The sequence below is a fragment of the Flavobacterium xinjiangense genome (genome assembly GCF_900142885.1).
Lineage (GTDB): Bacteria > Bacteroidota > Bacteroidia > Flavobacteriales > Flavobacteriaceae > Flavobacterium > Flavobacterium xinjiangense.
In genome coordinates, this window is the sequence record NZ_FRCL01000004.1 from 230,687 (window position 1) to 288,357 (window position 57,671).

The window sequence follows — 57,671 nt, forward strand, 5'->3', positions numbered from 1 at the left end:
AAAAATAGTTAACCCCTTTTTTGGAACAAAAAAATGTAATAATAAAAAAACATGAGGAATTCTTTTTACTTTTTGATTTTAATTATCGTTATCACGTCTTGTGCAACAAATCCTTACAAGGCCAGTGAGAAAATATACAATACAAAACTTAATGCATTAAAAGAAACGATTTCAAGTAAGGAATCAATTTCTTTACCGTTGGTTAATAATTATAAAATCACAATCGATACTTTATTCACCAATCAACTGCATAATGTAAAAGATTCGATTTCAAGAACTGGGCTTACGATTTTGAAAAATGGTGTAAATACAGAGTGGATTAGTACCGTGAATTTTAACTTACGAAAACCAAACTTTATTATCATTCATCATACAGCACAAGATTCTTTGCAACAAACTATAAAAACATTCACTTTAGCAAGCACGCAAGTCAGTGCCCATTATGTAATTGGTGATGATGGGAGAGTGATACAAATGCTGAATGACTATCTAAGAGCATGGCATGGAGGGACTGGATCCTGGGGTAAAAATACCGACATCAATTCTTCCTCAATAGGAATTGAGCTAGACAACAATGGAACCGAAGTTTTCTCTGATGCGCAAATTAATAGTTTGATAGCACTTCTGACTAAATTAAAAAAAGATTACAACATCCCGACTCAAAATATTATTGGACATTCTGATATCGCACCTACTCGGAAAAAAGATCCTAGCGCATTTTTTCCATGGAAAATTTTAGCTGAAAATGGTTTTGGTATCTGGTCTGATGAAATAGTAGAAACTGCTCCTTTAGACTTTAATGTAGAACAAGGCTTGCGAATTATAGGATACGATACAAAAAATCTTTCGGCAGCTGTTACAGCTTTTAAATTGCATTATATTCAGTCCGAAGTAAATGATGTAGTTGATGAAAAAACTAAGAATATTATCTACTCGATATACAAGAAACAATAATTTATTAGTTTAAAATAAAAAAAACGGCTTTTTGAAACATTCAAAAAGCCGTTTTTTTTTACATTATCTTAAAGTAAATATTAAAACCGTCCAAATTTAAGTAATACGATTGAAAGACACCAAAATCCAAACTAATGGTAACTTATCGTTTGCTAAAAGATTCGGTGTGACTTTATACGTAACTTCAGCACTAAAAAAAATTCATGATTAAGTACCTTCAATAAAAAAAGCTGCCAAAATACTTAAAAAGCATCTTGACAGCAAAAAAAAAATATTGTCTTTATCTAATTTGATTAAAAACTGTACGTAGTTCCTAACAAAACATAAGCGTTAGAACTTGCTGGACTTGAATTGCTATCCATAAATACATCTTCAGATGACAGGTCAACTCTAACTTCAGGAATGATTGTTAAATTTCCAACTTTGTAGTTCAATGAAAGTGTGTTTCCTACAATACTAGACCCACCTAAAGCAGCTAGTGTTACATCAGCATCCGTTGCATCAAAATATTCCAATCTGTACGCTAAACTAAGATTACTTTTTGGAGCGTAGGCAGCATATCCAATTAAAGCAAACCATTTTTCATCATTTGAGCTGCTTAAATCATCATTTATCAAAGCATAAGTTCCATTAAATCCTAAAGAGAATTTATCAGAAATCTTTTTTGAAGCTACTACATCAAATTGTGTTTTGTTCACGGTAGTCGCAGGATTTGAGCTGCCAGAAGTAGCATTAAAATATACGCTTCCTGAATCCCCAACATACGCTATTTGTCCGATGAAGGTTTTTTGAGTTGATCCAGCTTCAATCGCTGTTTTAAAATCTGTTGGATTTGTTACCCCGGCCATAAAACTAACTTTTCCTGAAGTATATTGCGCTTTTACACCAGTATTAAAAAATGGTCCGTTTGTAAAAGCATAAGACATGCTATAGTTTTTATTATCCACAGCATCCAATAGTTCATATCCTATGTGAGTACCAAAACTACCTGCTATCACTTTAAATTTATCTGAAATTTCATAAGTGAAATTTAATTGTTTAATCATAAATGAACTACTATTATCATTATATGTAAATTCTTTAGCTCTGTTACCAAATCCTAAATCCACAAATACAGAAGCTTTGCCCATTTTATGAGATGCCTCAATAGAAACCATTCCTAGCTCAAATGAGTTATGCGAATTAGTAAAACTAGTTTTTCCATTTCCTGCTAAGTTAGCAAAATCATATTTATAATACATATCAGCTGATCCTCCAAAGGTAGTCGCCGGTGCTGGTGTGTCTTGTGCAAATGTTATTCCTGTCGTTAGCAAAATTACTAAAATACTTAATGCTTTTTTCATGTTAAATTTAGTTTTAGTTATTAATCTGGTTGGTTATTACTTTATTAAAATAGCGTATTAAATTGCCTGATTTGGATCTTTATAGTACCTAAATCAAAAAAAAACTGACCTTAACTGTCTGTCTTTTCAAGGGTTAAATACCTATTTCTTTTGGCGAATTTATCAACTTTTATCTTACTTGAATAATTAATAATTACTTTTTTGGCACTTTTACCGAAGAATTATCAATAACAAAAAATCGTGATTAAATAATGATTATTTCATATTTTTAAGTAACAAATTTGAAAAATCAATAATTGATAATTTTACCTATACCCCCTATTTATTTAAATAAAAAAGATAAAAAAAAAATTAAAACACAATTTTTTGTTTTTTTTTCATAAATTCAAATCCACACCCCCTATAAAATACCCGTAATACGTACTATTAAAAAAAATAACAATTATCAATGACATTAGCCGAAACTAATTTGGAAAACAAAAAAAAACTGCCAAAACACTAAATCGTGATTTGGCAGTGTTCCAGTATTATTATTAAAAATTTACCTGATAGTAAAAGTCATACCAGCTGAAAAGAAATTCCTAACCGTTTTAGTGAGATTATCATTCTCATCAAATTCTTGAATACCGTAATCGTTATTGGTATACCTAACAAAAACGGGGACCCTATAATTTTGCGTGATTTTAAACTCTTTAGCAATATTCACTCCAACATTCGAAAAAGTAAAACCCGCTTTACCACTAGCGTCAACTCCATAATAACCGCCGTTAATGACTGCTGCACCAACAAAAGGTCGAACGTCAACTCCTGCTTTCTCTAATGAATAAGTATATCCTATTTCAGCATAACTGGAAAAGGCTCTGGTAGTCGGATTCCCATTTTCATCATATTTATAATCTCCTCCTCCAATGAACGTATTCCATTGAAAATCCAACGGCACCCCTTTTTCAGAAAAATCAAATAATAAAGAAAGATCTAAACTCTGTGCTGATCCTTCTGAATAATCAAAATAGCTGCTTCTCTCCCAATCTGGATTATTCTTAGTTGCTGGCCAATAGTAATCACTCAGCATTACTTTTACAACAGGAGAAACTTGATAGGAAATACTCCAATCAAACTCGTTGTAAGCATCAGCAGCATTAGAAAAATTTGTAGTTGCCCAAACACCTACACTTAACTTATCAGTAAAAGCGTATGCCATATAGGGCTGGAACGCTATTTTATCGCCATAATACTTTATTCCTCTCCATAAATAAGGATACACCACATCTACGGCGGCCGTAAATTTAGGTTCTGGAGCTTCCGGTTCAGATACGGCTGTAGCAACTGGCGTATCTTGTGCAAAAGTTACTGTACTGGTTAGCATTAAAGCTAAAATGATTACTGCTTTTTTCATATTTGGTTGTTTTTTTGGTTGGTTAATTCTATTTTCAAATTATTCAATAATCAATGATTTCATATTCATGAATTCCTTTATTCCTATTTCAGATAATTCTCTTCCGTACCCTGATTTTTTTGTTCCTCCAAAAGGAATTCTGGAATCAGAACGTACCAATGAGTTTACAAAAACATTTCCGGCTTCAATTTTTCGTGCCAATCGATATGCGTTTTCACGATCTTCAGTCCAAATTGCCGATGCCAAACCATATCTGTGATTATTGGCAATAGCAATGGCATCGTTTTCATCTTTGGCTCTAATAATTGTAGCCAACGGACCAAAAGTTTCTTCCTGAAAAGCAATATTATTAGCATCGACAAAATCAATTAATGTCGGTTGGAAATTGCAATTTTCTCGCTCTCCTCCTATTACTAATTTCGCTCCTTGTTGCAACGATTTTTCTAATTGATGGCTTAGTTTTTCAGCCAAATCCAATCGGGCTAATGGACCCATATTAATTCCGTCCTGCAAAGGATTTCCTTGATGTAAAGCATTTACTTTTTGTGCAAAAAGGGCAGCGAATTCATCTGCTACTTTTTCGGTAACGATAAAACGTTTGGCACAAATGCAAGCCTGACCTGCATTTAACATTCTGGATTGAGTAGCAACAGTTGCTGCTTTTTCAATATCGGCATCATTTAAAACAATAAATGCATCCGAACCTCCCAACTCCATAACGGATTTTTTGATATGCTTTCCTGCCAAAGATGCTACGGAGGAACCTGCCATTTCACTACCTGTAAACGTAATTCCATGTACAATATCCGAAGCGATTACACTTTCGACTTGAGCAATATCAATGGTTATTTGTTGGAAAACACCTTCTGGGAAACCAGCTTCTAAAAATGCATTTTCGATTGCTTTGGCACAACCTATAACGTTTGGCGCATGTTTTAATAGTGTTACATTCCCCGCCATAATAGCCGGCGCGGCATAACGCAATACTTGCCAAAAGGGGTAATTCCAAGGCATAATCGCAAAAACAGCACCCATTGGGTCATAGACAGATAGGCTAGTAAAAGGTGTATCGTACTTTTCGTCTTTCAGCATTTTCTCTGCATTATCCGCATAGAAGTCACAATTTCCTGCTGATTTTTCGACTTCACTAATTCCTTCGGCTAAAATTTTACCCATTTCATTAGTAATCAACAAACCTAACTCATCCTTCTTTGCTCTCAGAATATTGGCTAGTTTTTTCATTTTATCAGCTCTTTCCTGAAAAGAAGTATTTCGCCAATTTTTAAAAGCGCTTTCTGACAATTCCAATTTCTGATTCAATTGCGCGTCCGTCAACACTTCATGCTCCGCAATAATTTCTCTTGAAAATGGATTTATTGATTTGAATATCATTTTATTTTTTGTTTAAAATTTAATGTTGTACGCTTAAAGTTACTTGACAGAACTTCATTACGACTGAACACTGAATACTTCGAACTGAACACTTTTTTAATGGTTTTCACTTAATTTAGTGTTTGGATCCAAAGGCCAATACATCAAAACCGAACAATTTCCGCTTCTAGGATCATCTAAATAATCAAATAATGGTTCTACCAGAATGAATCCACATTTAGTTTGAGCCGTTACTGTTGGGTCTATGATTTCTCCTTTTATCAGCTTATCACAATATTCCGCAATAGTCATTTGATCTTTTACTTTATCATAACCAATAGGCATTCCCGCTGTCATTTGCCCTTTGCAACCTAATGCTTTAGCTACATCCTGACGGGCATTATAAATTTCTCTTCCAATACCTTTTCCTTGGTAATCCGGATGAACAGAAACATCCAACCCATAAATCCAATCGGCTTTAGGATCGTGTGTTCCCAACCATAAGTCATCAGAAATCTCCAAAAAAGTATGGTGTCCTTTGTGATAATTTTGACGCAAAGTCGTACAAGAAGCAATTACTTTATCACCATCCAAAACAATGAATTGTCCCTCTGGAAAAATCTCCAAATGTCTTTTGTATTTTTCTTCCGTAATTAATTCCTCTGCAGAAAGGGTCGGAAAAACAATTTCTTGTAATTCGGCTTGCTGTTTTGCATGTTCCGGCAAAGGTGTTTGCAACGTATATTTACCTAAAATTTCTTTTTTCATAATTTTTTATCTAATCTTGTTATCATTTGGAACACCTCTCTCAGCCACTCTCATGATGACAAACGGATTCACAATATGCAATCAAAAATCTTTATGACATATTACCGTAACTAATTAGTTTCAATTCCATGTATTCTTTTAATCCTTCGGAACCCGACTCGTGTCCTATTCCGCTACTTTTTATTCCAACAAAGGGCAATTCAGTACCGTGAGCAGCCCATTCATTGACTCCCACCATTCCAAATTCAAGATTTTCGGCATAGAAATTAGCTGTTTTAATATGATTTGTAAATACATAAGAAGCCAAGCCATATTCCGTGTCATTTGCCCATTCCAGAACTTCTTCTTTCGTTTCGAAAGGGATGACAATCATCAACGGACCAAAAACTTCTGTCTTAATAAAAGCCTGATTCTGTCTGGCTTCAATCAAAGCTGGATGCACAAAAAATCCTATTTCAGCCTCTTCTCCACCAATGTGAACAATTGCTCCTTCGCTTTTTGCTTTTTCAAGCATTTCCAAAGAATGTTCCTGTTGTTTTTTATTAATTAATGGTCCTACAAAATCAATATCACCACCATTAACTCCTGTTTTCAATTGCGAAATATCTTCTTTTACAATCGAAACAAATTGGTTAAAAATAGAGGAATGCACATAAAAGCGTTGTGGAGCTACACAAACCTGACCGCAATTTCGCAATTTCGCAACCAAAGCCTGATGCGCAATTGCTTCAACATCGACGTCTTTTTCGATAATTACCGGAGCATTTCCACCTAATTCAAGTGATAATTTTGTTGCTGTTTTTGAAGCTCCATCCATCAGAATTTTTCCAACTCTTGTGCTTCCTGTAAAACTTATTTTTTTTAATAAAGGATTTTCAATCATTTCAGTTCCAGTAGCAACTGGCTCAGTATTAATTAAATTGAAAACTCCTTTTAGTATTCCGGCTTCGTGCAATGCCTTTGCCATATTGAAACTAGATAAAGGCGTAAATTCAGAACCTCTCATGACCACGCTACATCCGGCAGCCAAAGCAGCTGCAACGGCACGAGCAGGATTATAGGCAGGAAAATTCCAAGCGGTAATTACACCAACAACTCCTAATGGCTGATAAATAACCATGGAACGTTTGTCGATTCTGCTAGACGGAATAACGCGTCCGTAACTGCGTTTTCCTTCCTCTGCAAACCATTCGAATAGATTAGCAGAAACCTGCCACTCACCTCGAGATTCCAGCATTGGCTTACCCGTTTCCAGTGAAGTTTCCTTGGCGAAAGCCTCGACATTTGCACGCATATAATTGGCTGCTTTCTTTAATATTTCAGCTCTAAAATAAGGTGTTGTATTTTTCCATTCTTTAAAAGAAGCATCAGCGGCTGCAATCGCCAAGGCACAATCAGCAGTGTTTCCAAAAGGAACTTTATCAATTATTTTTTCGGTAGCTGGACTTTGTAAATCCCAAGTTGCGCCATCAACTGCGTCGCACCATTCTCCATTTATATATTGCTTTCTCATGACAGTATTTCTTTTATTGTTTCTTCTAAAATTGACAAGCCTTTTTCTAAAATTTCGTCTTCTATAAATAATGGACTTAAAATTCGGATACAATTTCCGTACGTTCCCGAAGTGATTACAATCAATCCTTTCTCTAAACATTTATTGACAATGGCTTTTGTGGTATCACCATCAGGCATTTTAGTTTCCGGGTTAAAAAATTCTATGGCCAGCATCGCTCCCAATCCGCGGACATCGGTAATGTTTTTACAATATTTTGCCTGCAACTGATTGAATCTTTCTCGAACAATTTGCCCGACTTTTTCACCCGCTGCATTGATGTTGTTTTTTTGCATGTAATTGATGCTTGCCAATGACGCGACACAACTCAACGGATTCCCTAAATAGGTTCCTCCAATGAGTCCTGGTTTAACGGCATCCATAATTTCCTGTTTTCCAATAACGGCACCAATAGGCATTCCGCCCCCCATAGATTTTGCCCAAGTTGACAAATCTGGAGTTACACCGTAATGCTCGTAGGCTGCCCATTTTCCGGTGCGACCAAAACCGGATTGCACCTCATCAAAAATTAAAAAAATGTTATTTTCAGTACAAAATTTACGCAAATATTGAACATATTTTTTAGAAGCAACAGTAAAACCGCCTTCGCCTTGCACTAATTCTAAAATAATTGCAGCGGTTTGACTCACTGAAACGGTTGATGAAAAAGTTTTATGCAACTTCATAATCATCAAATCATCGAATTCATCTGAGGTCATTCGAGCGTTCATACTCGGTTTGTAATACGGATATTCTAAACGGTATACTTCAGGCGCATATGGTCCGGCACCTTCTTTATATTTCACATTGGATGTCAAAGTCATTGCCATCATTGTACGTCCGTGAAAAGAACCCTCGTAACAGATAATTCCTGATTTTCCGGTTACGGCACGAGCAATTTTAATGGCATTTTCCACTGATTCCGCACCAGATAAAGTTAGCATTGCTTTAGTAGATTCACCATGCGGCAAAATCTCACACAATTTTTCCGTTAAGTCTAAATATTGTTCGTAAACCGAAACATTAAAGGAAGCATGAATAAATTTATCTGCTTGATTTTTGATTGCTTCAATAATTTCTGGCACACCGTGTCCTGCATTATTTACCCCAATTCCTCCTGCAAAATCAATCAGTTCTCTACCATCAGCATCAATAATAATGGCTCCTTTGGCAGATTGAATGCTGGATGGATTGAAAATTCCTAAAGCGTTTGGAACACTTTTTTTTCTTCTTTCGTATAATTTGTCTGTATTATTCATTTTGCTTGCTTGATAATTTTGCTAATTCTAAATCGGGTTGCGCGAATTTGTAAATTTTCATATACATATTTGTTTTAGTATCGAAAACACCTTCCATTGCATGAATTTTATCGCCTAATAATTCATTCAAATGTTCCATGTCCCGACACATAATATTGGCTTCAATATCATAATCGCCCGAAACAGAAGCTAAAAAACTAATTTCAGGCAACTTTGCCAATTCCTCAAAAATAGTTTTCATGTATGATTTTGGTTTAACTGAAATCAAAACACTTGCGTAAGCATTAAAACCAATTTTGTTAGGATCGACCCTTCCAATAATTTGCAAAGTCCCATCTTCAATTAAGTTAATATAACGGTGTCTAATGGTACTCACTGCAACATTAATTTCTTTTGAAATTTCAGTAAACGACATTCTGCCATCTTTTTGAAGGAGTTTCAATATTTGGTAATCTAATTCATCATCTAATGCACTCATCTTTTATTTTTTTAAAAACGGTATCACAATTTAAAAACCCTGATAACGTATAATTTTTTACTCTTTTTTATATTTTAATTCTCCATTTACCCAAGTTTCATTGGCTTCAACGGTAGAAACATCGTCTAATTTAAATGGATTTTTATTCAAAACAATAAAATCGGCATATTTCCCTATAGAAAGACTTCCTTTTATATTTTCTAAATTATCCGCAATCGCACTTCCTACCGTATAGGCGCGTAAAGCTTGCTCAAAAGTTATTTTCTGGCTTTCGCCAATGACAAAACCATCCATTGCTTTTCGGGTAACCGCCGTTTCCATATTAACCCAAGGATTAATTTCTTTTACCACGGGACCATCGGTAGATAAGGCTAGATTTATTCCGTTATCTAAAACCGTTTTGCAAGGGTAAACCACCTCTAATAACTCGTCTGGCAAAGTGCTTTTGAAATTGTTTGCCAATTCGTAAATAAATATCGGTTGCATCGCTGCAGTCATATTCATGTGTTTAAAATCTTTTATATTTTCATTAGATAAAAATCCAACATGCTCAATTCTGTGTTTTAAAGTATTGTCTATTTTGAACAGATCGCGATACACTTTCAAAGTCAAATCAACTGCCTGATGTCCAATGGCATGTGTGGCAACCGAAAATCCTTTTGCAACAGCTTCTTTGGCTGTTTGAAAAAACTTATCGTAATCCAATCTCAAAACACCTTTATAACCGTCCGTATTTTTATAAGGAACATTCAAGGCAGCTGTAGCTGAACTCAAACCGCCATCAGAGAAAAACTTTACGGTTTTTATTTGCAAAAATTCCGATTCATATAATTCCGGTAAAACCTGAATTTCGTCACTACCATCCGGAATTCGAAGCGGGAAAACATTCATTCGCACTTGCAACAATCCTTCTTTGTCCAATTTAATGTAAGCCGCCAATAATTCTTCATTTGCAGCCGGATCCGTCGTGCTAGTAATTCCTAAACGCAACAAATACTTATGCGCTTCCAGAATCATGTTTTTATATTCTTCGAAAGTAAATGCAGGAATGTTATTCATGATTAATCCCAACGCTCTTTCGGTAAAAATACCTTGTAAACTTCCATCTTGATTTTTGCGAATCTCTCCTCCAAAAGGAACTTCAGTAGCTTCATCAACTTCTGAAATTGCTATGGCTTTTGAATTGGCAATTCCAATATGCGCACAAGTTCTAATTACAAAAACAGGTCTGTCAGAAATAATTTCGTCTAAATCTTCTTTGGTTGGCAATCGTTTTTCTTCGAGAACCATTTCATTGATTCCACGAGCCATAATCCATTCGGAATTAGGGTTTTTCTCGGCAAACTCTTTTAATAATTTTTTGAATTCCACTATAGATTTTACACCCCGAACATCCAACATAAACGTACGAAGATGTCCGATTTTCCAAACATGGATATGCGCGTCATTCAAACCTGGAACAACTGTTTTTCCATTAAAATCAAATTCAGTGGAAAAAGAACCAAATTGATTGCGCAATTCGGTTTCAGTTCCAATAGCTTCAATTTTTCCCAAAGGATTAATTACCATGGAATCCGCTTTTGCAAAAGCAGGATCCATAGTAATAATATTGGCATTGTGTATTAATTTGAAATTCATTTTTTTTATTCTAAAGTTTAAGTCTTGAAACTATTTTCTTTCGTTTAAAACCTCTTGAATTGCATTTTCAATCACATCCATTCCTTCCTGCAATTGTTCGTCAGTGATAACAATTGGAGGTAAAAAACGAATACAATTGGTGTACAATCCTGCTCTGATTAAAATTAATCCATTCGCAACGGATTTTTTGATTACTGCCATAGCAAAATCCATATCAGGCTCTTTGGTTTTTTTATCTTTTACAAATTCAACTACCAACATGGCCCCTATTCCACGAACATCACCAATACAAGAAAATTTATCTGCCATAGCATTTAATCGTGTTCTGATGGCATCTCCCACATGAACTGATTTTGCTAAAAATTCTGGTGTATTAATTTCTTTGACAGTGGCAAGTGCAGCCACTACAGCAATTGGACTTCCTGAATACGTTCCTCCAACACCTCCTAAATGGGGTGCGTCCATCATTTCTGCTTTACCTGTTACGGCACTAATTGGCAATCCTGACCCAATGGATTTTGCCATCGTTACCATATCCGGAATCACTCCGCTGTGCTCGATAGAAAGGAATTTTCCAGTTCTACCGGCTCCAGCCTGAACCTCATCGGCAATAAAAACGATACCGTGTTCATCACAAACTTTTCTAATTTTTTCCAAGAAACGCTTTGGCACAGGAATAAAACCACCTTCCCCTTGAACAGGTTCTATAATAATTGCCGCAACCGAAGACGGATCTACGTGTGAAATTAAGTTCTGATCGAAACGTTCGATACAAAAATCAATATATTCCTCTTCTGTGAAATTATCTGGTTTGCGATATACATTTGGAGAATGAAAACGATAAATATCCTGAGCGTAACTCCCAAATCCTTTTTTAAACAAAGCATATTTACTGGTTAAACTCAACGTAAGTAATGTTCTACCGTGATAAGCCCCTTCAAAGCAAATTACTGCAGGACGTTTTGTGTAATATCTTGCAATTTGCACTGCATTTTCAACCGCTTCAGATCCGGAACACGCCAATAACGTTTTCTTAGGAAAATCACCCGGAGTAATTTTGTTAAGCAGTTCTGCAAATTCTAAATACGGTTCAAAAGTAGTAACCAATGCACCCGTATGCAGGTATTTATCCATTTGGTCTTTTATAGCATCAACAACTATTTGAGGTCTGTGACCTAAATTCACCATCCCAATTCCTCCAGCAAAATCGATTAATTGGTTTCCATCTACATCCCACACTAAAGCACCTTCAGCCTTTTCAACAACCACTTCGGTAGATTTTCCTAAACCGGCAGGTAAAGCAGCAGCTCTTCTTGCTAACATTTCTTTGCTCTTTGGTCCAGGAATTTCTGATACTTTTTTAATTTGAGTTCCCATTTTTTTATTTTTATTTTAATTCTGTTTTTTATTTTCTAAATATTTTTTCAAACTATAATCTTCATCAACAGGTAAATACATCAAGATACTTGCAAAACCAGATTCAGGATCATTTATATAATTATATAAAGGCTTTATCCATCTAAATCCTGATTTTCGCTGTGGCGTGACGGTTGGATCGGCATATTTATTTATTTCTAATCCATAACAATATTCTTCAATTGTCATTTTGTCTTTTACTTTTCCGTAACCAATTGTCATTCCTGCAATGATCTGACCTATTAGTCCTAGATTTCGACAAACTTCCAGACGAGCCTTATACATTTCTTTAGAAAGACCCAAACCACGATATTCCGGTAACACTCCCATGTCAATTCCGTACATCCAATCTCCCTCGGGCCTATGGACTTTGGTTAACCATAAATTATCTGTCTCTTCTAGGAACGTACTGTCATGCTCCGGAAAATAACATCTAAAGGTACTTGCAGAAGCTATAATTTTTCCGTCCTCTTCAATTACTAATTGTCCTTCAGGAAATATTTTTATATGATTGGCAAAATGATTTCTATTCAATATTTCAGACTCATGCAAAGTTGGATAACATTGCGACTGTACGTACTCCATCTGAATGACATCGTCTAATGTAGCATTCCGAATTATAAATTGATTTTCAAAAATACTTTTGCTTATCATATTTTTACTTTTAAATTACATATCCGGCTATTAAATATAAAATTGATGACACTCCAAATATTACTAACTGATATGGAAATTGTGAAATCCCATGTTTCATCATATCTATTTTACATGATTGCGCCGTAAGCACTCTGTTATCAGAGAAGAAACAAGCCGCAGCTCCCCAAACCGTTCCAGATGCCAATGCACCTTGGGTAAGCCAAAAATCAGCTCCTAATGTGCGTGATAAAATAGCAGTAGTTGGAACTAAAATCGCATATATTCCCCAGTTAGAACCTGTAGCCCAACAAATCCATGCTACTAATGCAAAAACAACAAAAGGAAGTGTCGCATGATTCAACCAACTAATTCCTTGTAATTTCTCTGCTACAAATTCATTAAAACCCAATCCGTTTTGAACATCTTTTAATAAATAGGTCATTCCAAGAACTACTAACACAAAAGTGATTGATTCCATCCCTTTGACAAAGTTGTTTGAAATTTTATTAAATTTTATGACTCCTAATACTAAATAAAACAAATAGGTAAATACACAAGCTGTTGCTATTCCGCGAAGGGCATCAATACTGCTGAAAATCGATTCAGAAGAAAAAGTTAAACTACCCCAATATTCCGAATCATACGGATAAGGAAAAATGGTACACCAAATTAAAATAACCAAAGGCAAAATAAAATAGACCAACTTCCCTTCTCTTGCTGGTTTTTTCTTCACTTTTACAACTTCAGGATCAATTATCTTCACACTCGCTTCAGCTTCCTTGATTGCTTTTGAATCCGGTATCAATTGAAATACCACTAAAGCTCCCAGAATTAATGAAATCCACGCTGAAAAATTATAAGGAATTGTTCCTAAAAATGCTTCAATAGGACTTGTTATAACCTTTCCTGCACTATTCAAAACTCCTCCTTGAATAGCCGCTATTTGAGTTCCATAAAAAATAGTCCAAGTCGAAATAGGAAATATTATTGTCAACGGTACACAAACAAAACTCAAAACCAATGCTAATTTCTCTCTTGAAACACCAAATTTATCTGTAATAGGTCTCATCGTATTACCAATAGACAGTGCACTTAAATAATCATCCAGAAAAAAGAAGAAACTTAAAAAATAAGTCATAATTAATGACTGCTTTTTATTTTTAACGTGATTCTCAGAGTATCTGCCTACAGCATTTATTCCTCCAGAAGCAACTAATAATTGTACAAATGCACCATATAATATACATACTAAAATAACCCATATTAAACCTTGATCATGAGCGTCTCGGGAAATCGATGAAAACATCCCGTCAAACATATTAAGAGGAAAAATCATTCCTTGTCCTTCTGGAAAAAATTCTTTCGATCCACCTTGCATAGCCAATAACACAAAACCAACAGCGCATCCTATTATTAAGGGTTCCAATGCTTTTCTTGTCATTATTGCAATTCCTAATACCGTAAATGCGGGAACTAAAGCGTGCCAATTGATAAAATAACAAAGTCCAGCCAGAAATAGTAAGGCGACTCCAATAATAGTTGAGATTGATTTCATTGAGTTTTGGTTTTTGGTTAATAGAATAATTTAAACTGGTCAGTTTTAAATTTTCACTTAAAAATAAATTTTATTCGACTTGTAAATAAATTAATAATTAAGTGATTATTTTGTAAATCTAACAATAATTTTAATACTCACAAAAAATATTATTATTTTTTTAATAAAAAGTGTATATTTGAAAAACTAAAAAAAGTATAGTTATGGTATTTGATGAAGTAAGAAACTTTATAAATGGGGAGTTTAAATCAGGTAACTCCAGCAAAATTCATACAGTTATATCGCCATTAGACGGTAAGGAATTAACTACTTTCAATGAATCTACGATGGACGATTTGAATGAAATTATTGATTTTGCAAAAAAAGCGCAAAAAGCCTGGCAAAAAGTTACCTTAAAAGAAAGAGTACAAGTATTCTATAAATACAAGCAGTTATTGGAACAAAATAGCACTGAACTAACCGAAATTATTTATCAAGAAAACGGAAAAATTCACGCGGAAGCTAAAGCCGAAATTGACAAAGCAATTGAACTGACCGAATTTGCCTGTTCGCTACCTCAGTTTGTAACTGGAGAAAATATGGAAGTCAGTAAAGGAGTTTACTGTTCTTCCACTAAATTACCCTTAGGAATTGTCGCTTCGATTGTTCCTTTTAATTTTCCAACTATGGTTCCGCATTGGACCATTGTAAATGCCATTGCATTAGGAAATGCTTTTATTTTGAAACCATCTGAAGCGGTACCAATCAGCAGTCAATACACCGCAAAACTATTAAAAGAAGCTGGACTTCCTGATGGCTTATTCAATATCATAAATGGTACACAATCTACCGTTGAGAATTTGTGTGATCATCCAGATATTAAAGCCATAACCTTTGTAGGTTCTACAAAAGTGGCAAAAATAGTGTATCAAAGAGCCAGTCAAAATTTGAAACAAGTTTTAGCTCTTGGCGGAGCAAAAAACCATATTATTCTGCTTCCAGATGCGCATCCCGATATGGCATCATCTAATATTGTGGCTTCTATGAGTGGATGCGCAGGACAACGATGTATGGCAGCGGCTACTTTGATCGCCGTCGGAAATTGCGATGCGATACTGGACAAATTAATTGATGATGCCAATAAAATTCAATGCGGTACAACATTGGGTGCTGTAATTTCGAAAGCTGCCAAAGAAAGGATTGAGTCATATATCACTGAAGCGGAACAACAAGGCGCCAAAATCGTTTTGGATGGCAGAAATACGATAGTTCTAGGGAAAGAAAATGGTTTTTATGTCGGGCCAACGATTATTGACTTCGCAACTGCTGATATGAAAGTTGCAAAAGAGGAAATATTTGGACCAGTTCTAACCATTGTTCGTGTTAATACAATTGATGAAGCTTTAGCAATTGAAAATTCCAATCCTTATGGAAATGCGTGTTCCGTGTTTACCCAAAGCGGCGGTTTAGCCAATTACGTAACCGAAAATGCTTCCGCAGGAATGTGCGGAGTAAATATTGGAGTTCCTGTTCCCAGAGAACCTTTTGGTTTTGGCGGATGGAATGAATCGAGATTTGGTTCAGGAGATATTACGGGGAAAAGTGCTATTGGCTTTTTTACGAAAGAAAAGAAAACAACCACCAAATGGAATCCTGAAGCAGGAACCAACTGGATGAGTTAAAAGATTTTCGAATAATGATTAACGATTTTTGATTTCAGATTTTTGAGAATTGAAAAATGTAAAAAAAATTAAAATGACTAAAGAACAAATAATAAGTGACAGTAAACAATACAGCCTGTTTACTTGGGTGGCCCAAAAAAATGTAAATCCTATTCCAATTGAAAGAGCCGAAGGCGTTTACCTTTATGAAGTAGGCGGAAAAAAAATCATCGATTTTTCGAGCGGATTAATGTCGGTGAATATCGGTCATGGCGATCAGCGGGTTACTGCAGCCGTAGTCGAGCAAATGCAAAAAGTGAGTTATGTTACGCCTTCTTGTACGACCGAAATTAGGGCTCAGTTAGCTAAAAAACTAGCAGAGATTTGTCCAGGCGATTTAAACAAAGCTTTTTTTACGCTGTGTGGTGCTTCATCCATAGAAAACGCCATAAAATTAGCCCGTTTGTATACTGGAAAACATAAAATATTTGGCAGATACAGAGGCTTCCACGGAAATTCATCAGCGAGTATGACTGTAGGTGGCGATCCAAGAAAACAATATACTGATGCACAGCAATCGACTAATATTTTTCATTTGGACGATCCTTATGATTTTTATGGATTAAGTGATCAAGATGAAGAAACGAGATTAAAATGGAGCCTGGATTCGGTAGAAAGAATCATTCGATATGAAGGAGGACATACGATTGCAGCCTTTATTTTTGAAGGCGAAAGCGGTTCATCCGGTTGCCTTCATTATCCAAAAGGATATTTAAAAGGAATTAAAGCATTGTGTGAAAAATATGAAATTCTATTTATTGCTGACGAAGTAATGAGTGGTTTCGGTCGAACCGGAAAATGGTTTGGTTTTGAACACAGTGAGATCATTCCAGATATGATTTGTATGGCAAAAGGTTTGACTTCCTCTTACCTCCCCTTAGGTTGCTTAATGGTTTCAGATAGAATTGCAGCAAAATATGAAGATTCCCCTTTATGGTTAGGATTGACTTACAATTCGCATCCGGTTTCTTTAGCGGCTTCGCTGGCGGTAGTCAACATTTACGAAACTGACAATTTGATTGAAAACACCAATAAAATGGGTGCTTATATAGAGAAACGCATCAACGAAATGCGTGAAAAGCATCCGTCTATAGGTGATTTCAGAAACAAAGGATTATTGGGTTGTTTAGATGTTATAAAAAGCAAAGAACCATACCAACTAATGGCTCCTTTCAACGCTAATGCTGCCGAAATGGAAGTTATGAATAAAGTGGGTGCCAAGTTAAGAGAGCTAGGATTATATACTTTTGTTCGCTGGGGTTATATTTTTATAGCACCACCATTAATGATTAACGAAGCTCAAATCGATGAAGGATTAGCAATTATTTCTGAAGCTTTAAAAATAGCAGACGAGCACATGAACTAATATATTTTTCCTATAAGAAAGAATAAAAATATTTAACAACTCTTTCTTATAGGAATTTTTATTAAAGACCTGCGGCCTCTGTTTTGTGTTTATTTTTGTTATTTACAACAAAAGACTCATCTAATAATTCAAATATTTTCTCTCGTTTCAAAGGTTTTGTAATATAATTTTTAAAACCTAGATTCAGTATCATTTCTTTATCCTCTGCTGAAGAGTACGCCGTTTGTGCTATTACAATTAAATCTGGATTCGTTTTTTTAATGATTGCAAAAGCATCTAAACCATTCATAACCGGCATTTTGACATCCATAAAAACCAAATCAATATTTTTATTTACTGCGCAAATATCAACCGCTTCTTGCCCGTTATTTGCTCTAATAATTGTATAATTTCTTAGTTCTAAAATTTTCTTTAATAATAAGAAGTTTATATTATCATCCTCAGCAACCAATATCGTTTCATTTCCTGAATTACGTTGAAAACAAGCATTAGTCTTAGTTTTACTTTTTCTTTCCGATTCATCCAAAACTAATGGTATTTTAAATGTAAAAGTTGAACCATTACCAAATGATGATTTTACAGAAATTGAACCTCCTAACATTTCGATATATGCCTTAGAAATAGCAAGGCCCAATCCTAAGCCATTTGATTCAGCATGAAAATGATCCTCAACTCTTAAAAATCGATCAAATATTGCCTTCAGATTTTTTTCGTCAATTCCCCTTCCGGTATCTTTTACTGTAAAAACCACGGTTCCATCACTTTCGTTTATTTCATAACCAAAAGATATAGAACCGCGATCTGTGAATTTAATTGCATTTGCTATTAAATTCACAAGAATCTGTTTTAACTTAACGACATCTGTAATTAAATACTTCTCAATTGGATGAGCACATTCAATAACAAAAAAATTAATTTGTTTTTCTTTTGGAATGGTGACTTTTATGGTTTCATACAATTCGTGAATGCATTTATTAAGATTAATCCCTTTGTATTTGGGCTTAATTTGAAGAGCATCAATCTTCGACATTTCAATAAGATCTTCAATAATTGAGACCAAATTAGTGCCGCTTCTATTAATTATTCTTAAATACTCTGCTTTATCATTTTCCTCTAAATCAGGATTATTCAACAAATCACTAAAACCAACAATAGCATTCATTGGAGTTCTGATTTCATGTGACAAATTAGCTAAAAAAGAAGATTTTAGTTTATCACTTTCCTCCGCCTTGTGTTTTGAAATCTCTAATTGCGTTCTTTGATTGCTATTTTCTTCAAAAAGATTACCAATATACCCAAATTCTCCTTTTATTCTTTTTAAACTACCAATGGCAAATAGACTTCCTGTTTCTAAAATACTGGTAATTAATTTTAAAGGATTATATACCCAACGTTTGGTGAAATAAAGACAAATGATAATATTAAATAGTGAAGCCAGTATAACGACAAAAAGAATTTCTTTTGTGTTTTTAAAATTTAGATTAAAAACTCTTTTAAAAGTTAATTGCGATACTACATTATTTTTGTAATCTTTAAGGTCTAAATCTACGTTTACAACATCTTCTCCTGAAGCGTTTGTTTGATTTTCATTCTTCAAACTTGTTTTAGAGCTGCTAATCAGATTTAGATTTTCCAAAAATTGTTTATCTAAAAGTCGAACCATAAAAAAGTAGCCCGAAGGGTTCGATTTAGTCTTCTTTGGGTCGTCTGAAGGATGGATTGTTGCGCCAAAAACCTCGACTATTCCTTCCGGAATCCGCAAATAAAACCGAGTGATTTTAGACTTATAAAGTTGCGACATTACCTCTTTTTGAATAAAATCATTTGTTTTAATCTTAGAAGAAACTGTTTTGCTAATCAAATTATTGTTTAAATCATAAACGCCAATATAATCCATGTTGTAAGTTTCGAATTGGCTTGCAACAGACTTATTATACCAATTTTTATCTCTCGTCTTGGTATATTTGACTAACTCATCCCAAAATGTAACGTCAATAATTGTGGCGGTAGCTGTTTCAGAATTGAGTTTGAAAAGCGAATTGACTTCATTTTTATACTGATTATAGGTACTTTTATAAAATTGTTTCTCTTCTTGAATCGTATACAGATAAAGTGAAACATAAAGCAATAAAAAGAACAAACTTGTTGCACTAATCAACAATAAAAGTTTGTAGTAGGTATTAATATTACCGTATTTTTTCATAGAACAAAGTGGTATTTTTTGAAAAATAAATTTATTTGATTTTTATTATAAAAACTGCTATTTTTTTTAGAAGAATTATCTTATTTCTTTTTCGCAAGTTAAACTTTTTTTTTCATAAAATAAAAAAACTATATGGTTGAATATGAACCTTTCAATATTGTAAAAAAAACAATTCGAATAAAGAGTAAAGCACCTAAAAAAACACCATATACTAGAGGGAAAAGCCAGGTTGCAATTTAGTGTTTTAACCAAAAAAACCACCTTTATCAGGTGGGTTTTTCAAGTCTTATAAAATTTTACAAAGGAATATTCCCGTGTTTCCGCTCAGGAGATATGCTAACTTTATTTTCAAGCATACTAAAGGCTTTTATCAGTTTGCGCCTTGTATCTTGTGGCAGGATTACTTCATCAACAAAACCACGTTGCGCAGCAGTATACGGATTCGCAAACAAATCAGCGTATTCCGCTTCCTTTTCTAAGAGTTTCGCTTCGTGATCGTTGGCTTCACTAATTTCTTTTTTAAAGATAATTTCAGAGGCACCTTTGGCTCCCATCACCGCAATCTCGGCAGTTGGCCAAGCAAAATTCATGTCGGCACCAATGTGTTTCGAGTTCATCACATCATAAGCGCCACCATAGGCTTTTCGAGTAATCACGGTCACTCTTGGTACGGTCGCTTCGCTTAAAGCGTATAGCAATTTCGCTCCATGAACTATAATTCCATTCCACTCTTGATCGGTTCCAGGCAAAAATCCTGGCACATCTACCAAAACTAATAAAGGAATATTGAAACAATCGCAAAAACGGGTAAATCGAGCTGCTTTTTTAGAACTGTTCACATCGAGACAGCCGGCTAAAATCATCGGTTGGTTCGCTATAATTCCAATGCTTCTGCCTCCCAGTCTGGCAAAACCCACAAGGATATTTTCGGCATAGTTTTTATGAATTTCAAAAAACGAATCTTCGTCAATAATGCCACCAATCACCTCATGCATATCATACGGTTTGTTTGGATTATCCGGAATAATTGTCGCTAATTTAGTGCGGACCTCATCATTGAGTTCGTATGGTAAATTGTGCGCTTTCTCTTTATTGCTTTGTGGCAAATAACTCAACAAACGTTTCAGATCTTCCAAGCATTCCACATCATTTGCTGATGTGCAATGCGCCACTCCCGATTTAGTAGAATGGGTACTCGCCCCACCCAATTCCTCCGAAGTTACGGTTTCATTGGTTACGGTTTTCACTACGTTTGGTCCCGTTACAAACATATAACTGGTGTCTTCGACCATCATAGTAAAGTCAGTCATTGCAGGCGAATATACAGCCCCACCGGCACAGGGTCCCATAATCGCTGATATTTGCGGAATCACACCAGAAGCTTGAACGTTTTTAAAGAAAATATCGGCATAACCACCCAAAGAACGAACGCCTTCTTGAATACGTGCTCCACCAGAATCATTCAAGCCAATCATTGGCGCACCCATTTTGACGGCCATATCCATGACTTTACATATCTTCTCGGCATGTGTCTCTGACAACGAGCCACCAAAAACCGTAAAATCCTGAGCAAAAATATAAACTAATCTTCCGTTGATAGTTCCGTATCCTGTGATTACACCGTCACCATAAAACATTTCCTTATCCATCCCAAAATCAGTAGTACGGTGCGTGACCAACATCCCAATTTCTTCAAAAGAACCTTCATCCATCAAATACTCAACGCGTTCTCTGGCAGTCAGTTTTTTGTTGGAATGCTGTTTTTCAATACGTTTTTTACCGCCGCCCGAATGAGCTTCGGTAATTTTATCGTTTAATGTATTTATTTTGTCTTTCATATTTGTATTTTTTTAACCGCTAATTCGCTAATTTTATTAAAAAACCATTAAGAAATTAAGTTTCATTTAGAAAAAGCAGTACTTAATTTTTCTTAATCTCTTAATGGTTAAAAAAATATTTTAATTTAACAAGCGTACGATTTTTTGATCTTCAAAATATTGTTTCATAGCCACAAGAGCGGCAATTTCGGCTTCTTTAGCCATTTGGTTTTTCAATACATCGGCATTGTAATATTTCTTTACAAAATGAGTATCAAAATTTCCCGAACGAAAGGCTTCATGTTCAAAAACGAATTTCCCGAAAGGCAATGTCGTTTGTACACCTTCCACATGGTAGCCATCAATCGATTTAAGCATCAATTGAATCGCTTCTTCACGAGTTTCTCCATACGTGATTAGTTTGGCCAACATTGGATCATAGTAAATAGGAATGTCCATGCCTTGTTCAAAACCATTATCGACACGAATATTTTCGCCCACAGGCAATTGATATACATCTAAATGACCTACGCTAGGTAAAAAATCATTCATTGGGTCTTCGGCATATACACGCAATTCTAAAGCGTGCCCCTTTATTTTTAAATCTTCTTGTTTGATCGTTAATTCCTCGCCTCTCGCCACTCTAATTTGCAGTTCCACTAAATCGGTTCCTGTAATCCATTCTGTAACGGGATGCTCCACTTGCAAACGGGTATTCATCTCCAAAAAATAGAAATTATTGTTTTCATCCAATAAAAATTCCACTGTTCCCGCTCCTAAATAATCACATGATTTGGCAACCAAAACGGCTGCTTCACCCATTTTTTTGCGCAATTCAGGTGTTAAAACCGTAGATGGTGCTTCTTCAATCACTTTTTGATGGCGGCGTTGTATGCTGCACTCTCTTTCAAATAAATACAAAATATTGCCATAACTATCTGCCATAACTTGAATTTCTATATGTCGCGGCGAAGCCACATATTTTTCTATAAAAACGGAACCATCACCAAAAGCGGAAATCGCTTCGCTAATTGCTCGGTTCATCTGAGATTCAAAATCGCTTTCGCTCTCTACCACACGCATTCCTTTTCCACCGCCACCCGCCGACGCTTTAATAAGAATAGGAAAACCAATAGCTTTTGCCGCTAATTTTGCTTTTTCGATATCCGTAATCGCTTCGTCTACACCGGGAACCATTGGAATATTATATTGCTTAACTGCCTCTTTTGCAGCTAATTTACTTCCCATGACTTTAATTGCTCTCGATTTCGGCCCAATAAATATGATGCTATTTTTTTCACACTCTTCGGCAAAATCAGCATTTTCACTCAGGAATCCGTAACCGGGATGAATCGCATCCACGTTTAAAGATTTAGCAACCTCTATAATTTTACTTCCTAACAAATACGATTGACTCGAAGGTGCTTCTCCAATCCAAACGGCTTCGTCGGCAAATTTTACGTGCGGTGCATTTCTATCGGCAGTTGAATAAACCGCTACCGTTTTAATGCCCATTTTTTGTGCGGTTTTCATCACCCTGATGGCGATTTCCCCTCTATTGGCAACTAATATTTTTTTCATAATCTTATTCGAATTCAATTAACAACTGTCCTTTATCAACTGCATCTCCCATAGCAACCGAAATCGACTTGATAATACCATCGCGGGGAGAAAGGAAACTGTTTTCCATTTTCATCGCTCCCAAAATAATTAAATTGTCGTTTTCTTTTACCTCTTGTCCTACCACAACACTAATTTCCAGAATTAATCCGGGCATAGGTGCTTTAATGAAATTGATTTGTTTGGCAAGACCAACTTCAAATCCCATTTCTTTGATCAGAATATCCAATGGATTTGAAATCGCTACAGTGTAGGTGTTGTTGTTTACCTTAACGATATAGCTTTTTTGATTGAAATCAGAAGTTAAGATTTCAGCTTTATAAGGTGTGTTTTCATGCAATACATGGAATTTATTTGTTTCCACACTCACCGCATCTAGCTCTGAAACATGATTCTTTTCAATATCAAAATGAAAAGTGTCATTTACATTTACTTTATAACCAATACTCATAAGTACATTTTTTATTGGTTGTAAAAATAAGTAAAGAAAACGTTTGCGTAATCTAAAAATTAAAGTTTTATGCTAATTTAATATAGTTATAGTAAAATAAATTTACAACACTAATAATCCGAATTCTCTTAGGGTTTTTATTGGTTTTGAATACCAAAATAATTCAAAGTCTTCCGATTGTATTTCAAAATCAGTTTTTATTTCTTGAAACGTATAAATTTTAGTATTAGAAACGGAGATTTTCAAAAGCATTTCTACGAGCCATTCTCCTTCTTGCTTATTGGTTTGAATCTTGAAGCTTTCTTTCTTATCATGGAAAGTCATAGTCATCATTTCCCAAGAATTACCTTTTTTGGATTTGGTAAAATGTTCTACAAATGGCTTTCCTCCTAGCCAAACAATTTTAGCAGTGGGTTTACTATTTAAATCATTTTCTTCTTGTAAAGCATCAAAAATAAAATCAGGGAAGATTTTGGTCTTCGGGATTTTAAATTCAAACCAATCCTGCAGTTCATAATCAAAACAGATTCCGTGCATGAAATTGAATAATGATTTCTTGAGTCCAAAACTGAATTTATCGTGGTCAATTCCAGTTGAATCGATATAATTAATATCGTTATTGGCGAAAGTTCCAATAACTTCCGTTTCTTTCACTACGCCAAATTTCTCTGGATATAATCCCACGGGACTGTGTGCTGTCATGGCAAACTGATGCCAAAATCCGGATTGCAGCACGCCCACTTCAAATAACTGACGTACCATTTCTAGACTGTCTACGGTTTCCTGGATGGTTTGTGTAGGATAACCATACATCAAATACGCATGAACCATTACGCCAGCTTCGGTAAAATTACGAGTGACTTTCGCAACTTGTTCGACTGTTACACCTTTGTCAATCAGTTTTAATAATCTGTCCGAAGCAACTTCCAATCCTCCGGAAACAGCAATACAACCGGAAGCTTTTAAAAGCAAACATAAATCTTTGGTAAAGCTTTTTTCGAATCGAATGTTGGTCCACCAAGTCACAGCTAATTTTCTTCGCAAAATTTCTAAAGCTAAAGCACGCATCAAAGCAGGAGGAGCCGCTTCATCAACAAAATGAAATCCGTTCTCGCCTGTTTGAGCAATCATTTCTTCCATTCGGTCGCACAACAAATTGGCAGCGACCGGTTCGTATATTTTTATATAATCCAAAGAAATATCACAAAATGTACATTTCCCCCAGTAGCAACCGTGCGCCATGGTGAGTTTATTCCAGCGTCCGTCGCTCCACATGCGGTGCATCGGATTCACAATTTCGATAACCGAAATATATTTATCCAAAAGCAAATCCGAATAATCTGGAGTTCCCACTTGGGATTGTTTATAATCGTGTTTTAGGGAATTATTTTTGTAAACGACTTTTCCTTCTTCTAAAAGGAATGTTCTTTTATAAGAATTGTGATCAGGATTTTCAATATTGTAAATTAATTCTTCAATTGGCATTTCACCATCATCCAGCGTGATATAATCAATGAACTCAAAAACCCGTGCATCCGAAAGCGAACGCAATTCGGTATTCGGGAAACCGCCACCCATTGAAATCTTAATGTTCGGATAATGCTTTTTCACCCATTGAGCGGAACGAAAAGCCGAATATAAATTTCCCGGAAACGGTACTGAAATCAAAAATAATGTAGGTTCAATTGTTTCTATTCGTTCTTTTAGAATGGAAAGCAAGATTCCATCAATATACGTTGGTTCTTGTTGTAAAGCTTGGTACAATTCGTCAAAAGAATTGGCTGAACGTCCCAAACGTTCCGCATAGCGACTGAAACCAAAATTAGCATCGACACATTCCACAATAAAATCAGAAATATCTTCGAGATATAAAGTTGCTAAATGTTTCGCTTTATCCTGTGTTCCCATCGTTCCAAAAGCCCAATCCAATTCTTCTAATTGAGCAAATCGGGAAGCTTCCGGCAAGAAATCTTCCTGACAAATTTGAAGCGCCAATGTTGGATTTTTTCCTTGTAAAAAAGCAATGACAGGATCAATTGTTTTAATATATTCATCTTGTAAAGCGTAAATACGTTTTGAGTTATCCGAAATTTCTCCAGCATTAAACTTTAAACTTGCAACCTCAAACAAACTTTGCAAACCTTCTTTCGAAAATAATTTCAAAATCACTTCGATTCCCAAATCGGCCTGAACGGATTCGATATTTTTGGTATTCAGAAACCCCTTTATATAAGCCGTTGCCGGATACGGTGTATTCAGTTGGGTAAAAGGCGGCGTGATAAGAAATAATTTGGTTTTCAAAAGAAATAATTTTGGTGCAAAAATAAGGGATAATTCTGTTCTTTTTAGGAAAAGATGGTCCACAATTCGAATTCCAAATTTAACTTCAAAAACAAAACGATACCTATAATTAAATGTTTGTGTGATTTGTACATATTTAGTTACATTTACAATTGTCAAATCAAATAAATGAAACTAAAATTACCCTTGCTTTTTTTAATAATATCTCAAATATCATTTGGTCAAAATGAAAAGAAAAACCATTATTTTAAAGAATACAAAAGTTATCGTTCAATTTTCATCGCACTCTATTTAATTATTTTTCTTTCTTTTTCGGTCAAAATGAGTTCCCAAACAATTCAGTGGCAAAACACGATTGGAGGTAATGATACAGAATGGGCTGATTTTATAGAATTGTCAAAGGATGGGAATTATATTTTGGGAGGATATTCTCACTCTAATATTTCTGGCGATAAAAGTGAGAATTCGAGAGGCGCAAGTGATTATTGGTTTATTAAAATTGATGACGTTTCTGGTAATTTATCATGGCAAAAAACAATTGGAGGAAATAATTATGATCATTTGACTTCTGCAAAAGAAACAACCGATGGTGGTTACATCCTTGGCGGCTACAGCTCTTCGGGAATATCAGGAGAAAAAACTCAAAATTCAAGAGGAGCTGATGATTATTGGGTCGTAAAACTAGATGCTAACAGAAATATTATTTGGGATAAAACTTTTGGTGGAACCGGGGTAGATCGATTAACATCAATTATTCAAACTTCTGACGGAGGCTATCTTATAGGAGGATCTTCGAATTCTAATATCTCAGGTGAAAAAGCGGACAATTCTCGAGGAAATCTTGACATGTGGATTATTAAAATCGATGCATCTGGAAATATAATGTGGCAAAAAACATTTGGAGGCAACAATTCTGATTGGGTTCAATCTATCGTTAAAACAACCGATGGTGGATACATCTTAGCTGGCTCATCTCATTCGAATATCTCGGGGGAAAAAAGTGAAAACTCAAGAGGATTAGGAGATTTTTGGTTTTTAAAAATCGATAGTACAGGAACTATTGTCTGGCAAAAAACAATTGGAGGAAACAATGGCGACTACGCAAAATCCATAATAGCCACCTCTGAGGGAAACTACATTATTGGAGGCGATTCGTCTTCTAATATTTCTGGAGACAAAACGGAAAAAACAGTGAATAATTCTACTGACGTTTGGCTACTAAAAATAAATGACCTTGGACAAATTCTATGGCAAAAAGATATTGGCGCAGATAGTACTGAAGCATTTGCTGATATTCGAATGACCTCCGACAACGGTTTTATTCTAGGAATCATGTCCTACTCGGGAATTTCAGGATACAAAACAGAAGCTTCAAGGGGAGACCGAGATTATTGGATAGTGAAACTTGACTCAACAGGTAAATTTGAATGGGATAAAACAGTAGGCGGTGATAGTCTTGACCAGACTCAATCTATAGTGCAAGCCAAAGATGGAGGTTATGTTGCGCTAGGCTGGTCACAATCTACTATTTCTGGAGATAAAACAGAGAATAAAAGCAGACTACAGGATTTTTGGGTTGTTAAACTCCAATTATGTTCTCAAAATCTTTCTGCTACCAGTAATTCTCCAATTTGTTCGGGTGATACGGTACAACTTTCAGCAACAGGTGGAACTAATTATTCTTGGACTGGGCCCAATGGATTTACTTCCTTGGAACAAAATCCATCTATATTAAATGCAAATGCTTCACAAAGCGGTCAATACACTTGTAGTATAACAGGAACTGGCGGATGCGATGATAAAAAGTCAGCCAATGTTGTGATAAACATTCAACCATTACCAACTGCAAATTCTCCCCAGTCATTTTGTATTTCACAAAATGCGAAATTAATTGATGTAATTATTAGTGGACAAAATTTAAAATGGTATGATTCACTAATGGGAATTACTTTATTACCGGCTTCAACTGTATTACAAGACGGAATGAATTATTACGCCTCACAAACTGTAGCTAATTGTGAAAGCAATCGCATTATGATAAATACCCGAATTTTAGCCCTTGCAAATTGTGATTTAACAGGAGAAGATACTTCGTCCTTGTCATATCCTAAATTCTTTACCCCAAACGGAGATGCTTTCAACGATACCTGGAATATTAAATTTTCAGATGTTGAAGAGGATTTAACCGTTAAAATATTTGATCGGTACGGAAAATTAATTGTAGAATTAAAAAATAATAGTGCTTGGAATGGAACTTTTAATGGACAAGAACTTACATCAACGGATTATTGGTTTGTTGTTACCAGAGCGAATGGGAAAGAATATCGAGGCCATTTTAGCTTGAAGAGGTAAAAAAATAACACACAAAAAAAGCCCAATAAATGGGCTTTTTAATCATAAAATAAATTTGATTACTTGACTTGAACCAAAATCCATTTGGATATTTCCTCTAATGCAATTGGAGAGAATGTTTGCTCAATAGTTTCATATTCATCGGGAGAACCGGTTTTGCATTCTTGAAAAAGATGATTCAAATTAGGTATAATTTTGGCGGTTGCTTTTTTATTACCTCCTTTTACCAGCGCATTTTTAATCGCATTTATATTTACATCAGCAGGAACTTGCAAATCTTTGTCTCCATTTATTGCCAAAACGGGACATTTCACTTTTTCTAAAGCTGTAGATGGATCGAATTTCAAAAAATTAACCATCCAAGGACTGGCAATTTGTGAAGTTAATCCGCTGATTTGTACCTCTGACATTTTATCTCCAAATTGCAATTTGAAATAACTATTTATTTTAGTTTTTAAATTGATATCACGTTCGCTCGAAGCTAAAACTATATCATAAGCACCTTTAAAAATTTCTTGTCCCTTCATAATTTCACTTTCAGGAACTCCCATTTGTCGTTCTATTTTTTCCTTTTGTAAAAGCATCAATTTATCGCCACGAATTCCTGTTCCTGCCAATAATACAATAAAATCTATATCCTTTGAATTCCCCGCAACAATAGGTGCAATTACTCCTCCTTCGCTGTGTCCAATTAATCCAATTTTATTTTTATCAATTTCTTTTCTGCTGCGCAAATAATCAACTCCTGCTTGAACGTCTTTGGCAAAATCCATAGTGGTTGCTTTTTTAAAATCACCGGAAGATTTTGCAACTCCTCGATCATCAAATCTTAAAACCGCAATTCCTTTTTTAGTCAAATAATCGGCTAAAACAAGAAAGGGTTTATGTCCCATTAATTCTTCATCTCTGTTTTGAGGACCGCTACCGGAAATCAAAATTACGGCAGGAAAACGGCCTTCTTTTTGTGGCAAACTTAAAGTTCCAGCCAAAACATTTTTATCTGTTTTATTTTCAAATGTAACTTCTTCTGTATAATAAGAATAAGGTATTTGTGGCTCCTGAGGTCTTAGTACTAGCTTTTTTTCTATAATTCCTCTTGAAATATTCATACCAAACGACTGACCCGCTTGTACAAAATTACCAACAATTATATTCTCTTTATTTAATGTTCCTTCATAACTAATTGAAGCAGCTGGTATTTGCAACTTCAAAATAGAATTTTCAAAACTGGTTGTCGTTACTGGAATTCCTTTAGCACCTTGATCAGGACTATCCATGGTAGAACTATAACCATTTTCGGATTTACTGACATTAAATACAACTCTTAACTGTGCGCCGGGAACTTTCAAAACGCCATTCCATTGCCCTGTAATTTCTTGCCCAACCATTGTAAAAGAGGCGAAAATTGCTACTAAAAAAAATACTGTTTTCTTCATTTTATCTGACTAAATCTATTAATTAATACTAAATCCAAAGTCCTAACTGTTTTTCTCTATCTCCTTAAACTTAATGTAAGAATACACCATAGGAACGACTGCCAATACAACAACAAGTGTAATAAAAGCAACCGAGAAAGAATCATTTTCTAAAATCAATCCTCCCAATACGATTACTAACCCTCCAATAACCCAAAGTTTACTTGCAAAAGTATGCGTAGATTTCCACACCTCTTTATTTTCTAAAGTCCATGGTGTTCGTATACCTAAAAAATAATTCGGCTGAATTACTTTAAAATAATTTCCCATTACCACAATTAAAATTCCAATAAGAGCATAAATTAAATTTGGACTTGAAGTGGATTGATTTACTGTTATATACAAAATGGCAACTGCTAAAGTTGACATCAACAAAACCAATATAAATTTCAATTGGTAGTACTTCCCTCCCATTATCTCAATTCTCTTTTTGGGATCAATTTTAGGGATAACTAAAAGTAAAAGATACGTTAAAACCGGCAAAAGAAATAGCAGCCCAATCAAAGAATATTTATCTCCCCAACGATCAATTTCTCCACTAGAATTCCAATGAGTCGGAACTTTTTCGGGTAAGGTATTCCACAGAAAAGCCAAATAAATAAAAGGGATTAAAACAATTGCGATAATAGGTAATTCATTTCTTAAAGTTAATTTCATGTTTTTATTTTTTAAAAGTTAATATCCATTGCAAAACATCTTCCATTATAGTGGTGTTGATAGAATAAATTACGAATTGCCCTTTTTTTTCAGAGGTAATTAAATCGGCTTGTTTTAAAATATCCAAATGGTGTGAAATACTGGGTTTTGAAATATTAAAATGATCCGCTATTTCACCTGCAGACCTTTCTTTAGTTTTCAAAAGTTCTAATATTTCTCTGCGAGTCGCATCGTTTAATGCTTTAAAAATGGCATTCATTATTTAAAGTATTTATATATTTAGACAAATGTCTAAATATTTTTTCGCTTTAGCAAATATTTGTTCCGATATTTTTCGGTAATTTAGCATCAAATAAAATCCAATATGCCAACCGACTGTATCAGCTATCAAAACTCCGGATATTTCTCTTCTTTGATGAACGATTATTTAGATCAAAAAAACAATTTAGATTCTCTATACAATAGATTTCCAAAACTTGAAAACTTTGAAAGCCAAATCCTAGAAAAGCAAAACAACTACGACAATCATAACAGACCTATTTTAGTTTCGGCTTTACAAAAACAATATTTAAAAGTTGAAACTTCGGCTTTAACTAAACAAAATATTGAAGCTTTAGCACTTCCAAATACATTTACGGTCACCACTGGTCATCAATTAAATTTATTCAGCGGACCTTTGTATTTTTTGTACAAAATTATTTCAACCATTAATTTAACTAATGAATTAAAAGCGAAATATCCTTCCTATAACTTTGTTCCTATTTACTGGATGGCAACCGAAGATCATGATTTTGAAGAGATTAATTATTTCAATTTTAAAGGAAAAAAATTCCGATGGAATACAGAAAGTACTGGTCCTGTTGGAAGATTATCTACTAAAGGTTTAGAGGATTTCTTTGAGGTATTTGCCTTGGAATTAGGTTCAAGTACATATGCCGAGACCCTGAAAAAAATGTTTCAGGAATCGTATCTCACTCATGCTAATTTGGCTGATGCTACAAGACATTTAGCTAATGCATTATTTGGCGCATACGGTTTGGTTATTCTGGATGCGGACAATTCCGATTTAAAACGCGCTTTTATTCCTTATGCTAAAGAAGAATTGCTGCATCAATCTTCATATCCATTAGTACTCGAAACTGCCAAACAACTAAAAGACTATACGATTCAGGTGAATCCTCGTGAAATCAATTTGTTTTATATTGAAGATAACCTGCGAGAACGTATCGTTCTTGAAAATGGGAAATACAAAGTAAATCATACTAAAATTGATTTTTCTGAAAGTGAAATTCTGATATTACTCGAATCACATCCGGAAAAATTCAGTCCTAACGTGATTATGCGTCCGTTATATCAAGAAGTGATTTTACCAAATCTATGCTACATTGGCGGCGGAGGAGAAATTGCGTATTGGTTGGAATTAAAATCATTTTTTGCTGCTGCAAAAGTGACTTTCCCTATTCTTTTACTAAGAAATTCAGTTTTATTGGCAACCGAAAAACAAGCTAAAAAAGCAGACAAACTGGACTTAAGCTGGAAAGACTTATTTTCAAACCAAGCTGAATTATTAAATAATAAGACCCGACAATTATCTGAATTCCCAATCGATTTGTCAGCGATTAAAGAGCAATTACAAAAACAATTCGGATCACTATATGAAATTGCCAATCATACCGACGAATCCTTTATTGGAGCGGTAAAAGCCCAAGAAGTAAAACAAACAAAGGGATTGGAAAACCTGGAAAAACGTTTACTAAAAGCACAAAAAAGAAAGTTAAGCGACATATTGCAACGCATCACAGACTTACAAAACGACTTATTCCCAAATGAAAGTTTACAAGAGCGTCAGGCTAATTTTTCTGAATTTTATATAGAAAACGGAGCAAATTTGATTCCAATGATTATCAATAACTTAAAACCTTTGGAACAAAATTTTGATATAATTTTATTGCCGTAAACTCTAGTATTATTAACCAAAACCAACAAAAAATCAATGACTAAAGAACGCTTAATTTCGCTGGATGTATTTAGAGGCTTCACAATTTTATTGATGACAATTGTAAATAATCCTGGAAGTTGGGATCATATTTATCCACCATTAGAACATGCAGAATGGAACGGATGCACCCCAACGGATTTGGTCTTTCCCTTCTTTATTTTTATAATGGCAGTAGCAATATCTTTTGCAATGCCAACTAAACAGTTTGATAGCACCACTTTTAATAAAACATCAATACGCGCTTTACGGATTTTTTGTTTGGGATTATTTCTCAATTTTTTTGGTAAAATAGAACTTTTTGGTCTGCAAGGAATTCCATTATTATTAGGCAAATTAGTCATTACCATAGGAGTAAGTTATGCGCTTTTAGGTAACTTCAGCTTGAAAATCAAGACCTATTTGACACTTTTTGTCTTTGCCCTTTTACTCTTTTTAGCATACAGCGGTATCGAAGCATATCAAGAGGTTAGAATTCCAGGCGTGCTTCAACGAATTGGAATTGTCTATTTTTTTGTTTCTCTATTGTATTTAAAAACCAGTCAAAAAGCACAACTTCTAACCGCTATAGCACTATTACTGGCATATTGGGGATTAATGGCTTTAGTACCCGTTCCGGGAATTGGAGCGGCAAACTTTCAAAAAGGAACTAACTTGGGCGCTTGGTTAGATAGTGTAGTATTAGAAGGACACATGTGGATTTTTTCAAAAACTTGGGATCCTGAAGGAATCTTAAGTACCATTCCCGCAATAGCTTCAGGAATAATCGGGTTGTTGATTGGACAATTGATTAACCGTACTTTACCAAAGTTGGAAATTGTCAAAAAAATGGCAATAATAGGTTTAATACTTACTTTATTGGGACTACTTTGGAACATCGTATTTCCTATCAACAAATCACTTTGGACCAGCTCTTATGTTTTATACACTTCAGGATTAGCCATACTATGTTTAACTTTTTTATTTTATGTGATTGAAGTTGCAGATTATAAAAAATGGACAAAGTTGTTTTTAATTTGGGGCGTAAATCCAATGGTGGTATTCTTTTTCTCCGGCATTATTCCGCAAGGCTTGAGAATGATTCAATTCCAAAATCCTCAAATACCAACAGAACAAATCAATCTTCAAAAGTATCTTTATAGTTTTTGGATTGAGCCATTTTTCAATAATCCATTATTGGCATCCTTAGTCGGAGCTTTAATTTACGTAGGAATTTGGTCTTTCATTTTGTGGTTATTTTACAAAAACAAGTTAATTTTTAAAGTATAAAATAATAAAAACAGCACTTTTAAATAAATAAAAGCGGCTAAACTGCTGATTTAACAATTTCAATTCAAAAAAAAGTCTATTTTTGCACAAAATTTAAAAAACAGAAAATAAAATGGCTACTAATAGAACTTTTACAATGATTAAGCCTGATGGCGTTGAGAACGGACACATCGGAAATATATTAGCAATGATTACAACTGCTGGTTTCAAAATTGTTTCTTTGAAATTAACTCAATTAACAATTGCTGATGCACAAGCATTTTACGCTGTACACGCTGCAAGACCTTTCTACGGTGAATTAGTTGAATTCATGACTCGTGGTCCTATTGTTGCTGCTATTTTAGAAAAAGACAATGCTGTTGAAGATTTTAGAACTTTAATTGGTGCTACAAACCCAGCTGAAGCTGCTGAAGGAACTATCCGTAAGGCATACGCAACTTCTATTGGAGAAAATGCAGTTCACGGTTCTGATAGCGATGAAAATGCAGCTATCGAAGGTGCGTTCCATTTTGCTGGAAGAGAGCAGTTCTAGTATTCTGTTACAGATAAATAAAAAAATCCCGTTTCAAAATTGAAACGGGATTTTTTTATTTTACAATCACAACTAAATACTGAGCACTGAATACTGAACACTTCTTCATTATCTCAAAACAACATCTCTCACAACGTCACGACGTAATTCTTCATTAATCATCGCGACAATTTTAGACTTTCCATGACTTAATTCTTCTCTTAAAACCGATGAAGTCAATTCAACATACAAAGTCGAACCTTTCAAAACCACGTTATTCGTATAACTGTTCACTCCGTTCCCCATCAAATTTTTCCACGCATCTTTCACATCAATCTGGTCCATTCCGGGTTGAAGTTTATTTACTTGGATAATTTGTTTCAAAACATCCCCAATCGTACTTTGATTATTTAGTCTTTTTGCCATCGCCCAGAAGATTTATTGGTCCCGTTTTCTTATAATGATATTCCTTTTTTTCCTGGTTTTTAAGCACCATTTTATCTTCCGAAAGAGAGATTAACTCCTCACTCCATTTTGTAAACGGAGTCGAATAATCTATAAATGCTTTATCGTCTGCAAATCGCACAGTTACATTTTCATAGGTATTGTTTACCAAAAAAGTACCGTCTAGCTGCGGCATAACTTTCTTTCTGGTTCCACTGTTATTTTTGCCTATTTGAAAATAATCATAACTTTCATTCATCCCATAATCCTTATCTTTTCCTTGGTCAAAAACTACTTTTTCAATTTCCCAATATCCATTAATTTTAGCAACATCAGCAGGAGTTATCTTTTGCTGACAAGCAACAAAAAACAGTGAAATAAATACAATTCTAAATGCATTTTTCATATAATTATTATTTTTAGGAGCTATTTCCCGCTGTCCACTATATCTTTTTCTTGTTATTCTTCCTTCGTCAGAATTTCAAGAAAAAGGATGCCGTTTCCATCAGGGCTAGGTCATTTGAAACCAAATACTATTTTCGTTTCAAAGACAAAGTTAAACTTAATAAACGCAAAGAAAACAAAAAAAGGAAAAACACATTAAACTATTTTATATATTTTTGGTCTTAAACTAATTAGAAATAAATCATTAGTAAGATGCCAAAAACAATCTATAGTTTCCTTATCCTATTACTATGCTTCGGTTGTAATTCAGAAACTGTTGAGCCTGCGCCTACACCAACAGAAACGATTTATTTCCCACCATTAACCGGTACTATTTGGGAAACAAAATCAATTGCAGGTTTAGGTTGGAAACAAACCGCCGTCCAGCCACTTTTGGATTATTTAGAACTGAAACACACAAAGGGTTTCATTATTCTGGTCAACGGCCGTATCGTCATGGAAAATTATTTCAACGGTCATTCAGCGTCTGCTAATTGGTATTGGGCCAGTGCCGGAAAAACATTGACTTCCACTTTAACTGGAATTGCCCAACAAGAAAATATAATAAACATAAACAATAAAGTTTCTCAATATATTGGAACGGGTTGGACAAGCGAAACTTTAGCTCAAGAAAATTTAATTACCTGCAAAAACCTACTCACAATGACTTCCGGTATCGAAGATATTGCTAATGGTGATGATGTTTCCCCTTCAAGTCTTCAGTACAAAGCTGATGCCGGAACCCGTTGGGCCTATCATAACGTATATGTAAAATTGCAAGACGTGATTGCGCAAGCAAGCGGTCAAACTTGGAACGCTTATTTCAATGCAAAATTAAGAGACAAAATAGGAATGGATGGTGCTTGGTTTCAATCTGGCAATAATTCCGTTTATGGAAGTACAACTAGAAGTATGGCTCGTTTTGGATTGTTGATGTACAATAAAGGAAAATGGGATAACACTATTATTTTGAACGAAACCTATTTTAACGAAGCGACAAATACTTCACAAACAATAAATCTTGGTTACGGATATTTATGGTGGCTCAATGGAAAAAGCAGTTACCATTTACCACAATCACAACTTACGATTCCCGGAAGTATCATTCCTACTGCGCCAAATGATATGTTTATGGCTTTAGGCAAAAATGACCAGAAAACATATGTCATTCCTAGCAAGAAAATGGTAGTAATTAGAATGGCCGACGCAGCTGATAACGTCAATCTGGCGCTGTCGGATTTTGATGAAACTTTATGGCAGAAAATCAGTGCTTTGTATCAGTAAAAATTATTTGTTTTTCATCCTTTTTACCATTCCCAGAACAAAGAAAACTAAACCAACCAGCAATAAAAAATAGTAAAAACTAATACTTTTACTTCTGATAAGATTGGCCAAAACAAAAGAAGAAATACTGATAAAATAAAAATAAATCGGGTTTGTATTTTTAAAAGAAGAAAAATTCATTGCATTATATTATTTAAAGAAACTATCCACAAATTCGTACTTATTAAACACCTGTAAATCTTCAATTTTTTCCCCTACACCAATGTATTTGACAGGAATTTGAAATTGATCTGAAATCCCAATTACGACACCTCCTTTAGCAGTACCGTCTAATTTAGTAACCGCTAAACAAGTTACCTCTGTAGCGGCAGTAAATTGTTTGGCTTGCTCAAACGCATTTTGACCCGTAGAACCATCAAGAACCAACAAAACATCGTGAGGTGCATCCCCTACAACTTTTTGCATTACTCGTTTCACTTTTGTCAACTCGTTCATCAAATTGATTTTGTTATGCAAACGTCCTGCAGTGTCAATAATTACGATATCTGCATTTTGAGCAACCGCGGACTGCAAAGTATCAAAAGCCACCGATGCAGGATCACTTCCCATATCCTGACGAACAATAGGAACACCTACTCTATCCGCCCAAATTTGCAATTGATCTATAGCTGCGGCACGAAAAGTATCTGCAGCACCCAAAACCACTTTGTAGCCTTGTTTTTTAAATTGATATGCTAATTTTCCTATAGTAGTCGTTTTTCCCACTCCGTTGACACCAACAACCATTAAAACATAAGGCTTGGTTTGAGTTGGAATCACAAATTCAGTAGCTTCACCTGAATTTGTTTCAGACAGTAAACTAGCTATTTCCTCCCTAAGGATTTGATTTAGTTCTTCTATTCCAAGATATTTATCCGAAGCTACACGCTTTTCTATCCGAGTGATAATTTTCAATGTGGTATTTACCCCAACATCCGAAGCCACGAGAATTTCTTCCAGATTATCTAAAACGTCATCATCAACTTTAGTCTTTCCGGCAACCGCTTTGGTCAATTTTGAAAAGAAAGTTGTTTTTGATTTTTCCAGACCTTTGTCTAATGTTTCTTTTTTCTCTTGGGAAAATATTCTTTTGAAAAAACTCATTGTGTAATAGTATTAAAAATGAAGTATTTAGACTTAAAGAGTCAATACGATTTTCTAACGGTAAATATAGAAAATAAAAAAGCTACTTCCGAATGAAAGTAGCTTTTCTATATAATGTGATTGTTAACTATTTCTTTTTCAAGAATTCATCAACTGCTTCTGGAGCCATAATAGATTCTACGAATGTATATGCTCCTGTTACTGGAGATTTCACCATTTTGATGGCTTTTGATAATCTCTTAGAAGATGTCTGTAACGTTGCTACTGTTTTCTTTGCCATGATTTAAATGTATATGTATTTTAACAAAACCTCCAAATGTCACCATTTGAAATTTTCATCAAAATCGCTAATTATTACTTAATTTCTTTGTGAACTGTTACACGTTTCAAGATTGGATTAAATTTCTTAATCTCTAATCTGTCTGGAGTATTTTTTTTGTTCTTTGTTGTGATGTATCTTGAAGTCCCTGCAACACCTGAAGTCTTGTGCTCAGTACATTCTAAAATTACCTGGATTCTATTACCTTTCTTTGCCATCTTGCTATTTTTTTATTTTGGAATGGATTATTTAATAAATCCTTCTGACTGTGCTTTTTTCAAAACCGCAGCAATTCCATTTTTGTTAATTGTTTTTATCGTAGATGCTGCTACTCTAAGAGTAATCCATCTATCTTCTTCTGGAAGATAAAAACGCTTTTTAACTAAGTTTACAGAAAATTTTCTCTTAGTTTTATTCATAGCGTGAGAAACGTTATTTCCTACCATCGCTCTTTTACCTGTAAGGTCACAAACTCTTGACATTATCTTATCTTTTATCGTTATTCAAATCGAGGGTGCAAAGAAAAGAAAAATAAACCTATTATGCAAAATAATTAAAGCACATTTTTCAAAATTTCTTTCTGTAATATTTCCAAACTCTTCATTACTGTTCTATCTATCACTTTTTCACGTGGTTGACCAAAATTAAATTCTTCAACAATTATATCATTTGGAGTAGCCAATGCGATAAAAACAGTGCCAATTAGAGCTTCTGAGTCCCCTTTTGAAGGTCCGGCGTTTCCGGTTGTGGCAATTGCGTAATCCGTTTTCATCATTTTTTTGATACTCAAAGCCATAGCCGAAACTACTTCCCTACTTACAACAGAATGCTCTTTTATGAGGCTGTCCGGTATGCCAAGAACATTAATTTTAATCTCTGTCGCATAGCAAACCACACTACCCTTAAAATAATTTGAAGCTCCTGGAAAAGAGGTTAAAAGTTGAGCAATTTTGCCTCCAGTGCAACTTTCAGCCGTTGAAATAGTTTTATTTTGTTTTGTCAGCATTTTCCCAACAACTACCTCTAAGGTTTCGTCATCATCAAAACCAACAATAATATCGTGGATTATCGCATCCAATGACTTAACATTTTCAGCAATTGCTGCCTCTAATTTTTCTTTATCAGTACCTCTGCCAGAAAGTCTCAAACGAACCCTTCCCGGAGCTGGCAAATAAGCCAATTTTATAAATTCTGGAAGGTTATTTTCCCATTCTTCTATCCGTTCGGCAACATGACTTTCGCCCTGACCATAAGTAAGAATTGTTTTATGGATAATATAAGGACGTTTGTACTCCCGAACTACTTTTGGAATGATTTCATTTTCGACTAAATATTTCATTTCATAAGGAACTCCAGGAAGCGAAATAAAAACCGTATTTTCTTTTTTCATCCACATCCCTGGTGCTGTTCCTACCTGATTATGAAGCACTGTACATTTAGAAGGAACAAGAGCCTGGTCTTTATTAATTTGAGAAGCTTTTCTATTCATCACACGTTCAATTAACTCGACAACGTGATTTTCGACTGCTTTATTAACTACCAATTCATCTTCAAAATAGTCACAGAATGTTGTTTTGGTAATGTCATCTTTTGTAGGTCCTAAACCACCAGTTATAATAACTAAATCTACCTTGTTTTGAAGCTTTGCAAAAGTATCCAAAATGTGTTTTTTATCATCACTTATCGAAATCATTTCGTTAATTTCTACACCAATTCTGTCTAATGATTTGGCAATAAAAGCAGAATTCGTATCGACAATTTGTCCAATTAAAATTTCGTCACCTATAGTAATTATGGTTGCTTTCATTTTTTTGAAGTTGATGGAGTTTTTTTTCTGAGATTTTAATCTAAAAACAGAATATCTAAATTAGTAGATTCCGTTTTGCGTGAGGGATAAAAGTGAAAATCATCTCTAATCTCGTTCTTATAACGAGAAGAAAGAGATTGCAACGGATAGCCCGACCACGCTGTAACGATAGTGAAAGCGTGGTCAAGCCCAAATTTTACAAATCAAAGTCTTTTTTGATTTCTTTGATAGCATCATTAACCTGATTCTTTACGCTTTTGAAAGTTTCTTTTATTTCTTTCTTTTTACCCTCTGCTTTTGTCCAAGCTTCAATTTGCAGAATTTCTTCAAAAGCGACATTCAGACCCAATAAATCAAGGGTAGGTTTAATTTTGTGAGCATAAGCATAAGCATGTTTATGATCTTTCTTTTTTATTCCTTCTTTGATTTGCATTAAATCTTCAGGAACTTCGGTAACAAACAAATTCAGAATTTCATTTACAAATTCTGGATCGTTATCTGAAAGTGCGTACACTTTGGAAAGGTTATATTTTAAAGCCATTATTTTACTTGTATTCTAAAGAGTTGTTGTCCTTCTAAAAATCCTTCTAAAACATCGTCTGGTTTTACGGCAGCCACTCCTTCCGGAGTACCTGTGAAAATGATATCGCCAATTTTTAGCGTAAAAAACTGAGAAACATAAGAAATTAGTTCGTCAATTTTCCACAACATATGACTGGAATTACTTTTTTGCACCGTTTCATTATTGTTCGTCAATTCAAATGTAATATTTTCTAACGAATTAAATTGATTTTTTGGTATAAATTCTCCTATAACTGCCGAACCGTCAAATGCTTTTGCTTTTTCCCAAGGCAGACCTTTTGCCTTTAATTTATCTTGTAAATCACGAGCTGTAAAATCGATTCCAACACTGATTTCGTCATAATATTTATGAGCAAACTTAGGTTCAATATACTTCCCAACTTTATTGATTTTTACAATAATTTCGATTTCATGGTGAACATCTTCCGAAAATTCAGGAATTACAAACGGATGCTGTTTCAATAAAACAGCCGAATCCGGTTTCATGAAAACAACTGGTTCTGTTGGCCTTTCGTTCTGTAATTCTTCTATATGGTTGGTATAATTTCTACCTATGCAGATTATTTTCATTGTTTTGATTTTCAATAGTCAGGCTATAAACTGAACCTTATTTCGTATTCAATTTTCGAAGTTTGATTGCCGTTAAAACTTTTTTGGTATATAAAGGGAAATCAGCATTTTGAATCCAACTGAAATAACCTGGTTCCGTTTCTAAAACCTTATCCACTTTTACTCCTTTGTGTTTTCCAAATGAAAAAATCTCTTCATTATCCTTATCAAAAGCAATCATCCCTGCAAAATCGGCAATCTTTTTTCTTGTTGAAAATTCCGAAAGTAATTTCATGTCATTTTCCAATTCTGGATAACGATCTAATTGTGCTTTAAGGATTTCATAAGTGGCCATCGTATCCGCTTCGGCAGAATGTGCATTTTCCAGTCCTTTACCACAATAGAATTTCAAAGCAGCAGACAAGGTGCGTTCCTCCATTTTATGAAAAATAGTTTGAACATCTACCGAAACTTTTCCTTTCATATCAAAATCTACTCCGGCACGCAATAATTCTTCTGCTAATAACGGAATATCAAAACGATCCGAATTAAATCCAGCTAAATCACTGTCTTTAATCATTGCGTAAACCTGCGAAGCCAGCTCATTAAAGGTAGGTTCATTGGCTACTTTTTCGTCGGTAATTCCATGAACGGCTGTAGTTTGTGCAGGGATTGGAATAGTGGGATTCACTAACCATGTTTTACTTTCTTTATTTCCATTAGGAAAAACTTTGAATATTGATATTTCTACAATTCTGTCTTTTCCGATATCAATTCCTGTGGTTTCCAGATCGAAAAAGCAAATTGGCTTACTTAACTTTAATTCCATGTCTATATTTTGTATTAGTACAAATATAGAAATTTGGGTTTAATTTCGTTTAAAGTTTAAAGTTTAAAGTTTCATAAATACTCAAAAAAAGAAAACCCGATTGATTTTTAAAAATCAATCGGGTTTTTATTATAATCATAAATTTTTACAGATCTCTGTTTACATCAAAAGCTTCTAAGTATTCAGCGACTCTTTTTACAAAACTTCCTCCTAACGCACCATCTACAACTCTATGGTCGTAACTGTGCGACAAGAACATTTTCTGGCGAATACCTATGAAATCACCTTCCGGAGTTTCGATTACTGCAGGCATTTTACGGATTGCTCCAAGAGCCAGAATCCCAACTTGTGGCTGATTTAAAATTGGCGTGCCAAAAACACTTCCAAAAGTCCCCACATTAGTAACTGTATATGTTCCTCCCTGAGTATCATCCGGCTTTAGTTTTCCAGCTTTTGCACGACCTCCTAAGTCGTTTACTGCTTTTGCCATTCCAACTAAGTTCAATTGATCCGCATTTTTAATAACTGGAACAATCAAGTTTCCGTTTGGCAATGATGCTGCCATTCCAAGGTTAATATTTTTCTTTTTGATGATAAAATCACCCTCTACAGAAATATTCATTCCTGGATAATCTTTTATAGCTTTTGCAACTGCTTCCATGAAAATTGGCGTGTACGTCAACTTTTCTCCTTCTCTTTTTTCGAAAGCAACTTTATTTTTCTCTCTCCATTTTACAATATTCGTAACATCCACTTCAATAAATGATTGCACGTGAGCCGAAGTTTGAACTGAAGCTACCATGTAACCCGCAATTAACTTACGCATTCTGTCCATTTCAACAATTTCATCACCACCGCTTACAGAAACGGGAGCCGCTTTTTGAGCGACAGGAGCTGAAACTGTTTTTTGAACTTCTGCCACAGGAGCCGTTACAGCTACCGGTTGGCTTGTTCTATTTTTTACGTGCTCTAAAATATCATTTTTAGTAACCCTTCCTTCTTTTCCAGTTCCTGAAATCGTGTCTAATTCTGCAACAGAAACACCTTCTTCTTTAGAGATATTTTTCACCAATGGCGATAAGAATTTTTCAGAATCAGAGAAATTTGTTGGAGTTGCAACGCTTTCTTTGGCTGCATCAACCGTTTTTGTTACTTCAGCAACTGCCTCTGGGGTAGCCGCTTCTTTAACAACAGGTACAAGTTCTCCACCTTCAGTTTCAATAATAGCAATTGTTTGCCCTACCTGAACTAAATCATCTTTACCAAATAGTTGTTCCACCAAAATACCCGACACTTCGCTAGGCACCTCACTATCAACTTTATCAGTTGCTATTTCGAGTACCGCTTCGTCTGCTTCAATTTTGTCTCCAACTTCTTTCAACCAATTTGTAATGGTTGCTTCTGCGACACTTTCTCCCATTTTAGGAAGTTTTAATTCAAATCTTGCCATATTGTTAACCTAAAAGGTGTTTTTTGTTTTCAGTTTGCGAAATTACTAAATATTTTAAATATAAATTACATTTAATGTAATTTTTCACTCAATTTTCACTACCTCTCCTCTTTCCCTCGAATTATCACTTCCAATTAAAAAATTGGCATTTTTGGGTAAAATTCTAAAGGTAAAACCTTTATTTTTTGATGATTCCATAAAACGAATGCATTCTTTGAAAGAAATAAATTCGTTATCCAACATGATTTCCGTTTCTGTTTCCCTTTTCACAGAAGACGAAATTACCATTTTTTCTGTTTTTAAATCGTGAAAAGAGACTTTATTTTGAAAAATCAGAGACAGTTTATTTGCTATTTCCTTGTTCGAAGAATAAAAAATAAAAGATTTTGGTCTTATTCTTAATTTAGGCTGACCTTGAAACATTTTCACAAAAGAGAAAAACACAATTCCTGCTTTCATAAATAAAGAAAAGACTACCGAAGCCTTAAAGTGTTTTTTATAAAAGAATTGCATCGCTTCCTGAAATCTTTTCATATAAATTCCGTCCTTAATTGTACTTTCTCCTTTATAATGTATGACCGTTGTTTCATGAAAATAATAATTAGACTTTCCTTCTTTCAGTACCCGATAAGACAAATCAATATCGTCTGAGTACATGAAACAATCTTCATCAAAACCACTAACTTGCTGATACAAATCTCGTTTCATAAACATAAATGCCCCCACAAGAATTTCAACTTCTCCGTTTTCGTTTTCGTCTAAATGTTGCGCGTAATACTGCCCGAATATTCTTGATTTAGGAAATATTTTATACAAGCCCGTAACCTTTGTAAATGCCACAAAAGGTGTTGGAACACCTCGTTTACTTTCCGGCAGGAAGTTCCCGGTGCCATCAATGAGTTTCACTCCTACAATTCCTAAATCGCTTTGCTTTTTGGCGAATTGCAACACTTTAGTGAATGTATCTTCAGCGACAACCGTATCGGGATTCAGAATGCAAACATATTCTCCTTGCGCATGGGCTACGCCGATATTATTCCCTTTTGGGAAACCCAAATTTTCTTTATTTCGAATGAGTCTTACGTTAGGGAAACGCTGTCTCATCATGTCACAACTGTCATCTAGCGAATTATTATCGATTACAATTATTTCGCCGTCAATGGATTCTAATGCGTTTTGAACGCTTAGAACACATTGTTCCAAAAAATACCGAACGTTGTAATTGAGGATGATGACGGATAGCTGCATTTTTCAAAGATATATTTTAAGATGCAAAGACCCAAAGATTCAAAGATTCAAAGTGTAAAAAATTAAAAAACATGTTTCTCCGTAGCCCCGATTGAAGTGAAAATCCTTTGAGAGGAAACAACAAAGATTGCAACAGAAAGCGGGAGCGATGCTTCCAAATAAAATCAGATCATTCGCTCCTAAAAATTAGCCTAAATTTTTTAGTTTTAACATTACTTGAACCACAAAAACTTGAAACTTGGTTTAAATGAATTACTTTTGCAAAAAAGTTATGCTTCGTTACGAATTCATAACTTATAATTTATAACTCATACCCTACAAAGTGAATTACTTATCTGTTGAAAACATCTCGAAATCTTTTGGTGAACGTACGTTGTTTAAAGACATCTCGTTCGGAATTAATAAAGACCAAAAAATAGCTTTTATTGCCAAAAATGGCTCTGGAAAAACCACTATTATGAGTATCATTAATGGTTTAGAAGAGTCAGATACTGGTCAAGTTGTTTTGAGAAAAGGCATCAAAATGGCATTCTTGTCGCAAAATAATAATTTGCAGGAAGAATTGACAATTGAAGAGAGCATTTTCGCTTCAGATAATGAAACGTTGAAAGTGATTGAAGCTTATGAAAAAGCATTAGAAAATCCGGAAGATGAAGAAGCGTATCAAAAAGCTTTTGACGGAATGGATCAGCACAATGCTTGGGATTTTGAAACGCAGTACAAACAAATTTTGTTCAAATTGAAGTTGGAAGATTTCAAACTGAAAGTAAAAAATCTTTCGGGTGGACAGAAAAAACGTTTGTCACTGGCTATCATTTTGATTAATCGTCCTGATTTATTAATCTTGGATGAACCTACGAATCACTTGGATTTAGAGATGATCGAATGGTTGGAAAGCTATTTTACAAAAGAAAATATTACCTTGTTTATGGTGACGCACGACCGTTTCTTTTTGGAGCGTGTTTGTAATGAAATCATCGAATTGGACAACGGAAAATTATACCAATACAAAGGAAATTACTCTTACTATTTAGAGAAAAAAGAAGAACGCATCGCATCTGAAAATTCGAGTGTTGATAAAGCGCAGAATCTTTTTGTGAAAGAACTGGAGTGGATGCGCCGTCAACCAAAAGCGAGAACGACAAAATCTAAATCGCGTCAGGATGATTTTTATGACATTAAGGAGAAAGCGCAAAGTCGCCGTCGTGAAAACAAAGTAGAACTGGAAATTAACATGGAACGTATGGGAAGCAAGATTATCGAGCTTCACAAAATTTCTAAAAAATTCAAGGATCATGTGATCATGGACAATTTCAGTTTTGATTTTCAACGTGGCGAACGTATTGGAATTATTGGAAAAAACGGAACAGGAAAATCGACATTCTTGAATCTATTGACTGGAACTTTACCGCTTGATAGTGGAAAAGTGGTTATTGGTGAAACTATAAAAGTAGGTTACTATACCCAAAGCGGAATCAACCCAAAACCGGGTCAGCGTGTGATCGATGTTATTAAGGAATACGGAGAATTTATTCCGTTGATGAAAGGGAAATTGATTTCGGCTTCGCAATTGTTAGAACGTTTCTTGTTTGATGCTAAAAAACAATATGATTTTGTAGATCGATTGAGTGGTGGAGAATTAAAACGTTTGTACTTGTGTACGGTTTTGATTCAGAATCCGAACTTCTTGATTCTGGATGAGCCTACCAATGATTTAGATATTGTGACACTGAATGTTTTAGAAAGCTTCCTTTTGGACTATCCTGGTTGTTTGGTAGTAGTTTCTCACGATAGGTATTTCATGGATAAAATTGTAGATCACTTATTCATTTTTAGAGGTGATGGTGTAGTTGAAGATTTCCCTGGTAACTATTCTGATTTTAGAGCCTACGAAGACAGTGTTGATGTAGCTCAAAAAGAGGACAACAAAGCCGACAAGAAAGACTGGAAACAAAATAATCCAACGGGAAACCTGACTTTCAATGAGCAAAAAGAATTCCAGAAAATCGAACGAGAAATCAAAGATTTAGAGATTCAAAAAGTAGCCATCGAGAAATTATTCTCGGATGGAAAAGTCGAAGAAAGTAATGTTTTGACCAAAGCAAAAGAATTAGAAAACATCAATAATAAAATTGAAGATAAAGAGGAAAGATGGTTTGAGCTTTCTGCAAAGATAGAAGGATAAATTATCATTCTAAAAAGAAATAGTTTGTCATTTCGACGAAGGAGGAATGAGATTTCTCCTTCGTCGAAATGACAAAAGCAATACAAAATCATTATATATTATTTACTACCCCACCAATTTCAGCTTTACCGCTAAAAATAGTGGGGTTTGTTTTTTTTATGAACTAAAACTGTTTATCAAGAAATAGTATAGCAATCTTTTAAATAATTTTGCAAACTTCTATTTTTTAGTTTTATTCTTTTTTTTCCTCCAAAAGAAACAAGCAAATAGGGGGATGAACGAATTGTTGTCATTAATTTGAATTCAAAATAAATAGTCAATCGATTATTCTTAAAAATCTAACTGATAAACAATACCTAATAATTTGATAAAACAACAATAGAAACAATCAATTCTCAACATATGTTTAATAGATTTACTTGATTATTTTATTAAAAAGTAATCTTTAAATTACTAAAAATGTTAAAAAAATTTACGTTATCTGACAAGCTACTATTCGTTGCAGCTTTCCTTTCATTAATTTTCTCGGAAATTTTATATTTTCAGGGAAATAAAGATCAAGCCATCTTTATTGGAATTTGGGTTCCTTCCATATTAGCGTTCGGCATTTATTTAAAACTGATACAAAACACTAAAGATGTCTGAATTAATCCCATATTTCGCAGGACTGATAACATTGTTGTTTGGTCTAGGATTCGCATTTGCACTTCAGTCTCCTAAAAAAGACAAATAATTACTATTACCTGCTCTTCGACGTATACAATAGGTCTTGCTTGGGCTGCGCAAATGTCTCTGACTTTGTGCCCATAACAATGAGCATCAAAACAAACAAAAAAACCACAACAAAATCTAATTCTGTTGTGGCTTTTTTTATAAACTTGTCTTTCGCAAATGTCTTATGCCATAAACAAGGTATGTTTGTGATAGTTGTATAATATAGAATCGTAAATGGTTAATTTTGGCGCTACTTTTTCAGTAGAAGCGTCAAACTTGATACCGTTGTGTTTACGAAACAAGTATACTTCTTTCAAGCAGTTTGACAATCTTTTATGAATTAAGGTCTTAAAAGTTGGCAATTGCTTGTCTCCTACCAAAAAATCAATTTGGTAATTAGAACTTGTTTTCGAAAGATTATTCCCGATGATTCTGATAGTAAATTTTGTTGGAATTCCGTTTTGTTCCCCTTGATACTCTATTACCATAGTATTTAAAATTAAAATGTGATTAAATTAAAATTTATGAACAACTTTTATAGCTGCTGAATTCAAAATTAAAGATAACAAAAAAAAGAAAACTGCACGATAACAGCCCTTAAATTATTAATTATTGGGAAAATAAATTAATAAAATGATCCCAAAGCTCCTATTCTTTTTAGTTTAAATAAAAAAGAAGCAAAAATATAGTTTTAAATCAGGGACTATAATTCCACTTTTATTAAATGGCTTTGTATCTTCGTGCTAACTTTGTGTAACACTGTCTAAAAATCGCTATGCTATTTCAGATTAAATCCTACTTACAATTTCTTTGGCATTCTAAAAATGAACATGCGGTACACTCCCCTTTTGTATTCAACTTGATTACGAAATGTTTTTATGACACCAAATCAAAACCGGAATATGCTGTTCTAAAAAAGTATCGAAATTCACTTTTAGAAAATAAAAATACAATTGCAGTCACTGATTATGGTGCGGGCTCAAAAGTTTTTAAATCCATTACAAGAGAAATATCCAAGATTGCAAAAACCGCAGGAATAAGTCCCAAACGTTCCGAATTGTTGTTTAGAATCGTCCATTATTTCCAGCCGGAAAGCATTTTAGAAATTGGAACTTCTTTAGGATTAGCGACTTCAGCATTTTCTGTAGGGAATTTAAAATCCAAAATAACCACACTCGAAGGTTGTCCGGAAACGGCAAAAATTGCTCAAGAACAATTTCAAAAATTTAATTTCAAGAATATAAAAAGTGAAGTTTCTGAATTCTCCAGTTATTTGAGTGACTTTCGACTTTCGACTTTCAACTTTCAACTCATTTACTTCGACGGTAATCATCAAAAACAAGCGACTTTAGACTATTTTGAACTTTTATTACCCACAATTACGAACGAAACCGTTTGGATTTTCGATGACATTCATTGGTCGTCAGAAATGGAAGAAGCGTGGGAAATAATAAAAAACCATCCTGCAGTTACCGTTACAATAGACACCTTTCAATGGGGTTTGGTATTTTTCAGAAGAGAACAACCAAAAGAACATTTTACAATTCGGGTATAAAAAAAATGACCGCCATTACGGACGGTCATTTCTCACTTAAACCAACAATTATTTATTGTTTTGCATCACGCATTTCTTCAGATTTCGCTCCCATTCTATTTACTTTTAACATTGGAGCAAATTTAAATTTCAAACCAGCAATTTTTCTATTGTCTTCAGAAGAAAGTCCTTCTTTTTCAACGGTATTTTTTCTGCTGTCTAATGCTTCATACATTAATTTTATTTCGTCCCAATCCTCACGAGAATAACTGTCCTTATTGTCTTCTGCAGTATGAATAAACTGTTGGTAAACACTATGAATATTGTCTTTATTTACCCAACTAAAATTCATATCATCACCAATTTTTCCTTGACCAAACAAAGCATTTCTTAATTGCTGTTTTGAGTTAACTGGTGCAGGTGTTGAAGATACTTCTTCTTTTACTTCCATATCATCTTGCATTTTATCTCTTAATGCAGCATACTTAGCTTTACTTGCATCTATTCTTTCCTGCGCTTTTTCTTTATCTTTTAAATTTTCTAAAGCAGCTTCTGCATCATTAATTCTCATTTGGTATGAAGCATCAATTGCTTCCCAATTTGTTTTAGCATCTGCTTCAGCAACATTTCCAATTGAATCTACATATACAACATAGGTATCAACTTTTTTCTCTGCTTCTGTTGCTTTTTCGTCCTTACATGATGTAAATCCTAATGCGATTACTGCTGCTCCTAATAATAAATTTCTACTTTTCATAATTTTGTGATTTAATTAAAAATATTTCTAGTACAAATGTATAGCAATTTACAAAAAACTCAATAATTAACCAAAAATTATGAAAATAATAAAATAAATTATGAAATAAACAAAAATATAACAATAATTATATAACTTATTACTAAAATTATATAAAACATCAAACTACCATTTCACCTATTAAAATCAAACAAAAACTCAAAAAATCAATTTAACCGCATATTTGAGCCATTTTGAATTCCAATTTTTAAGCAATACTGTAACAAATTTAAAAAACAACTACTTATTTGTAATCCAAAAGTCTTTTGTACTTTTAAAACCTGAATACCATCTCTAAAATCTAAAACCTCAATGGCCAATCCATTAATTAAAATATCCAATATAAAGCGGGATTTTGTTCTCGGAAACGAAATCGTTTATGTCCTAAAAGGCATTGATTTAGAAATAAACAAAGGGGAATATGTTGCGTTAATGGGACCTTCCGGGTCCGGAAAATCAACTTTGATGAACCTTTTGGGTTGTTTGGACACGCCTACCTCAGGAACTTATATTTTGAACGGTAAAGATGTGAGTAAGATGAAAGATGATGAATTAGCCGAAATACGTAACAAAGAAATAGGCTTCGTTTTCCAGACTTTTAACCTTTTGCCCAGAACAACTGCACTTGATAATGTGGCTTTACCCATGATTTATGCGGGGTTTTCTAAATCAGAGAGAAATAAACGTGCTTCCGAAGTATTAGAGCAAGTAAATCTTGCTGATAGAATGGATCACCAACCCAATCAACTTTCAGGTGGACAACGCCAACGTGTGGCAATTGCTCGTGCTCTAGTCAACAAACCGTCAATCATCCTTGCCGATGAGCCAACCGGAAACTTGGACAGCAAAACTTCGCTTGAAATTATGAAACTTTTTGGAGACATACATGCTAACGGAAACACTGTCATTCTGGTTACTCACGAAGAAGAAATTGCAGCTTATGCGCACCGAATCATCCGTTTAAGAGACGGACTGATCGAAAGCGATACGGTTAAATAGTTTTTTTCAGGAGCTACTTCCGGCTATACATTACAATCTTTTCTAAAGCTTCCAGCCTTCAAAAGGCTGGAAGCTTTAGAAAAGGATTTCCACTGCTATCCGGGCTAGGCGATCCAGATCACAATACCATTTAGAATTCCAAATAATACATAGCTAAAATGAAAATCGCTTTACTAACCTGTAAAAAACTCCCTGAATTAACTGCTGCCGACCAACTTTTAATTCCAGAATTAGCCAAACGTAATATTGTGGCAAAACCTGTAATTTGGAGTGACAAAACCATCAACTGGAGCGATTATGATTACTTGATTTTTCGCAATACTTGGGATTATTTCGAAAAAGAAACCGAGTTCAACCTTTGGCTTGACCAAATAGGAAAATTAGGAATTAAAACGCTTAACCCAATTGAAATCATCAAGCAAAACAAGCATAAGTTTTATTTGCGTGAAATGGAAAAGCAGGGAATTTTAATTCTTCCCACCGTTTTTATCGACAAAACATCTTCCCTTAACCTTGCTGAACTTATTCCCTCACATTGGAAAAAAGCAGTTATAAAACCAGCCTTCTCCGCCGGTTCCTATCTCACTGAAGTTTTTGAAGTACTTAATATTCAAAAAATAAACGAGGATTACAAAAATATAGCGCAAGAAAAGGAATTGCTTTTACAGGAATTCATGCCAGAAATTCAAATAGCAGGAGAAACCTCTTTTATATTTTTCAATAAAAAATTCTCTCATGCGGTAAACAAGAAACCTGTTGAAGGGGATTTCAGGGTGCAATCACAATTTGGAGGAAAATACACTTTGGTTCAACCTAGCCAGGAATTAATTGAAAAGGCGCAAAAAATCGTGAATACCTTCCCTGAAAAATTATTATATGCCAGAGTCGATGGAATTATTATTGATAACGAATTATACTTAATGGAAATTGAATGTATTGAACCCGATTTATATTTTGATATAAGCGAAGGTGCTCTTGAACGATTTGTCACATCAATAGTCGAATTAATAAAGTAAATTTGTTGTTTACATTTTATAAATTGATACAAGAATAAACTGATATAGCATATAATGAAAGTATATACAAAAACGGGAGACAAAGGGACTACGTCACTTTTTGGAGGAACTCGAGTTCCAAAAGACCATGCTCGAATAGAAAGTTATGGAACTGTTGACGAATTGAATTCCCATATTGGATTAATTCGAGATCAGGAAATGAATGTTCATTATAAAGAAATTCTAATCGAAATTCAAGATCGATTGTTTACTGTTGGAGCAATTCTTGCCACACCACCAGAAAAAGAAGTAATGAAAAACGGAGAACTTCGTTTAAAAAAATTGGGGATTGTAGAAACTGATATTGAATTACTGGAAAATGAAATCGATGCTATGGAGAATGAGTTACCGCAAATGACTCATTTTGTTTTACCCGGCGGACACACTACCGTGTCATATTGTCATATAGCACGTTGCGTTTGCCGTCGTGCAGAACGTTTAGCAGTACATTTAAGCCACAATGAACCCGTTGCCGAGATTGCAATTAAGTACCTAAACCGACTTTCTGACTACCTTTTTGTGTTGGCACGAAAGTTGTCTCATGATTTGAACGCCGTCGAAGTTCAATGGATTCCGAGGAAATAATATACCGTTTTCAGTCGCAGTTTTCCGTTCAGAAATTTGAAACTTTAAACAGGAAACATTAAACTAAAAAAAACGTTCTTAACTTTTACTAAAAATAAATCATTTTTTACTTGTCTTTTTCAGTAAAAAATTTATTTTTGCACAAAACTAAATCGACAACAGATGTATTGGACATTAGAATTAGCCTCATATTTAAGTGATGCACCGTGGCCTGCTAACAAAGACGAACTTATTGACTACGCTATTAGAGCAGGAGCTCCATTAGAAGTAGTAGAAAACCTTCAATCTATAGAGGATGAAGGCGAGATATATGAATCAATGGAAGAAATTTGGCCAGATTATCCAACAGACGAAGATTATCTTTGGAATGAGGATGAATATTAAAAAGTAAACTAAGAAAAAGTCTCAAAAGAGGCTTTTTTTTTGGTTAAATTTACACAATTATACAAATAGAAATAAAATCATATCATGAGTTTCATAAATAGCATCATTAAAGTCTTTGTTGGAGATAAATCTCAAAAAGATGTCAAAGCTTTACAACCGTATCTTAACAAAATTAAAACTTTTGAAACGAGCTTAATGTCATTGTCTAATGATGAGTTAAGAGCTCGTACCACTTTTTTTAAAGATAGAATAAAGGAAGCTCGCGCTGACAAAGACGCGAAAATTGCCACGTTAAAACAAGAGGTGGAAAGCATTGAAGATATTGACAAAAGAGAAGATATCTATGTTGCTATCGATGCGCTTGAAAAAGAAGCATACGACATTTCGGAAAAAACGTTGATGGAAATTCTTCCTGAAGCTTTTGCCGTTGTAAAAGAAACAGCAAGACGATTTAAAGACAATACACAAATAGAAGTAACTGCATCTGCTAAAGATCGTGAACTTTCTGCAACAAAAAGCTATATAACCCTTGATGGAGATAAAGCAATCTGGGCGAATTCATGGAGTGCTGCCGGAAAAGAAATTACTTGGGACATGATTCACTATGATGTCCAATTAATTGGTGGAATGGTTTTGCATGAAGGAAAAGTTGCTGAAATGCAAACAGGTGAAGGAAAAACATTGGTGGCAACTTTACCTCTTTATTTAAATGCTTTGACTGGAAACGGTGTGCATTTAGTTACTGTGAATGATTATTTGGCTAAACGTGATAGTACATGGAAAGCGCCTTTATTCGAATTTCATGGTATGACAGTAGAATGTATCGATAATTACCAGCCAAGTTCGGAAGGAAGAAAAAAAGCATACAATGCTGACATTACCTACGGAACGAATAACGAGTTTGGTTTTGACTACTTAAGAGATAACATGGCGCACACGCCAGATGAATTAGTTCAAAGAAAACATAATTATGCAATTGTTGATGAGGTCGATTCTGTTTTGATTGATGATGCAAGAACACCATTGATTATTTCAGGTCCAGTTCCACAAGGAGATCGTCATGAATTCATGGAAATGAAACCAAAAATTGAAAACTTAGTTAGTTTACAAAGACAATTGGCTAACGGTTTCTTATCTGAAGCTAAAAAATTAATCAAGGAAGGAAACACTAAAGAAGGTGGATTCAACTTATTAAGAGCATACAGAGCATTGCCAAAAAACAAAGCACTTATTAAATTTTTAAGTGAAGAAGGAATTAAACAATTACTTCAAAAAACAGAAAATCAATACATGCAAGACAACAATCGTGAAATGCACAAGATTGATGAAGCGATGTATTTTGTAATTGAAGAAAAAAATAACCAAGTTGAGCTGACTGACAACGGAATTAAATACTTGTCTTCCGATTCTGATGATAATAACTTTTTTGTTCTTCCAGATATTGGAACCGAAATTGCAGCTATCGAAAAGAAAAAATTAGACAAAGATACCGAGGCAGAAGAAAAAGAAAGATTATTCCAGGATTTTGGTGTGAAAAGTGAACGTATTCATACTTTGACACAGCTTTTGAAAGCCTATGCTTTATTTGAGAAAGATGTAGAATATGTAATCATGGATAATAAAATCATGATTGTAGATGAACAAACGGGTCGTATCATGGACGGTCGTCGTTATTCTGATGGATTACATCAAGCAATTGAAGCCAAAGAAAATGTAAAAATCGAAGCTGCTACACAAACATTTGCTACTGTAACTTTACAGAATTACTTCAGAATGTACAACAAACTGGGTGGTATGACTGGAACAGCTTCAACTGAGGCTGGCGAGTTGTGGCAAATCTACAAACTGGATGTGGTAGAAATTCCTACTAACAGAGGAATGGCTAGATTAGACAAAGAAGATTTTATATATAAAACTACTCGTGAAAAATTCAATGCAGTAATCGAGGATGTAACTCAATTATCAAATGCAGGAAGACCGGTACTTATTGGAACAACTTCTGTGGAGATTTCGGAATTATTAAGCCGAATGCTTAAAATGAGAGGTGTTACGCATAATGTATTGAATGCAAAAATGCACAAACAAGAAGCTCAGATTGTTGAAGAGGCTGGAAAACCAGGTGTTGTAACAATTGCAACGAACATGGCTGGTCGTGGTACCGATATTAAATTATCTGCCGAAGTGAAAGCGGCTGGAGGATTAGCGATTGTAGGTACGGAACGTCACGATTCACGTCGTGTTGACCGTCAGTTACGCGGTCGTGCCGGTCGTCAAGGTGATCCGGGAAGTTCTCAGTTTTATGTTTCACTTGAAGACAACCTAATGCGTTTGTTTGGTTCTGAAAGAGTGGCTAAAGTTATGGACAGAATGGGATTACAAGAAGGAGAAGTGATTCAACATTCGATGATGACAAAATCTATCGAACGTGCTCAGAAAAAAGTAGAAGAAAATAACTTTGGTGTTCGTAAACGTTTATTGGAATATGATGATGTTATGAATGCACAACGTGAAGTAGTTTACAAACGTCGTCGTCATGCTTTGTTTGGAGAACGTTTGAAATTAGATATTGCCAACATGCTTTATGATACCTGCGAATTGATTGTAGATGAAAATAAAGCGACTAACGATTTCAAAAATTTTGAATTCGAATTGATTCGTTATTTCTCCATTACCTCTCCGGTTACGCAAGCAGAATTCAGTAAATTGACAGAAATAGAATTGACTGGTAAAATCTACAAAGCGACGCTGGAGTTTTACACAGAGAAAACAGAAAGAAGCGCCAGAGAAGCATTTCCTATTATAAAGGATGTTTACGAAGATAAAAACAATCAATTTGAGCGTATTGTAGTTCCATTTACGGATGGTATCAAAACCTTGAATGTGGTTACTGATTTGAAGAAAGCATACGATACTAACGGAAATCAATTAGTTGCTGATTTCGAAAAAAATATCACTTTGTCTATTGTTGATGAAGCCTGGAAAAAACATTTACGTAAAATGGATGAGTTGAAACAATCGGTTCAACTAGCCGTTCATGAACAAAAAGACCCATTGCTTATTTACAAACTGGAAGCATTCAATTTGTTTAGAGCAATGATTGACAATGTTAATAAAGAAGTTATTTCATTCTTGTTCAAAGGTGATTTACCGGCTCAACAAAATCAACAAATACAAGAAGCGAAAGAAGTTCGTCAGAAAGAAGACTATAAATTGAGTAAAGACGAAATTCCAAATAGCGAAAATGCAAATCGTGAAGCTGGAGAAACGCAACAACGACAAGTTACAGAAACTATCGTGAGAGATATGCCAAAGATCAATCGCAATGACAACGTTACAATTCAAAACGTGGCTAACGGACAAACACAAGAAATGAAATTCAAAAAAGCCGAAAGCTTAATCGCATCAGGTCAATGGGTTATTGTGAATGAATAATCATTCCATTTCTATATAAATTTAAATTCCCCAATTACGAAAGTAGTTGGGGATTTTTTTTATATTTGAAAATAGTATAAATATGTAAAATGTCCCGCACAACTTCTACAACGATTCATCACGACCTGCTTGCCGTCAAAGAAATTATATACGATCCGTTCAATTATGAATGTTCTATTCCAATAAAAGAAGCGGAAAGTTCTGAATATGGCGCTTACACTTTTGAAGTTAATACGCTGTCCGTTAAATTTCGTGTTGCAAAAATTACTCCAACTAAGATTGGACAATTCGTTACTTTATGGAAAAGAATAGGCAAAGGACCAATCCAACCTTTTGATTTTACAGATTCAATTGATCTATTTATTATCAGTACCAGAAAAGACAATCGTTTTGGACAATTTGTTTTTCCAAAATCGGTGCTTTGTGAACAAGGTATTGTATCAACCAATAACAAAGAAGGAAAAAGAGCGATACGAGTTTACCCGCCTTGGGATGAAACTTTGAGTAAACAGGCTCAAAAAACCCAGAAATGGCAACTGGATTATTTCTTAGAAATTTCCAATGATAAACCAATCGATATCAAACTTTTAAAAAAACTATATAAAACTCCTTAATTTTCAAGCAATAGCAGTGAAAAAAGATCTACTTCGGATTCTCGCCAAAGTATCTTTCCTCTATTCTTTTAATATCTTTTATGGAATTTTTGGCCCAAGCCAATCTTTTTACCAAAATCTCTTCTTCGGATAAATGCCAATCGATGTTTGAATTCCTTAATCTGTTCGTCAAGTTTTGAATGATAATGGAAGCCGAAACCGAGATGTTCAAACTCTCCGTAAAACCAACCATCGGAATTTTTAGAAAACCATCGGCACCTTGTAAAATTTCCTCGGATAATCCGTCTCTTTCGGTTCCAAAAAATAAAGCACTGGGTTTAGTAATATCAAAATCATCCATCAAACAATCATTTTCATGAGGCGTAGTCGCAATGATTTGATATCCTTTACTTTTTAATGTGTCTACGCAATTCGTAATACTGTCAAAAGTATTGATATCAACCCATTTTTGCGCACCCATCGCTATTTCCTTATCGATACTTTTTCCGTATCGCTGCTCAATCACGTTCAACTCCTGAATTCCAAAAACCTCGCAACTGCGCATAACTGCACTCGTATTATGCATTTGAAAAATATCTTCGACAGCAATCGTAAAATGCTTGGTTCTGTTTTCCAATACTTTCAGAAATTTTTCTTTGCGATTATCAGTTAAGATATTTTCAAGAAAATTGAGGTAATCAATATCAATCATTGCGGATTATTTTTTGGCAAAAATACTAAAAAAGACTAGCTTTATCTCCTAATGCATTTTACAAATGAAAAAGAAATTGGTGGTTTTGACAGGAGCAGGAATTAGTGCCGAAAGTGGCATCAAAACCTTTCGTGACAGTGACGGATTATGGGAAGGCCATAACGTCAATGATGTCGCTACACCAGAAGGCTGGCATAAAAATCCGGCTTTGGTGCTTGATTTTTATAATCAAAGACGAAAACAACTCAAAGAAGTACAACCGAATTTAGGACATCAAATTCTGGCTGAATTAGAGAATGAATTTGAGGTGTATATCATTACTCAAAACGTAGATGATTTACACGAACGCGCGGGAAGCACTAATGTGTTGCATTTGCATGGCGAATTATTAAAAGTAAGAAGTTCAACAAACCCAAATTATATCTTGGATTGGCGAGAGGATTTAAATTTTGGCGATTTAGATGAAAATAAAAACCAATTACGTCCGCATATTGTTTGG

At 34.6% G+C, this 57,671-nt stretch carries 52 protein-coding genes (2 of these 52 running past the window's edge); 18 read left to right on the forward strand and 34 right to left on the reverse strand.

Annotation, left to right across the window (positions count from 1 at the left end; all coding sequences use genetic code 11):
* A protein-coding gene (locus BUC23_RS06690) for a hypothetical protein (protein WP_073207398.1) crosses the window boundary here: on the forward strand, window positions 1-8 show its 3' portion. It extends 460 nt beyond the left edge of the window; the window shows 8 of its 468 coding nt (coding positions 461-468); the start codon falls outside the window, past its left edge; its stop codon occupies window positions 6-8.
* A 43-nt stretch (window positions 9-51) separates the two neighbouring features.
* The gene (locus BUC23_RS06695) at window positions 52-954 is read left to right on the forward strand and encodes an N-acetylmuramoyl-L-alanine amidase (RefSeq protein WP_073207401.1); all 903 of its coding nucleotides are present in this window, start codon (window positions 52-54) and stop codon (window positions 952-954) included.
* 293 nt (window positions 955-1,247) lie between these two features.
* Here the strand turns inward: BUC23_RS06695 and BUC23_RS06700 are convergent, their stop codons facing one another.
* The 11 genes from BUC23_RS06700 to BUC23_RS06750 all read right to left on the reverse strand — a co-directional run bounded on the left by BUC23_RS06700 (window position 1,248) and on the right by BUC23_RS06750 (window position 14,366).
* Window positions 1,248-2,297, reverse strand: a complete 1,050-nt coding sequence (locus BUC23_RS06700) for an outer membrane beta-barrel protein (protein WP_073207404.1) — start codon at window positions 2,295-2,297, stop codon at window positions 1,248-1,250.
* Between the two features lie 541 nt (window positions 2,298-2,838).
* Window positions 2,839-3,693 (reverse strand): TorF family putative porin, encoded by an 855-nt coding sequence (locus BUC23_RS06705; protein WP_073207406.1) that lies wholly within the window; start codon window positions 3,691-3,693, stop codon window positions 2,839-2,841.
* A gap of 39 nt (window positions 3,694-3,732) precedes the next feature.
* A complete protein-coding gene (locus BUC23_RS06710; protein WP_073207410.1) occupies window positions 3,733-5,085 on the reverse strand; it encodes an NAD-dependent succinate-semialdehyde dehydrogenase in 1,353 nt (450 codons plus the stop codon).
* A 96-nt stretch (window positions 5,086-5,181) separates the two neighbouring features.
* The gene (locus BUC23_RS06715; protein WP_073207413.1) at window positions 5,182-5,832 is read right to left on the reverse strand and encodes a GNAT family N-acetyltransferase; all 651 of its coding nucleotides are present in this window, start codon (window positions 5,830-5,832) and stop codon (window positions 5,182-5,184) included.
* A 91-nt stretch (window positions 5,833-5,923) separates the two neighbouring features.
* A complete protein-coding gene (locus tag BUC23_RS06720) occupies window positions 5,924-7,345 on the reverse strand; it encodes an aldehyde dehydrogenase family protein (RefSeq protein WP_073207416.1) in 1,422 nt (473 codons plus the stop codon).
* Window positions 7,342-8,643, reverse strand: coding sequence for an aspartate aminotransferase family protein (locus BUC23_RS06725; RefSeq protein ID WP_073207419.1), 1,302 nt, complete (start codon window positions 8,641-8,643; stop codon window positions 7,342-7,344). The genes BUC23_RS06720 and BUC23_RS06725 overlap by 4 nt, the downstream gene beginning before the upstream one ends.
* Window positions 8,636-9,121: an Lrp/AsnC family transcriptional regulator gene (locus BUC23_RS06730; protein ID WP_039109557.1), complete on the reverse strand. Its 486-nt coding sequence runs from the start codon at window positions 9,119-9,121 to the stop codon at window positions 8,636-8,638. The genes BUC23_RS06725 and BUC23_RS06730 overlap by 8 nt, the downstream gene beginning before the upstream one ends.
* 57 nt (window positions 9,122-9,178) lie before the next feature.
* Complete coding sequence (locus BUC23_RS06735; RefSeq protein ID WP_073207421.1) at window positions 9,179-10,759, reverse strand: amidohydrolase; 1,581 nt, start codon at window positions 10,757-10,759, stop codon at window positions 9,179-9,181.
* 30 nt (window positions 10,760-10,789) lie between these two features.
* Window positions 10,790-12,136 (reverse strand): aspartate aminotransferase family protein, encoded by a 1,347-nt coding sequence (locus BUC23_RS06740; protein WP_073207425.1) that lies wholly within the window; start codon window positions 12,134-12,136, stop codon window positions 10,790-10,792.
* A 15-nt stretch (window positions 12,137-12,151) separates the two neighbouring features.
* The gene (locus BUC23_RS06745; RefSeq protein WP_073207428.1) at window positions 12,152-12,829 is read right to left on the reverse strand and encodes a GNAT family N-acetyltransferase; all 678 of its coding nucleotides are present in this window, start codon (window positions 12,827-12,829) and stop codon (window positions 12,152-12,154) included.
* A 10-nt stretch (window positions 12,830-12,839) separates the two neighbouring features.
* The gene (locus BUC23_RS06750) at window positions 12,840-14,366 is read right to left on the reverse strand and encodes a Na+/H+ antiporter NhaC family protein (protein ID WP_073207431.1); all 1,527 of its coding nucleotides are present in this window, start codon (window positions 14,364-14,366) and stop codon (window positions 12,840-12,842) included.
* Window positions 14,367-14,569: 203 nt separating this feature from the next.
* Between BUC23_RS06750 and BUC23_RS06755 the strand changes: the two genes are divergently transcribed.
* Window positions 14,570-16,027, forward strand: a complete 1,458-nt coding sequence (locus BUC23_RS06755) for a CoA-acylating methylmalonate-semialdehyde dehydrogenase (RefSeq protein ID WP_073207433.1) — start codon at window positions 14,570-14,572, stop codon at window positions 16,025-16,027.
* 73 nt (window positions 16,028-16,100) lie between these two features.
* Complete coding sequence (locus tag BUC23_RS06760; RefSeq protein ID WP_073207436.1) at window positions 16,101-17,432, forward strand: aminotransferase class III-fold pyridoxal phosphate-dependent enzyme; 1,332 nt, start codon at window positions 16,101-16,103, stop codon at window positions 17,430-17,432.
* Window positions 17,433-17,493: 61 nt separating this feature from the next.
* Here BUC23_RS06760 and BUC23_RS06765 read toward each other — a convergent pair whose 3' ends face one another.
* From BUC23_RS06765 to BUC23_RS06785, 5 genes are all read right to left on the reverse strand, one after another.
* On the reverse strand, window positions 17,494-19,635 hold the full coding sequence (locus tag BUC23_RS06765) for an ATP-binding protein (RefSeq protein WP_073207439.1): 2,142 nt from the start codon (window positions 19,633-19,635) through the stop codon (window positions 17,494-17,496).
* 296 nt (window positions 19,636-19,931) lie between these two features.
* Window positions 19,932-21,473, reverse strand: a complete 1,542-nt coding sequence (locus tag BUC23_RS06770) for an acyl-CoA carboxylase subunit beta (protein ID WP_073207442.1) — start codon at window positions 21,471-21,473, stop codon at window positions 19,932-19,934.
* 120 nt (window positions 21,474-21,593) lie between these two features.
* On the reverse strand, window positions 21,594-23,033 hold the full coding sequence (accC, locus tag BUC23_RS06775) for an acetyl-CoA carboxylase biotin carboxylase subunit (RefSeq protein ID WP_073207445.1): 1,440 nt from the start codon (window positions 23,031-23,033) through the stop codon (window positions 21,594-21,596).
* 4 nt (window positions 23,034-23,037) lie between these two features.
* Window positions 23,038-23,523, reverse strand: a complete 486-nt coding sequence (locus tag BUC23_RS06780; protein WP_073207448.1) for an acyl-CoA carboxylase biotin carboxyl carrier protein subunit — start codon at window positions 23,521-23,523, stop codon at window positions 23,038-23,040.
* Between the two features lie 102 nt (window positions 23,524-23,625).
* On the reverse strand, window positions 23,626-25,824 hold the full coding sequence (locus BUC23_RS06785; RefSeq protein WP_073207734.1) for a B12-binding domain-containing radical SAM protein: 2,199 nt from the start codon (window positions 25,822-25,824) through the stop codon (window positions 23,626-23,628).
* Window positions 25,825-25,992: 168 nt separating this feature from the next.
* Between BUC23_RS06785 and BUC23_RS06790 the strand changes: the two genes are divergently transcribed.
* Window positions 25,993-28,176, forward strand: a complete 2,184-nt coding sequence (locus BUC23_RS06790; protein ID WP_073207450.1) for a T9SS type B sorting domain-containing protein — start codon at window positions 25,993-25,995, stop codon at window positions 28,174-28,176.
* A gap of 59 nt (window positions 28,177-28,235) precedes the next feature.
* Here BUC23_RS06790 and BUC23_RS06795 read toward each other — a convergent pair whose 3' ends face one another.
* Genes BUC23_RS06795 through BUC23_RS06805 form a run of 3 tightly spaced genes read right to left on the reverse strand, consistent with a single transcriptional unit; the run spans window position 28,236 to window position 30,567 of the window.
* Window positions 28,236-29,612: an alpha/beta hydrolase family protein gene (locus tag BUC23_RS06795; protein WP_073207453.1), complete on the reverse strand. Its 1,377-nt coding sequence runs from the start codon at window positions 29,610-29,612 to the stop codon at window positions 28,236-28,238.
* A gap of 42 nt (window positions 29,613-29,654) precedes the next feature.
* Window positions 29,655-30,308 carry an SdpI family protein gene (locus BUC23_RS06800; RefSeq protein ID WP_073207455.1) on the reverse strand — a complete coding sequence of 218 codons (654 nt, stop codon included), beginning with the start codon at window positions 30,306-30,308 and terminating at the stop codon, window positions 29,655-29,657.
* Between the two features lie 4 nt (window positions 30,309-30,312).
* Window positions 30,313-30,567 (reverse strand): autorepressor SdpR family transcription factor, encoded by a 255-nt coding sequence (locus BUC23_RS06805; protein WP_073207458.1) that lies wholly within the window; start codon window positions 30,565-30,567, stop codon window positions 30,313-30,315.
* A gap of 105 nt (window positions 30,568-30,672) precedes the next feature.
* Here BUC23_RS06805 and bshC point away from each other — a divergent pair, with 105 nt between their 5' ends.
* The 3 genes from bshC (at window position 30,673) to BUC23_RS06820 (ending at window position 34,105) form a co-directional block, all read left to right on the forward strand.
* Window positions 30,673-32,265, forward strand: coding sequence for a bacillithiol biosynthesis cysteine-adding enzyme BshC (gene bshC / locus BUC23_RS06810; RefSeq protein ID WP_073207460.1), 1,593 nt, complete (start codon window positions 30,673-30,675; stop codon window positions 32,263-32,265).
* A gap of 36 nt (window positions 32,266-32,301) precedes the next feature.
* The gene (locus BUC23_RS06815; protein ID WP_073207463.1) at window positions 32,302-33,573 is read left to right on the forward strand and encodes an acyltransferase family protein; all 1,272 of its coding nucleotides are present in this window, start codon (window positions 32,302-32,304) and stop codon (window positions 33,571-33,573) included.
* Window positions 33,574-33,685: 112 nt separating this feature from the next.
* Window positions 33,686-34,105: a nucleoside-diphosphate kinase gene (locus BUC23_RS06820; protein ID WP_073207465.1), complete on the forward strand. Its 420-nt coding sequence runs from the start codon at window positions 33,686-33,688 to the stop codon at window positions 34,103-34,105.
* A 108-nt stretch (window positions 34,106-34,213) separates the two neighbouring features.
* On the opposite strand, the gene BUC23_RS06825 is transcribed toward BUC23_RS06820, so the two are convergent.
* A complete protein-coding gene (locus BUC23_RS06825; protein WP_073207467.1) occupies window positions 34,214-34,510 on the reverse strand; it encodes a DciA family protein in 297 nt (98 codons plus the stop codon).
* Window positions 34,491-34,934: a hypothetical protein gene (locus tag BUC23_RS06830; protein ID WP_073207470.1), complete on the reverse strand. Its 444-nt coding sequence runs from the start codon at window positions 34,932-34,934 to the stop codon at window positions 34,491-34,493. Before BUC23_RS06830 ends, BUC23_RS06825 begins: the two co-directional genes overlap by 20 nt.
* Before the next feature lie 251 nt (window positions 34,935-35,185).
* Between BUC23_RS06830 and BUC23_RS06835 the strand changes: the two genes are divergently transcribed.
* Window positions 35,186-36,256 (forward strand): serine hydrolase domain-containing protein, encoded by a 1,071-nt coding sequence (locus BUC23_RS06835; RefSeq protein WP_073207473.1) that lies wholly within the window; start codon window positions 35,186-35,188, stop codon window positions 36,254-36,256.
* Window positions 36,257-36,445: 189 nt separating this feature from the next.
* On the opposite strand, the gene ftsY is transcribed toward BUC23_RS06835, so the two are convergent.
* From ftsY to BUC23_RS06885, 10 genes are all read right to left on the reverse strand, one after another.
* Window positions 36,446-37,399 carry a signal recognition particle-docking protein FtsY gene (ftsY, locus tag BUC23_RS06840; protein ID WP_073207477.1) on the reverse strand — a complete coding sequence of 318 codons (954 nt, stop codon included), beginning with the start codon at window positions 37,397-37,399 and terminating at the stop codon, window positions 36,446-36,448.
* Window positions 37,400-37,526: 127 nt separating this feature from the next.
* Window positions 37,527-37,679, reverse strand: a complete 153-nt coding sequence (locus tag BUC23_RS06845; RefSeq protein WP_073207479.1) for a DUF4295 domain-containing protein — start codon at window positions 37,677-37,679, stop codon at window positions 37,527-37,529.
* A 74-nt stretch (window positions 37,680-37,753) separates the two neighbouring features.
* On the reverse strand, window positions 37,754-37,936 hold the full coding sequence (gene rpmG / locus BUC23_RS06850; protein WP_017495179.1) for a 50S ribosomal protein L33: 183 nt from the start codon (window positions 37,934-37,936) through the stop codon (window positions 37,754-37,756).
* 27 nt (window positions 37,937-37,963) lie between these two features.
* Window positions 37,964-38,200, reverse strand: a complete 237-nt coding sequence (gene rpmB / locus BUC23_RS06855; RefSeq protein WP_024980263.1) for a 50S ribosomal protein L28 — start codon at window positions 38,198-38,200, stop codon at window positions 37,964-37,966.
* Window positions 38,201-38,271: 71 nt separating this feature from the next.
* A complete protein-coding gene (locus BUC23_RS06860; protein WP_073207482.1) occupies window positions 38,272-39,525 on the reverse strand; it encodes a competence/damage-inducible protein A in 1,254 nt (417 codons plus the stop codon).
* Window positions 39,526-39,721: 196 nt separating this feature from the next.
* Window positions 39,722-40,066, reverse strand: coding sequence for an Hpt domain-containing protein (locus BUC23_RS06865; protein WP_073207485.1), 345 nt, complete (start codon window positions 40,064-40,066; stop codon window positions 39,722-39,724).
* The gene (locus BUC23_RS06870; protein ID WP_073207489.1) at window positions 40,066-40,677 is read right to left on the reverse strand and encodes a fumarylacetoacetate hydrolase family protein; all 612 of its coding nucleotides are present in this window, start codon (window positions 40,675-40,677) and stop codon (window positions 40,066-40,068) included. Before BUC23_RS06870 ends, BUC23_RS06865 begins: the two co-directional genes overlap by 1 nt.
* A gap of 37 nt (window positions 40,678-40,714) precedes the next feature.
* Window positions 40,715-41,485: a 3'-5' exonuclease gene (locus BUC23_RS06875; RefSeq protein WP_073207492.1), complete on the reverse strand. Its 771-nt coding sequence runs from the start codon at window positions 41,483-41,485 to the stop codon at window positions 40,715-40,717.
* 145 nt (window positions 41,486-41,630) lie between these two features.
* On the reverse strand, window positions 41,631-42,935 hold the full coding sequence (locus BUC23_RS06880; protein ID WP_073207495.1) for a dihydrolipoamide acetyltransferase family protein: 1,305 nt from the start codon (window positions 42,933-42,935) through the stop codon (window positions 41,631-41,633).
* 84 nt (window positions 42,936-43,019) lie between these two features.
* Complete coding sequence (locus BUC23_RS06885; RefSeq protein ID WP_073207498.1) at window positions 43,020-44,183, reverse strand: glycosyltransferase family 2 protein; 1,164 nt, start codon at window positions 44,181-44,183, stop codon at window positions 43,020-43,022.
* 322 nt (window positions 44,184-44,505) lie between these two features.
* On the opposite strand from BUC23_RS06885, the gene BUC23_RS06890 reads away from it, so the two are divergent.
* Window positions 44,506-46,368 (forward strand): ABC-F family ATP-binding cassette domain-containing protein, encoded by a 1,863-nt coding sequence (locus BUC23_RS06890; protein WP_073207503.1) that lies wholly within the window; start codon window positions 44,506-44,508, stop codon window positions 46,366-46,368.
* 896 nt (window positions 46,369-47,264) lie between these two features.
* On the opposite strand, the gene BUC23_RS06900 is transcribed toward BUC23_RS06890, so the two are convergent.
* Window positions 47,265-47,570: a hypothetical protein gene (locus BUC23_RS06900; RefSeq protein ID WP_073207512.1), complete on the reverse strand. Its 306-nt coding sequence runs from the start codon at window positions 47,568-47,570 to the stop codon at window positions 47,265-47,267.
* A gap of 287 nt (window positions 47,571-47,857) precedes the next feature.
* On the opposite strand from BUC23_RS06900, the gene BUC23_RS06905 reads away from it, so the two are divergent.
* A complete protein-coding gene (locus BUC23_RS06905) occupies window positions 47,858-48,637 on the forward strand; it encodes an O-methyltransferase (protein WP_073207515.1) in 780 nt (259 codons plus the stop codon).
* A 52-nt stretch (window positions 48,638-48,689) separates the two neighbouring features.
* Here the strand turns inward: BUC23_RS06905 and BUC23_RS06910 are convergent, their stop codons facing one another.
* Window positions 48,690-49,373 carry a hypothetical protein gene (locus BUC23_RS06910; protein WP_073207520.1) on the reverse strand — a complete coding sequence of 228 codons (684 nt, stop codon included), beginning with the start codon at window positions 49,371-49,373 and terminating at the stop codon, window positions 48,690-48,692.
* 351 nt (window positions 49,374-49,724) lie between these two features.
* On the opposite strand from BUC23_RS06910, the gene BUC23_RS06915 reads away from it, so the two are divergent.
* From BUC23_RS06915 to BUC23_RS06940, 6 genes are all read left to right on the forward strand, one after another.
* Window positions 49,725-50,411 (forward strand): ABC transporter ATP-binding protein, encoded by a 687-nt coding sequence (locus tag BUC23_RS06915; protein ID WP_073207524.1) that lies wholly within the window; start codon window positions 49,725-49,727, stop codon window positions 50,409-50,411.
* A gap of 158 nt (window positions 50,412-50,569) precedes the next feature.
* Window positions 50,570-51,427: an ATP-grasp domain-containing protein gene (locus BUC23_RS06920; protein ID WP_073207527.1), complete on the forward strand. Its 858-nt coding sequence runs from the start codon at window positions 50,570-50,572 to the stop codon at window positions 51,425-51,427.
* A 54-nt stretch (window positions 51,428-51,481) separates the two neighbouring features.
* Window positions 51,482-52,051: a cob(I)yrinic acid a,c-diamide adenosyltransferase gene (locus tag BUC23_RS06925; protein WP_073207530.1), complete on the forward strand. Its 570-nt coding sequence runs from the start codon at window positions 51,482-51,484 to the stop codon at window positions 52,049-52,051.
* A 162-nt stretch (window positions 52,052-52,213) separates the two neighbouring features.
* On the forward strand, window positions 52,214-52,435 hold the full coding sequence (locus BUC23_RS06930) for a DUF2795 domain-containing protein (RefSeq protein WP_007138072.1): 222 nt from the start codon (window positions 52,214-52,216) through the stop codon (window positions 52,433-52,435).
* Between the two features lie 84 nt (window positions 52,436-52,519).
* Entirely contained in the window at window positions 52,520-55,867 is a 3,348-nt protein-coding gene (secA, locus tag BUC23_RS06935; RefSeq protein WP_073207535.1) for a preprotein translocase subunit SecA, read from the forward strand.
* A gap of 89 nt (window positions 55,868-55,956) precedes the next feature.
* Window positions 55,957-56,481, forward strand: coding sequence for a MepB family protein (locus BUC23_RS06940; protein WP_073207539.1), 525 nt, complete (start codon window positions 55,957-55,959; stop codon window positions 56,479-56,481).
* A gap of 28 nt (window positions 56,482-56,509) precedes the next feature.
* Here the strand turns inward: BUC23_RS06940 and BUC23_RS06945 are convergent, their stop codons facing one another.
* On the reverse strand, window positions 56,510-57,172 hold the full coding sequence (locus BUC23_RS06945; RefSeq protein WP_073207543.1) for a TrmH family RNA methyltransferase: 663 nt from the start codon (window positions 57,170-57,172) through the stop codon (window positions 56,510-56,512).
* A gap of 64 nt (window positions 57,173-57,236) precedes the next feature.
* On the opposite strand from BUC23_RS06945, the gene BUC23_RS06950 reads away from it, so the two are divergent.
* A protein-coding gene (locus BUC23_RS06950) for an SIR2 family NAD-dependent protein deacylase (protein ID WP_073207546.1) crosses the window boundary here: on the forward strand, window positions 57,237-57,671 show its 5' portion. Its footprint extends 258 nt past the window's final position; only the first 435 of its 693 coding nucleotides appear in the window; its start codon is at window positions 57,237-57,239; its stop codon lies beyond the right edge, outside the window.

What these genes read in the sequence shown, in the direction of transcription:
- BUC23_RS06880 (WP_073207495.1), bottom strand. Translation starts at nt 42,935, where the DNA reads ATGGCAAGATTTGAATTAAAACTTCCTAAAATGGGAGAAAGTGTCGCA.
- BUC23_RS06905 (WP_073207515.1), top strand. Translation starts at nt 47,858, where the DNA reads ATGCTATTTCAGATTAAATCCTACTTACAATTTCTTTGGCATTCTAAA.
- BUC23_RS06720 (WP_073207416.1), bottom strand. Translation starts at nt 7,345, where the DNA reads ATGAGAAAGCAATATATAAATGGAGAATGGTGCGACGCAGTTGATGGC.
- BUC23_RS06795 (WP_073207453.1), bottom strand. Translation starts at nt 29,612, where the DNA reads ATGAAGAAAACAGTATTTTTTTTAGTAGCAATTTTCGCCTCTTTTACA.
- BUC23_RS06875 (WP_073207492.1), bottom strand. Translation starts at nt 41,485, where the DNA reads ATGGAATTAAAGTTAAGTAAGCCAATTTGCTTTTTCGATCTGGAAACC.
- BUC23_RS06830 (WP_073207470.1), bottom strand. Translation starts at nt 34,934, where the DNA reads ATGAAAAATGCATTTAGAATTGTATTTATTTCACTGTTTTTTGTTGCT.
- rpmG (WP_017495179.1), bottom strand. Translation starts at nt 37,936, where the DNA reads ATGGCAAAGAAAGGTAATAGAATCCAGGTAATTTTAGAATGTACTGAG.
- BUC23_RS06750 (WP_073207431.1), bottom strand. Translation starts at nt 14,366, where the DNA reads ATGAAATCAATCTCAACTATTATTGGAGTCGCCTTACTATTTCTGGCT.
- BUC23_RS06945 (WP_073207543.1), bottom strand. Translation starts at nt 57,172, where the DNA reads ATGATTGATATTGATTACCTCAATTTTCTTGAAAATATCTTAACTGAT.
- rpmB (WP_024980263.1), bottom strand. Translation starts at nt 38,200, where the DNA reads ATGTCAAGAGTTTGTGACCTTACAGGTAAAAGAGCGATGGTAGGAAAT.
- BUC23_RS06695 (WP_073207401.1), top strand. Translation starts at nt 52, where the DNA reads ATGAGGAATTCTTTTTACTTTTTGATTTTAATTATCGTTATCACGTCT.
- BUC23_RS06740 (WP_073207425.1), bottom strand. Translation starts at nt 12,136, where the DNA reads ATGGGAACTCAAATTAAAAAAGTATCAGAAATTCCTGGACCAAAGAGC.
- BUC23_RS06835 (WP_073207473.1), top strand. Translation starts at nt 35,186, where the DNA reads ATGCCAAAAACAATCTATAGTTTCCTTATCCTATTACTATGCTTCGGT.
- BUC23_RS06700 (WP_073207404.1), bottom strand. Translation starts at nt 2,297, where the DNA reads ATGAAAAAAGCATTAAGTATTTTAGTAATTTTGCTAACGACAGGAATA.
- BUC23_RS06760 (WP_073207436.1), top strand. Translation starts at nt 16,101, where the DNA reads ATGACTAAAGAACAAATAATAAGTGACAGTAAACAATACAGCCTGTTT.
- secA (WP_073207535.1), top strand. Translation starts at nt 52,520, where the DNA reads ATGAGTTTCATAAATAGCATCATTAAAGTCTTTGTTGGAGATAAATCT.
- BUC23_RS06805 (WP_073207458.1), bottom strand. Translation starts at nt 30,567, where the DNA reads ATGAATGCCATTTTTAAAGCATTAAACGATGCGACTCGCAGAGAAATA.
- BUC23_RS06925 (WP_073207530.1), top strand. Translation starts at nt 51,482, where the DNA reads ATGAAAGTATATACAAAAACGGGAGACAAAGGGACTACGTCACTTTTT.
- BUC23_RS06900 (WP_073207512.1), bottom strand. Translation starts at nt 47,570, where the DNA reads ATGGTAATAGAGTATCAAGGGGAACAAAACGGAATTCCAACAAAATTT.
- BUC23_RS06780 (WP_073207448.1), bottom strand. Translation starts at nt 23,523, where the DNA reads ATGAGTATTGGTTATAAAGTAAATGTAAATGACACTTTTCATTTTGAT.
- BUC23_RS06770 (WP_073207442.1), bottom strand. Translation starts at nt 21,473, where the DNA reads ATGAAAGACAAAATAAATACATTAAACGATAAAATTACCGAAGCTCAT.
- accC (WP_073207445.1), bottom strand. Translation starts at nt 23,033, where the DNA reads ATGAAAAAAATATTAGTTGCCAATAGAGGGGAAATCGCCATCAGGGTG.
- BUC23_RS06885 (WP_073207498.1), bottom strand. Translation starts at nt 44,183, where the DNA reads ATGCAGCTATCCGTCATCATCCTCAATTACAACGTTCGGTATTTTTTG.
- BUC23_RS06860 (WP_073207482.1), bottom strand. Translation starts at nt 39,525, where the DNA reads ATGAAAGCAACCATAATTACTATAGGTGACGAAATTTTAATTGGACAA.
- BUC23_RS06710 (WP_073207410.1), bottom strand. Translation starts at nt 5,085, where the DNA reads ATGATATTCAAATCAATAAATCCATTTTCAAGAGAAATTATTGCGGAG.
- BUC23_RS06705 (WP_073207406.1), bottom strand. Translation starts at nt 3,693, where the DNA reads ATGAAAAAAGCAGTAATCATTTTAGCTTTAATGCTAACCAGTACAGTA.
- BUC23_RS06790 (WP_073207450.1), top strand. Translation starts at nt 25,993, where the DNA reads ATGAAACTAAAATTACCCTTGCTTTTTTTAATAATATCTCAAATATCA.
- BUC23_RS06930 (WP_007138072.1), top strand. Translation starts at nt 52,214, where the DNA reads ATGTATTGGACATTAGAATTAGCCTCATATTTAAGTGATGCACCGTGG.
- ftsY (WP_073207477.1), bottom strand. Translation starts at nt 37,399, where the DNA reads ATGAGTTTTTTCAAAAGAATATTTTCCCAAGAGAAAAAAGAAACATTA.
- bshC (WP_073207460.1), top strand. Translation starts at nt 30,673, where the DNA reads ATGCCAACCGACTGTATCAGCTATCAAAACTCCGGATATTTCTCTTCT.
- BUC23_RS06915 (WP_073207524.1), top strand. Translation starts at nt 49,725, where the DNA reads ATGGCCAATCCATTAATTAAAATATCCAATATAAAGCGGGATTTTGTT.
- BUC23_RS06920 (WP_073207527.1), top strand. Translation starts at nt 50,570, where the DNA reads ATGAAAATCGCTTTACTAACCTGTAAAAAACTCCCTGAATTAACTGCT.
- BUC23_RS06715 (WP_073207413.1), bottom strand. Translation starts at nt 5,832, where the DNA reads ATGAAAAAAGAAATTTTAGGTAAATATACGTTGCAAACACCTTTGCCG.
- BUC23_RS06815 (WP_073207463.1), top strand. Translation starts at nt 32,302, where the DNA reads ATGACTAAAGAACGCTTAATTTCGCTGGATGTATTTAGAGGCTTCACA.
- BUC23_RS06845 (WP_073207479.1), bottom strand. Translation starts at nt 37,679, where the DNA reads ATGGCAAAGAAAACAGTAGCAACGTTACAGACATCTTCTAAGAGATTA.
- BUC23_RS06730 (WP_039109557.1), bottom strand. Translation starts at nt 9,121, where the DNA reads ATGAGTGCATTAGATGATGAATTAGATTACCAAATATTGAAACTCCTT.
- BUC23_RS06765 (WP_073207439.1), bottom strand. Translation starts at nt 19,635, where the DNA reads ATGAAAAAATACGGTAATATTAATACCTACTACAAACTTTTATTGTTG.
- BUC23_RS06865 (WP_073207485.1), bottom strand. Translation starts at nt 40,066, where the DNA reads ATGGCTTTAAAATATAACCTTTCCAAAGTGTACGCACTTTCAGATAAC.
- BUC23_RS06745 (WP_073207428.1), bottom strand. Translation starts at nt 12,829, where the DNA reads ATGATAAGCAAAAGTATTTTTGAAAATCAATTTATAATTCGGAATGCT.
- BUC23_RS06820 (WP_073207465.1), top strand. Translation starts at nt 33,686, where the DNA reads ATGGCTACTAATAGAACTTTTACAATGATTAAGCCTGATGGCGTTGAG.
- BUC23_RS06800 (WP_073207455.1), bottom strand. Translation starts at nt 30,308, where the DNA reads ATGAAATTAACTTTAAGAAATGAATTACCTATTATCGCAATTGTTTTA.
- BUC23_RS06735 (WP_073207421.1), bottom strand. Translation starts at nt 10,759, where the DNA reads ATGAATTTCAAATTAATACACAATGCCAATATTATTACTATGGATCCT.
- BUC23_RS06940 (WP_073207539.1), top strand. Translation starts at nt 55,957, where the DNA reads ATGTCCCGCACAACTTCTACAACGATTCATCACGACCTGCTTGCCGTC.
- BUC23_RS06825 (WP_073207467.1), bottom strand. Translation starts at nt 34,510, where the DNA reads ATGGCAAAAAGACTAAATAATCAAAGTACGATTGGGGATGTTTTGAAA.
- BUC23_RS06870 (WP_073207489.1), bottom strand. Translation starts at nt 40,677, where the DNA reads ATGAAAATAATCTGCATAGGTAGAAATTATACCAACCATATAGAAGAA.
- BUC23_RS06910 (WP_073207520.1), bottom strand. Translation starts at nt 49,373, where the DNA reads ATGAAAAGTAGAAATTTATTATTAGGAGCAGCAGTAATCGCATTAGGA.
- BUC23_RS06725 (WP_073207419.1), bottom strand. Translation starts at nt 8,643, where the DNA reads ATGAATAATACAGACAAATTATACGAAAGAAGAAAAAAAAGTGTTCCA.
- BUC23_RS06755 (WP_073207433.1), top strand. Translation starts at nt 14,570, where the DNA reads ATGGTATTTGATGAAGTAAGAAACTTTATAAATGGGGAGTTTAAATCA.